General features: G+C 41.9%; 44 protein-coding genes (2 of these 44 only partly in view). 26 read left to right on the top strand and 18 right to left on the bottom strand.

Annotated features, from left to right (window positions below):
• Window positions 1–342, top strand: partial view of a helix-turn-helix transcriptional regulator gene (locus tag PCRYO_RS05435; protein WP_011513392.1) — the 3' end only. Its footprint begins 795 nt before the window's first position; the window shows 342 of its 1,137 coding nt (coding positions 796–1,137); its start codon lies off the left edge, out of view; it ends in the stop codon at window positions 340–342.
• Between the two features lie 87 nt (window positions 343–429).
• Entirely contained in the window at window positions 430–1,095 is a 666-nt protein-coding gene (locus PCRYO_RS05430) for a TerD family protein (RefSeq protein WP_011513391.1), read from the top strand.
• Window positions 1,096–1,349: 254 nt separating this feature from the next.
• Here the strand turns inward: PCRYO_RS05430 and PCRYO_RS05425 are convergent, their stop codons facing one another.
• On the bottom strand, window positions 1,350–2,327 hold the full coding sequence (locus PCRYO_RS05425) for an ion transporter (protein WP_011513390.1): 978 nt from the start codon (window positions 2,325–2,327) through the stop codon (window positions 1,350–1,352).
• 576 nt (window positions 2,328–2,903) lie between these two features.
• Here PCRYO_RS05425 and PCRYO_RS05420 point away from each other — a divergent pair.
• Window positions 2,904–3,539 (top strand): OmpW/AlkL family protein, encoded by a 636-nt coding sequence (locus PCRYO_RS05420; protein WP_011513389.1) that lies wholly within the window; start codon window positions 2,904–2,906, stop codon window positions 3,537–3,539.
• Between the two features lie 163 nt (window positions 3,540–3,702).
• On the opposite strand, the gene PCRYO_RS05415 is transcribed toward PCRYO_RS05420, so the two are convergent.
• Window positions 3,703–5,445, bottom strand: a complete 1,743-nt coding sequence (locus PCRYO_RS05415; protein WP_011513388.1) for a 2-oxo acid dehydrogenase subunit E2 — start codon at window positions 5,443–5,445, stop codon at window positions 3,703–3,705.
• Between the two features lie 22 nt (window positions 5,446–5,467).
• Window positions 5,468–8,281: a pyruvate dehydrogenase (acetyl-transferring), homodimeric type gene (aceE, locus tag PCRYO_RS05410; protein ID WP_011513387.1), complete on the bottom strand. Its 2,814-nt coding sequence runs from the start codon at window positions 8,279–8,281 to the stop codon at window positions 5,468–5,470.
• 587 nt (window positions 8,282–8,868) lie between these two features.
• Between aceE and PCRYO_RS05405 the strand changes: the two genes are divergently transcribed.
• The 5 genes from PCRYO_RS05405 (at window position 8,869) to PCRYO_RS05385 (ending at window position 19,807) form a co-directional block, all read left to right on the top strand.
• On the top strand, window positions 8,869–10,521 hold the full coding sequence (locus PCRYO_RS05405; protein ID WP_011513386.1) for a hypothetical protein: 1,653 nt from the start codon (window positions 8,869–8,871) through the stop codon (window positions 10,519–10,521).
• A 272-nt stretch (window positions 10,522–10,793) separates the two neighbouring features.
• Window positions 10,794–11,258, top strand: a complete 465-nt coding sequence (locus tag PCRYO_RS05400) for a hypothetical protein (protein WP_011513385.1) — start codon at window positions 10,794–10,796, stop codon at window positions 11,256–11,258.
• Window positions 11,259–11,332: 74 nt separating this feature from the next.
• On the top strand, window positions 11,333–13,384 hold the full coding sequence (locus PCRYO_RS05395) for a hypothetical protein (RefSeq protein WP_011513384.1): 2,052 nt from the start codon (window positions 11,333–11,335) through the stop codon (window positions 13,382–13,384).
• A 149-nt stretch (window positions 13,385–13,533) separates the two neighbouring features.
• Window positions 13,534–18,807: a DUF11 domain-containing protein gene (locus PCRYO_RS05390; protein ID WP_011513383.1), complete on the top strand. Its 5,274-nt coding sequence runs from the start codon at window positions 13,534–13,536 to the stop codon at window positions 18,805–18,807.
• 214 nt (window positions 18,808–19,021) lie between these two features.
• The gene (locus PCRYO_RS05385) at window positions 19,022–19,807 is read left to right on the top strand and encodes a hypothetical protein (RefSeq protein ID WP_011513382.1); all 786 of its coding nucleotides are present in this window, start codon (window positions 19,022–19,024) and stop codon (window positions 19,805–19,807) included.
• 115 nt (window positions 19,808–19,922) lie between these two features.
• Here PCRYO_RS05385 and PCRYO_RS05380 read toward each other — a convergent pair whose 3' ends face one another.
• The 4 genes from PCRYO_RS05380 to glpK form a co-directional block, all read right to left on the bottom strand.
• Window positions 19,923–20,615, bottom strand: a complete 693-nt coding sequence (locus PCRYO_RS05380) for a TetR/AcrR family transcriptional regulator (RefSeq protein WP_011513381.1) — start codon at window positions 20,613–20,615, stop codon at window positions 19,923–19,925.
• A gap of 212 nt (window positions 20,616–20,827) precedes the next feature.
• A complete protein-coding gene (locus PCRYO_RS05375) occupies window positions 20,828–21,853 on the bottom strand; it encodes an endonuclease/exonuclease/phosphatase family protein (RefSeq protein ID WP_011513380.1) in 1,026 nt (341 codons plus the stop codon).
• A gap of 348 nt (window positions 21,854–22,201) precedes the next feature.
• A complete protein-coding gene (locus tag PCRYO_RS05370) occupies window positions 22,202–22,672 on the bottom strand; it encodes a hypothetical protein (protein ID WP_226939380.1) in 471 nt (156 codons plus the stop codon).
• Window positions 22,673–23,163: 491 nt separating this feature from the next.
• A complete protein-coding gene (gene glpK / locus PCRYO_RS05365) occupies window positions 23,164–24,774 on the bottom strand; it encodes a glycerol kinase GlpK (RefSeq protein ID WP_011513378.1) in 1,611 nt (536 codons plus the stop codon).
• A 514-nt stretch (window positions 24,775–25,288) separates the two neighbouring features.
• Between glpK and PCRYO_RS05360 the strand changes: the two genes are divergently transcribed.
• The 4 genes from PCRYO_RS05360 to PCRYO_RS05345 all read left to right on the top strand — a co-directional run bounded on the left by PCRYO_RS05360 (window position 25,289) and on the right by PCRYO_RS05345 (window position 30,914).
• The gene (locus PCRYO_RS05360) at window positions 25,289–27,040 is read left to right on the top strand and encodes a TolC family protein (protein WP_011513377.1); all 1,752 of its coding nucleotides are present in this window, start codon (window positions 25,289–25,291) and stop codon (window positions 27,038–27,040) included.
• An 89-nt stretch (window positions 27,041–27,129) separates the two neighbouring features.
• Window positions 27,130–28,413, top strand: coding sequence for an HlyD family secretion protein (locus tag PCRYO_RS05355; RefSeq protein ID WP_011513376.1), 1,284 nt, complete (start codon window positions 27,130–27,132; stop codon window positions 28,411–28,413).
• A 3-nt stretch (window positions 28,414–28,416) separates the two neighbouring features.
• Window positions 28,417–29,721 carry an ABC transporter permease gene (locus tag PCRYO_RS05350; RefSeq protein WP_011513375.1) on the top strand — a complete coding sequence of 435 codons (1,305 nt, stop codon included), beginning with the start codon at window positions 28,417–28,419 and terminating at the stop codon, window positions 29,719–29,721.
• Window positions 29,721–30,914, top strand: coding sequence for an ABC transporter permease (locus tag PCRYO_RS05345; protein WP_011513374.1), 1,194 nt, complete (start codon window positions 29,721–29,723; stop codon window positions 30,912–30,914). The genes PCRYO_RS05350 and PCRYO_RS05345 overlap by 1 nt, the downstream gene beginning before the upstream one ends.
• 95 nt (window positions 30,915–31,009) lie before the next feature.
• Here the strand turns inward: PCRYO_RS05345 and sthA are convergent, their stop codons facing one another.
• Both sthA and PCRYO_RS05335 read right to left on the bottom strand, forming a co-directional pair.
• Window positions 31,010–32,653: a Si-specific NAD(P)(+) transhydrogenase gene (gene sthA, locus PCRYO_RS05340; RefSeq protein ID WP_011513373.1), complete on the bottom strand. Its 1,644-nt coding sequence runs from the start codon at window positions 32,651–32,653 to the stop codon at window positions 31,010–31,012.
• 197 nt (window positions 32,654–32,850) lie between these two features.
• Window positions 32,851–33,699: a posphoenolpyruvate synthetase regulatory kinase/phosphorylase PpsR gene (locus PCRYO_RS05335; RefSeq protein WP_041753451.1), complete on the bottom strand. Its 849-nt coding sequence runs from the start codon at window positions 33,697–33,699 to the stop codon at window positions 32,851–32,853.
• Between the two features lie 422 nt (window positions 33,700–34,121).
• Between PCRYO_RS05335 and ppsA the strand changes: the two genes are divergently transcribed.
• The 6 genes from ppsA (at window position 34,122) to PCRYO_RS05305 (ending at window position 39,593) form a co-directional block, all read left to right on the top strand.
• Window positions 34,122–36,506 carry a phosphoenolpyruvate synthase gene (gene ppsA / locus PCRYO_RS05330; protein WP_011513372.1) on the top strand — a complete coding sequence of 795 codons (2,385 nt, stop codon included), beginning with the start codon at window positions 34,122–34,124 and terminating at the stop codon, window positions 36,504–36,506.
• Window positions 36,507–36,661: 155 nt separating this feature from the next.
• On the top strand, window positions 36,662–37,660 hold the full coding sequence (locus tag PCRYO_RS05325; protein ID WP_011513371.1) for an RDD family protein: 999 nt from the start codon (window positions 36,662–36,664) through the stop codon (window positions 37,658–37,660).
• A gap of 290 nt (window positions 37,661–37,950) precedes the next feature.
• Complete coding sequence (gene rpsF / locus PCRYO_RS05320) at window positions 37,951–38,346, top strand: 30S ribosomal protein S6 (RefSeq protein WP_011513370.1); 396 nt, start codon at window positions 37,951–37,953, stop codon at window positions 38,344–38,346.
• Window positions 38,347–38,362: 16 nt separating this feature from the next.
• The gene (gene rpsR, locus PCRYO_RS05315) at window positions 38,363–38,593 is read left to right on the top strand and encodes a 30S ribosomal protein S18 (protein ID WP_010198808.1); all 231 of its coding nucleotides are present in this window, start codon (window positions 38,363–38,365) and stop codon (window positions 38,591–38,593) included.
• Between the two features lie 20 nt (window positions 38,594–38,613).
• Complete coding sequence (rplI, locus tag PCRYO_RS05310) at window positions 38,614–39,126, top strand: 50S ribosomal protein L9 (RefSeq protein ID WP_011513369.1); 513 nt, start codon at window positions 38,614–38,616, stop codon at window positions 39,124–39,126.
• A 221-nt stretch (window positions 39,127–39,347) separates the two neighbouring features.
• On the top strand, window positions 39,348–39,593 hold the full coding sequence (locus PCRYO_RS05305; RefSeq protein WP_011513368.1) for a hypothetical protein: 246 nt from the start codon (window positions 39,348–39,350) through the stop codon (window positions 39,591–39,593).
• 65 nt (window positions 39,594–39,658) lie between these two features.
• On the opposite strand, the gene PCRYO_RS05300 is transcribed toward PCRYO_RS05305, so the two are convergent.
• The 3 genes from PCRYO_RS05300 to cobT are packed head-to-tail and all read right to left on the bottom strand — an operon-like array spanning window position 39,659 to window position 42,145.
• A complete protein-coding gene (locus tag PCRYO_RS05300) occupies window positions 39,659–40,210 on the bottom strand; it encodes a histidine phosphatase family protein (RefSeq protein ID WP_011513367.1) in 552 nt (183 codons plus the stop codon).
• Window positions 40,211–40,253: 43 nt separating this feature from the next.
• Window positions 40,254–41,087 carry an adenosylcobinamide-GDP ribazoletransferase gene (locus PCRYO_RS05295; protein ID WP_011513366.1) on the bottom strand — a complete coding sequence of 278 codons (834 nt, stop codon included), beginning with the start codon at window positions 41,085–41,087 and terminating at the stop codon, window positions 40,254–40,256.
• Window positions 41,087–42,145 carry a nicotinate-nucleotide--dimethylbenzimidazole phosphoribosyltransferase gene (cobT, locus tag PCRYO_RS05290; RefSeq protein WP_041753057.1) on the bottom strand — a complete coding sequence of 353 codons (1,059 nt, stop codon included), beginning with the start codon at window positions 42,143–42,145 and terminating at the stop codon, window positions 41,087–41,089. The genes PCRYO_RS05295 and cobT overlap by 1 nt, the downstream gene beginning before the upstream one ends.
• Window positions 42,146–42,376: 231 nt before the next feature.
• Here cobT and PCRYO_RS05285 point away from each other — a divergent pair, with 231 nt between their 5' ends.
• Together PCRYO_RS05285 and PCRYO_RS05280 are read left to right on the top strand one after the other, a co-directional pair.
• The gene (locus tag PCRYO_RS05285; RefSeq protein ID WP_011513364.1) at window positions 42,377–43,735 is read left to right on the top strand and encodes a GntP family permease; all 1,359 of its coding nucleotides are present in this window, start codon (window positions 42,377–42,379) and stop codon (window positions 43,733–43,735) included.
• 20 nt (window positions 43,736–43,755) lie between these two features.
• On the top strand, window positions 43,756–44,892 hold the full coding sequence (locus tag PCRYO_RS05280; RefSeq protein WP_011513363.1) for a glycerate kinase: 1,137 nt from the start codon (window positions 43,756–43,758) through the stop codon (window positions 44,890–44,892).
• 50 nt (window positions 44,893–44,942) lie between these two features.
• On the opposite strand, the gene PCRYO_RS05275 is transcribed toward PCRYO_RS05280, so the two are convergent.
• Window positions 44,943–45,812: a LysR family transcriptional regulator gene (locus PCRYO_RS05275; protein WP_011513362.1), complete on the bottom strand. Its 870-nt coding sequence runs from the start codon at window positions 45,810–45,812 to the stop codon at window positions 44,943–44,945.
• Between the two features lie 92 nt (window positions 45,813–45,904).
• On the opposite strand from PCRYO_RS05275, the gene PCRYO_RS05270 reads away from it, so the two are divergent.
• Window positions 45,905–46,405: a lactoylglutathione lyase family protein gene (locus PCRYO_RS05270; RefSeq protein ID WP_011513361.1), complete on the top strand. Its 501-nt coding sequence runs from the start codon at window positions 45,905–45,907 to the stop codon at window positions 46,403–46,405.
• Between the two features lie 209 nt (window positions 46,406–46,614).
• A complete protein-coding gene (locus PCRYO_RS05265) occupies window positions 46,615–47,439 on the top strand; it encodes an enoyl-CoA hydratase (RefSeq protein ID WP_011513360.1) in 825 nt (274 codons plus the stop codon).
• Between the two features lie 106 nt (window positions 47,440–47,545).
• Here the strand turns inward: PCRYO_RS05265 and PCRYO_RS05260 are convergent, their stop codons facing one another.
• The 4 genes from PCRYO_RS05260 to PCRYO_RS05245 all read right to left on the bottom strand — a co-directional run bounded on the left by PCRYO_RS05260 (window position 47,546) and on the right by PCRYO_RS05245 (window position 52,216).
• Window positions 47,546–47,968, bottom strand: a complete 423-nt coding sequence (locus tag PCRYO_RS05260) for a hypothetical protein (protein ID WP_011513359.1) — start codon at window positions 47,966–47,968, stop codon at window positions 47,546–47,548.
• Between the two features lie 156 nt (window positions 47,969–48,124).
• Window positions 48,125–48,463, bottom strand: coding sequence for a RidA family protein (locus tag PCRYO_RS05255; RefSeq protein ID WP_011513358.1), 339 nt, complete (start codon window positions 48,461–48,463; stop codon window positions 48,125–48,127).
• Window positions 48,464–48,529: 66 nt separating this feature from the next.
• A complete protein-coding gene (locus tag PCRYO_RS05250; RefSeq protein ID WP_011513357.1) occupies window positions 48,530–49,777 on the bottom strand; it encodes an NAD(P)/FAD-dependent oxidoreductase in 1,248 nt (415 codons plus the stop codon).
• A gap of 237 nt (window positions 49,778–50,014) precedes the next feature.
• Window positions 50,015–52,216, bottom strand: coding sequence for an ATP-dependent helicase (locus tag PCRYO_RS05245; protein WP_011513356.1), 2,202 nt, complete (start codon window positions 52,214–52,216; stop codon window positions 50,015–50,017).
• Window positions 52,217–52,419: 203 nt separating this feature from the next.
• Between PCRYO_RS05245 and PCRYO_RS05240 the strand changes: the two genes are divergently transcribed.
• Window positions 52,420–52,659 carry a hypothetical protein gene (locus tag PCRYO_RS05240; RefSeq protein ID WP_011513355.1) on the top strand — a complete coding sequence of 80 codons (240 nt, stop codon included), beginning with the start codon at window positions 52,420–52,422 and terminating at the stop codon, window positions 52,657–52,659.
• Between the two features lie 130 nt (window positions 52,660–52,789).
• On the opposite strand, the gene PCRYO_RS05235 is transcribed toward PCRYO_RS05240, so the two are convergent.
• Window positions 52,790–54,280, bottom strand: a complete 1,491-nt coding sequence (locus tag PCRYO_RS05235; RefSeq protein WP_011513354.1) for an aldehyde dehydrogenase family protein — start codon at window positions 54,278–54,280, stop codon at window positions 52,790–52,792.
• A 276-nt stretch (window positions 54,281–54,556) separates the two neighbouring features.
• Here PCRYO_RS05235 and PCRYO_RS05230 point away from each other — a divergent pair, with 276 nt between their 5' ends.
• From PCRYO_RS05230 to PCRYO_RS05220, 3 genes are all read left to right on the top strand, one after another.
• Window positions 54,557–55,195 (top strand): TetR/AcrR family transcriptional regulator, encoded by a 639-nt coding sequence (locus PCRYO_RS05230; RefSeq protein ID WP_011513353.1) that lies wholly within the window; start codon window positions 54,557–54,559, stop codon window positions 55,193–55,195.
• Window positions 55,196–55,545: 350 nt separating this feature from the next.
• Window positions 55,546–56,766 carry an iron-containing alcohol dehydrogenase gene (locus tag PCRYO_RS05225; protein WP_011513352.1) on the top strand — a complete coding sequence of 407 codons (1,221 nt, stop codon included), beginning with the start codon at window positions 55,546–55,548 and terminating at the stop codon, window positions 56,764–56,766.
• 112 nt (window positions 56,767–56,878) lie between these two features.
• Window positions 56,879–57,671, top strand: the 5' portion of a protein-coding gene (locus PCRYO_RS05220; protein ID WP_011513351.1) for an NADP-dependent oxidoreductase. Its footprint extends 257 nt past the window's final position; 793 of the gene's 1,050 nt are visible here — the first part of the coding sequence; it begins with the start codon at window positions 56,879–56,881; the stop codon falls past the right edge of the window.

The raw sequence follows: 57,671 nt of genomic DNA, 5'->3' as shown, positions 1-57,671 counted from the left end.
AGCGCAGCAAAAACGCCTGATAATTTTCAGTTGGATAACTATCTGGATGCAGGTGGTATGGGCTTTAGCCACCCCTTATTCCGCCAACTGCCCAATCATGGCAAATATACAGCGATTGAGCTACAATTTACCAAACAAGCTGGCAAAAGCTTAACAGAAAGTAAGCTCAGTGATGACCAAATTGTGAGCATCAATAACGATGAAACCTTGACCATACAAGCAACGGTGAATCTAACTTCTCAGCTGGTTTGGTGGTTACGAGGTTTTGGTAATGGGCTGCTGAATGCCAAGCCGGGGCTGCTTTATCAAGCGGTATTAGATAAAGTAGTGGAAGATATCTAATTTTTTACGCCATTCTTACAAGCACTTTTATAGCTTCTACATCTACCTAACTCATTCATAAAAAAACCAAGTATCAAAAGGATTACTATGTCGACCACTACCCCATCGCCACTACTTTCAGACAGCTTAAGAGGGTTGGGTTTGGACGCAGGAACTTTATTTTTTGGTCTGAATTATGAATTTACCAAGGTTGAGCGCACAGGCTTATTTAAAAAATTAAAGAAGCGTTTTAATAAAAATGCAAACTCCATGGATCTTGATTTGGCTTGCGTGTTATATGATGACAACTGCACCATCAGCGATATTGTTTGGTTTAAACAGCTGCGCGACAAAGCCGAATCGATATGCCATCAAGGCGATAGTTTGAATGGTAAAGACCGCGGTGACCAAGCGATGTATCTTGCACCGCTTGATCAAGAGCAAATCAGACTATATCTGGATGAAATCCCTGCTCATATCACGCATATTGCTTTGATTGCCAACTCCTATTACGGACAACCTTTTACCAGAGTTAAAAAAGGCGAGATTCATCTCAGCGATGATGAAGGTAACCGCTCTTTTGAGGTCAATTTAAAGCAGCTGCCACGTGATTGCGTGACGCTGTGGGTTGCCCATTTGCGCCGAGAAGTAGATGACTGGCATCTAACGTTACAGAACCTGCCACTCCCTGCAACAGATTTGGCAATAGCGGCGCAACAAGTGTCGCATGAATTGGCTCGTGCCTTACCGATCCCGCAAGCCATATATAGCTAAAAAGATATGCCGCGCTTACTTAAAAATGGTCAATCGCGATACAAAGCCATTGACCATTTTTAATTTTATATAGGCGATTCGATACAGAAGAAAGCCTGTGATAACTGGCATAGTTAAAATATCTTAAAAACGCTACAGTACTGCTGGTATAAATTTTTTGCAGCCTTTGTCGGCGTAGGCACAGCAAGTAAGAAAAATTAATATCAGCAGTACTTGATGCATCAATGTTATTTTGCCCTGACTATCGTCCTTTACTATAAGCGCTCACCGCAATGTGGACAAAAATTCTTTTGCTGCACATCTCTTTCACGGCGCTCAAGCTCTTGCTCACGCAGCACTTGCAGCACAATATCTTGCGCTTGCTCTTTATCTAATCCAAGCTCGCGGCGGATTTTTTCAATCATCATCTGATTTTGAACCAAATCAAAATCACTATCAATCAGCTGTCCCCTGAAATCTTGCTCAAGCTCTTCACGGCGCTGACTGAGCTCATTTGCCAAGCCGGTTGCCAAAATACCAGCAGGTAACGCTGCTAAACCAACGCCCAATATAGTAATGATAGCGCCTAATATTTTGCCAGCATTGGTAATCGGCGTCACATCGCCATAACCTACCGTTGTTAGAGTAACTACCGCCCACCACATGGCTTTTGGTATCGATTCAAACTCTTCTGGCTGTGCATGATTTTCTACTAGATAGATACCACTAGAAGCGGTCACAATCATAATTATTAAGATAAAAATAACCGCTTGGAAGGAGCCTTTTTCCTTACTAATAACCACCAACAAAATACGCAATGAGGCAAAATAACGAGTCAATTTAAGAATACGAAACAAACGTAAAATACGCAAGAAACGCAAGTCTATACTGACAAAGAAGTTCAAAAAGGCAGGGACAATGGCAATCAAATCAATCAATGCAGATGGACTTCTTAGCCAATCCCAGCGCTGTCGCCATGTAGTATTGCTTGGCTTGGCTTCAGCAACGCTCCATGTGCGAAGTAAATATTCAATAGAAAATATCACAATAGAAAAATTTTCAAACCACGTAAAGTATTCTTGATAAGGGTAGTACCAAGTATCAACAGACTCTGCAATCACCGCCGTGACGTTTGCCATAATCAAAAAAATAAGGAAATAATCAACACAGCGACTAAAGAGCGTATCATGCTCATCGTTTTGCAAAATATTATAGACAAAAAGACGCAAGCGCCGTATAGATTGAAATAGCATGCCGTCCCTATGCGGTGTAACACCGAGCTTGGATGAACAGAAAAGCCGTTATGAGAGTCTGATTATACTAACTTTGTATAATAAATGTAGACAACCAAGACCAATATGATGGCAACAGCAAAAAACGCTATACGCAATAACCGCTCTTCAGCGCGCCACTCATGACTACGTTTTTGGGCAGGTAGCAAGGATAAGCCACAGATCGGGCAACAAGAATCTATTTGGTCTAACACTATCAATGAGAGAGCGTTGTCACAGCGCAGTGGAGAATTACTACAGTAGCCAAGCATAATAGATAACCGATCCCTTTATAAAATAATGGTATATCAATAATAGCAAAAACCTACAATCGAAATAGGTTATGCCATAAACTTTAACGTATCCAAACCTTTCTCATTGTAACTTTACGCATAAATATCTGAACATTCCGCTTAATACCTTACTATTAGTAAGGTATTTGTACTATAATAGATAGCAGATGTTACAGGTTAATCCCTAGCCTAACATTATATGTTGCTAACTTATGACATCCCTCAGGAGCTAGCGACCATTATCTAAACGTTAAGGAATTAAACGATGAAACTACAATCCCTAGTTTTAGCCGCTGCTACTGCACTTACTATGACCACTGCTTTTGCTGTACCTGCAGGCACTTGGACAGTTGCCGCTGGTGCGCATTATGTTGATCCTAAAAATGATAATGGTGATGTCACTATAGGGGGCACAAGCTATGCTGTAGATGTTGATGGTGATGTCCGTCCAACCATCAGTGGTGAATACTTTATCGCTAATAACGTTGGTGTTGAACTACTCGCTGCCATTCCATTTCATCATGACTTTACCTTAACTGATGCTTTAAATAATGAGATCACTGGTAGAACTCAGCATTTACCACCAACGCTTTCTCTACAATATCACTTCGATGATTATAACCTACCTATGAATGTAAAACCGTTTGTGGGTGTTGGTGTAAACTACACGATGTTCTTTAAAGAAAAAGCAAACGTTGTAGGTACTGAATTAAAGCTTGATGATAGCGTTGGTGTTGCTGGTCATATCGGTCTTGATATCCCATTTGCTGCCACTGAGTCTTTCCGTATTGATGCTCGCTATATGGACATCAAAACTGACGCTACTTTGAACGGTACTGACATTGGCAAAATCGACATCAGTCCTTGGGTTTATGGCGTTGCCTTTGTAAAACAGTTCTAATTTATCAGAGTTATAAGCTAAAGATTGTGAATAAAAAAAGCCAGCTTAGTTGCGGGCTTTTTTGTGTCTGTTATTTATCTATATTCTAATCAAATAACAGAGATAAAAAAAGACCATCCGCAGATAGTCTTTCTTTTATATAAAATTTAAATAAGAATAAAACCTATAGCAAAATACGGCGCGGGTCAGCAAGCAATGTTGCGACATAACGCGTGAATACTGCCGCATCAGCCCCATTAATCACACGATGATCATATGATAATGACAATGGCAACATCAAGCGCGGCTCAAAAGTTTGCTTGGCAGCATTCCATTTCGGTTGCATAGTCGCTTCTGATGCCCCCAAAATACCAACTTGTGGCCAGTTTACCAATGGCGTAAACGCCGTACCACCTAAGATACCTTGACTTGAGATGGTAAAGCTTGCGCCTTGCAAGTCTTTAGTACTTAGCTTTTTATCACGGGCTTTGATGGCCAATTCGCCGATTTCAATCGCAATTTGCTTGATACCTTTTTCGTGAGCATTTTTAATCACTGGCACGATTAAGCCATCATCTGTTGCTACTGCAATCCCCATATTTACGCTTTTACGTAGGATGACTTGGGTATTGTCGTCACTTAAATGACTGTTAAAACGTGGATGCTGGGTCAATGCATAAGCCGTTGCTTTGACAATAAAGGCCAAAATTGTCAGTCCAACACCTTCAGCTTTCATACTGCCTTTAAGCTCACTACGCAGCTGCTCTGTCTCAGTGATATCAGACAAATCAAACTGCGTCACCTGTGGCAAGTAAGTGTTGTAATTCAGCTGTGGAATCGACACCTTTTGCAAGCGAGTTAAGTCTTGGGTTTCTGTTTCGCCCCAAATTTCAACATTACTCATATCAGGTAAGCTTGGTAAGCTGGCTCTAGATACACCGGCTCCAGTAGCGGGTGCAGCTTGTTTTGTCGTCAAGCTTTGCTTCACATGAGCAAACAAATCTTCTTTTAAGATACGTGCATTCAGTGCTGAACCTGTTACTTGGCTAATATCCACACCCAACTGACGGGCAAGTTTACGCACGGCGGGACCAGCATAGACATCAACCATTTTTTCATTGACTTGTGCTTCGGTCAGCTTATTACCTGTACTGCTTTTTGCAGTAGTACTAGCAACTTGTTTAGGCTCAGTCGTAGCTTGTTTAGCAGCTTCCTGACTTGAATCAGTCTTTTGCTCGCTCACTGCTGGTTTTGAATCTTGCGATTGAGCAACTGGTGCTTTGGCTTCACTCGTAGCATTAGCATTGTCTGAGCTTTGACCAATGATGACAATAAAGTCTTGCCCATTGGCAACCATATCGCCTACTTGTATCAGTATTTTCTCAACTTTGCCGGCTTGTGGCGCTGGTACTTCAACCGACGCTTTATCTGACTCGATTAGCAAGATAGACTGATCAGCAGTGACCATATCGCCAACACTGACCATAATCTCAGATACTTGCGCTTCATCGACGCCTAAATCTGGGAGCGCATGCGTGGTCGCTGTTGCTTCTTGCTCAACAGGTTGATCAGTATTTGACTCAACGGCTACCTTATCGCTCTGCTCTTCTTTTTGCGGTTCTTCTTGCTCAGTATCAAGAGATTTCTCTTGAGTGTCAGCAGCAGGTGTTTGTACGCTTTGACTTTCATCTTGACTATTAGTCTCGCTTTCAAGCTCGATTAGCACCATACCTTCACTGACTTGATCACCAATCGCAACACTGATTTTAGTCACTTTACCAGCAGCAGAGCTTGGCACTTCGACCGAAGCCTTGTCTGACTCAAGTAAAATAATATTATCATCTTTTGCAATGACATCACCAACTGCAACCATAATTTCACTGACTTCGGCGCTATCGACACCCAAATCGGGGGCTTTAATGTCCATTTTTCATTTCCTTGTCTTATGGTTATTTTTCTTCGACATCATCATTATTAAGTAAGGTTGCATCGGCTTGATCTTCGGCGCGACCTTCACTGCTGATTTCATCATCATCTTCAGCGACAAATTCAGGTACAGGAATCGGATTGATGTTGCCAGGTGCTGGAGCGTCTGGAGAATAGTCATAATATGGCTGTTGTTGCCATGCAGGCGGATGATCGATATCAATATTTAAGCTAGAGATCGCGTCTTTAACCAGACGCATTTCTACTTCGCCTTCATCAGCCAAGCGTTTTAGGGTAGCAACAACAATATGGGCGGCATCAACGTTGAAGAAACTACGCAGATTTTCGCGGGTATCAGAGCGACCATAACCATCAGTACCTAGTGTGGTATATGGGCGGCTATCTGGCAACCAAGCACGGATCTGTTCTGAATAGTTGCGCATATAATCCGTTGCGGCAACGACCACACCTTCGTGCGGTGCAAGCTGTTCAGTAATCCATGGCACGCGCTCTTCATCCATTGGATGTAGACGATTATAGTCATCACACGCCATACCATCACGTGTCAACTCATTAAAGCTGGTCACACTCCAGACGTTCGATGTGATATTAAACTCGTCTTTTAAGATACGTGCCGCTTTTTGCACTTCACGTAAAATAACACCAGAACCTAACAGCTGAACTTGCGCAGAACCATTATCTTCTAGCAGATACATACCACGTTTGATGCCTTCTTCAACGCCTTCTGGCATTGCAGGTTGCTCATAGTTCTCATTCATCACGGTGAGATAGTAATAAATACGCTCACCTTCAGCATACATGCGGCGTAAACCATCATGCATAATCACTGCCAACTCATAACCAAAGCACGGATCATAGCTCACACAGTTAGGAACGACGTTGAATAAAATTTGCGAATGACCATCTTGATGCTGCAAGCCTTCACCATTTAACGTCGTGCGACCTGCCGTAGCACCCAATAAGAAACCCTGTGCTTGACAATCACCTGCCGCCCAAGCCAAATCACCAATGCGTTGGAAACCGAACATAGAGTAGTAGATGTACATCGGAATCATCGGTAGCGCATTCACTGAATAACTGGTTGCCAGCGCAATCCACGCACTCATTGCACCCGCTTCGTTGATACCTTCTTCTAACATATGACCATCGATGGCTTCTTTATAACCCATCAAGGCTTCACTGTCTTCAGGTGTATACTTTTGACCAACGGCAGAGTAAATACCTAATTGACGGAACATACCTTCTAAACCAAAGGTACGCGCTTCATCAGGTACGATAGGTACAACGCGATCTTGGATGTCTTTGTTCTTTAGCATTGCTGATAATAGGCGCACAAACACCATGGTGGTTGATTGTTCTTTACCGTTACTACCTTTTAAAACACGATCAAAGATAGATAAATCAGGGATATTCAAAGGAATATGACCACTACGGCGATTTGGCAAATGGCCACCCAAGGCTTCGCGGCGACCTTTTAGATACTTCATCTCTGCTGAGTCTTCAGCTGGACGGTAGAACGGAAGCGTTTCTAACTGCTCATCAGTAAATGGTAAGTCAAAACGGTCACGGAAGTATACCAATGCTTCTTGATCAAGCTTCTTGACTTGATGCGATTTGTTAACCGCTTGGGTGGTGGATAGACCATAGCCTTTGACCGTCTTCACTAAAATAACCGTCGGCTGACCTTTGGTTTTCATGGCTTCACTAAACGCGGCATAAACCTTCATCGGATCATGACCACCACGGTTCAGACGTGAAATATCTTCATCCGTTAAGGCATCTGCCATCTCTTTTAATTCAGGATACTTATTAAAGAAATGCTCACGGGTAAATTTGGCATCGCGCGCTTCATATAGCTGATACTCACCGTCGACTGTCTCTTCCATACGGTGTTTAAGGACACCGGTATCATCATTAGCAAGCAGACTGTCCCAGTTACCGCCCCAAACCACTTTAATCACTCGCCAGCCTGCACCGCGAAACACGGATTCAAGTTCTTGAATAATTTTACCATTACCACGAACAGGACCATCGAGGCGCTGCAGGTTACAGTTAACGACCCAAATCAGGTTATCCAGCTTTTCACGACCAGCAAGAGAGATAGCACCTAAGCTTTCTGGCTCATCTGTTTCACCATCACCTAAGAACGCCCAAATCTTACGACCTTCTGACTCTAGCAGTTTGCGGTTTTCCATATAGCGATGTACATGGGCATGGTAGATTGACATGATAGGACCTAAGCCCATCGAAACCGTTGGGAACTGCCAATAGTCCGGCATCAAATAAGGATGTGGATAGCTTGATAACCCTTTACCACCGACTTCACGGCGGAAATTATCCAACTGATCTTCAGTCAAGCGACCTTCTAGATAAGAACGGGCATACATACCTGGCGCTGAGTGACCTTGATAGTAAATCATATCGCCGCCGAAATGATCGCTGGCAGCACGGAAGAAATGGTTAAAACCAGTTTCATATAGCGTCGCACTAGAAGCAAATGAGGCTAAATGACCGCCCAAATCGTCATCGTTTTTATTGGCGCGCATCACCATTGCCAAAGCATTGTAGCGAATCAAGGCGCGAATCTTGCGCTCGATCGTCAAGTCACCTGGGTACATCGGCTCATCTTCAACGGCGATGGTATTGATATAGGCCGTATCTAAACGGTTAAAGGGCAGGCCTTCTTGCACCCCCATATTATATAAGGCTTTTAATAAGAACTGCGCGCGATCTTTATCAGCATGCTTAATCACAGACTCAAAAGCTTGCAGCCATTCCTGCGTTTCGCTGCTATCAGCATCCTTGTAATAATTCATCTTCTCTAATCCTTTTTTATCAGTCATCCCTACACGGTGGCAGGGTATTATTAAATCACAGAGTTATACATATTTTCGTAAGCAAACGATTTACCTAATGCCTTCCTTGCTGCATCTCGTCATTCCATTATATGTCTTGGCTATTACAGACCAGTGCTAATAATCAGCAACTGTAGCTTGGCATGGGGTTCAAACAGACATCGTAGTAAAAGTAAACGACAGCCGATATGCGACTTTCATCATCAAATGATATTGACGCTCTATTATAGGGGTTTATTCACGTATTGTTTATAGCTATAGAGAAATGCCAATATGACAAGTATTTTTAAAATAAATAGTGATTATGTTTTTTGAGATATTTGGGAGGTTTGTTGGGAAATTCTTTCTAATGAGTGATAAATATAATATTCAGCAGAAATATATGTATTTCGTCATACTAAATCTGCCATTCATCCGTTTTCTAGGAAATTTACAAAATTATTGCTTAATATGATGAATTACGTAATATACACAGATTTTTGGTTATGTTTATCGTGCGTATTTACATAAATAGTTGTTTGTGAATATCAGTTTATAGGGATAGCAATATGTATCAGACTCAGCGCTTCGTAAATGTAATAGTTTCACAATTATTTGGTGAATATATATATCGAATGTTGGCGTTGATGACAGCGATGATTTTTCTTACGATCAGCAATTCATCATTCGCACTTGCACCTAACCCTGGAGCTAACCTAGCATGCCCAGCTAGCTCAACTAAGGGAATATTCGATAACAGCAACTACACTAAGCTCAAAGAGAGTTTTGACACAAATACTTATCAGCCTATGACAAGTACGTCAAGTTTGTCTATTCCATTGAAAATCAAAATGACTATTGAAGATATCAACGTTAATACTTCTGGTAATAATACTACGATCACAGGAACTAGCGCCAATCCGGCTATGGATATTAATAGAAATTTCAAAGATCTAACATCTCGTTCTGATATCACTTTAGATTTTCAAAACACTGGGAATAGTGACTCTCTTTATTTAAATAATGTTGCCATAAGCGCGTTTGATATTGATAAAAGCATAGGCAGCAATAAGACAGGTTGGGATGATTTAGTCAGCATCACTGGCATAACCCGAAACAACACTAAGATTAAAGGGACTTTTCAAAGACTATCTGGATCCAGTGTCATTGAGCTGGCAAATGGGCTTCAGACCTCTTCTACAAATGCATCATTTAACTGCACTGCTGCTCTTGATACAAATTGTCAAGGATCTGTCTTATTTAGCGAGGATATCAGATCGGTCACTTTTAGCTACACTAATACTAATAATGTAACTACTCCTACAAGTCAAAGGTTTCAGTTTCGAGTAGATAGCTACTGCTACACGCCACAATATACTTTCTCAGGTATTGTTTTTAACGATAATGGTGGTATCACAGATGCTAATGCTACTAACGCCAATATTACAACAGGTCCTTATGCTAATAACGCTAATTACTTTAACGGTATATTCGATAGCGCTACACCTAATGCTGAAGCTGGTATTCCTAGTAGTACTGTTGAGCTTACTCACTGTACAAATGGATCTGTTTATGGTTCGCAATTGGTTGATGGTAGCACACCTACTATCGGTCAATATAAGATAAATGTTCCTATTACTACCATCAGTGGCAATACCAATAATCTCTGTTTAGTAGAAAAAAATAATAATACCGGTAATGTCTATACTATCCGTACCAATAGTAATAAGAAAGTGATTGCATTTGCAAATACCACTTACCATTATCCAGATAATAACTTCGGTAAAGTCATCGCAGCAAACGTAGCACTGGTTCTAAAAAAGGCCCAGTACATCAATAACTGTCCTACTACACTCAACTATACTGACCCTGCTATCAATACTTCAGGCAATAACGATCCTAGAGTAGGATTTAGCTCTGCAAGCATCAACGATCTTGTGCCAGGACAATGTATTGCTTATAGAATTACCGCCACCAATCGTGCAAATATCGTGATCAGCGATTTTGTGATGCGAGATGTGCTGCAGAAAAAAGGGGTAAACGGCGCTCAAGTCACATCAGTACTTGCCAACCCACCACTTTCAACCACTGATTATAACGCTGCCGAGAATCCAGCTATTGGAGCAAATGGTGAAGTCAAAACCAGAACCCTTACCATCAATGCAAGAAACAATCGCGTTTTTTACTTCAATACCAAATATGGCACCACAGCAAATCCTTAGTCATAGTTTTCTCTTGCATTATTCTCAACACTGAAAATTCTGCCTTTTTCAACAAAAGCCCTATCTTGAAAGACGGGGCTTCTACCGTTTAGTCACTTCAAAATGCCGTTTGTCTTATTTATAGTGAAATTTTGTATTTAGTTTGTGACAATAGCCTTAAGAAAAAATTTGATGTTACCTAAACTTTTATATATTACTGATTGCGATTTTTGAATCATATAAGATGACATTTAAGTCTCATTAATAACAATACTGTAAACAAGGAATACTATATGAAAGGTTTTAACATTTTACGTACTGCCTTATTAGCCAGTTTAGCATCGGTATTTTTGTTAAATACAGCTTATGCAGATGAAGCTCTAAAAATGGAGCTAACCGCTAACAAGGTCGTTAAAAATAGTGAAGGTAAAATTAGTTACTTACCAGTTCGGACTGCACCTAAGGGCACTGTGATTCAGTACAAAGCAACTTATAGCAATACCATCAATGAAAATATCAATGACTTAGCAGTTACCCTGCCCATTCCAGCTAATATGACTTTTAATGGTGAGGTATCTCCCGCTAGCGCCCAAGGCAGTATCGATGGCAAGAACTATGCTGATATGCCACTGATGCGCAAAGTCGATGGCAAAATGGTAAAAATTCCTTTTTCTGAATACCGTACCTTACGTTGGAATATCAAGTTATTACCCGCCAATAAATCTGCAGCCGTAGCCCTTAATACCATCGTTGACTAAGACAGTCATTCTTGAAAATACATTGGTTACTATTTTGAACGTAACTTCTAGAACTTTTTAATTCGGAGCTTTATATGAAATCAAGCACTTTTAATTACAGCTTATTAGCCATTGGCGTCGCTGCTATACTAGGTATGAGCACGACTGTTAATGCAGTAGAGACGTCTAAAACATCAACGAGCGTAGAGATTACTAACAAAGCTACCGCTAGCTATAATGTGAGTGGTCAGGCTCAACCAGAAGTCGAATCTAACACAGTAAAAATAACGGTAACAGAGCAAACATCATTCTCATTGGTTCCTGCTGTCACTAATACTGGAAAAGAAGTAGCGCCTAATGGGTTTGTTCAGTTTACGCATACTTTGACCAACACGGGTAACCGCACTGATAACTATGCTATCACGACGCCAACAGCTCCTGCCGGTTATGATACGGCCAACTCTACTGTCTCGTATAAGATATATAACGAGCTTAATGTAGAAGATACAACTCGTACTACAGATAATGCGCCCTATGGTGCCTCTAGTGGCAGAGTTTTTCCTCTTGAAAAAGGGCATTATATTGTACTTGTTATTAATGCCAAAACCACTGGTAACAAAGGTGGTGAAACCAAACCACTAGAAATCTCTGCGGTTAGTTCACTTTTAGGTACAGATAAAACACTCATCAATACTGACACCTCTTTTACAAGGCTTCCTACCTTTAGTATCGTTAAGACGATTATTAATGGCTTAGACCTCAATAATCTTGATAATGATACAGCTACTTATAGAGTTGTAGTCACCAACGATGGCAACACTGCATTTACGGCTGATGCTACTGATATTGCTATTGCAGATATTCTACCAGATGGTCTGGTAATGGCAGAGGCACTAACACTAGCTAATATCAAAACCAGTTCTACTGCGACTAAAGGCACTATCGATCCCATTAATACGGGTGCTGTAGGTACTAGTGGCTTTAACATTACTGGTATCAATATCCCAGTAGGGCAAAACATAACTATTGAATTTAAAGTCAAAAAAGGGACAGGCACACTTACTCCTGCAACAGCTATCAATCACGTGACAGTGACTGATGACTTGGATAACAATCCTAATACTGATAATACGCTTATCGATAGTACAGACACTAGTAGAGAACAAAATGTTGGTGCGTTCTATCCTACTACCGAGATTAATAACCTCAACGGTCAGCGACCAGCTAACCCAGGTGATGACTCAACACTGCCACTATCCTCAGCAACTATTCAGCGAGCTCTAACACTAACTGGTTCAACTTTCAGAGAGATTTCACCGACTTCAGGTACTCTCGGTCAAGTGAAACATCAAACGGTCATCACCAACACTGGTAAAGACGTCGAGGGCATTAAAGCTGAGGAATTAACTTTTACTATCAATGACAATGACGGTAACCTGCCAGACCAAATTAATATAGTTCCTAATAGCGTCACTGTCACTTATTATCCAAATGGCAACGACACCACAACACCAACAGTAGTGGATAAAACTATTACCGCGGTCGATGGTGTCTATGATCTCTTTTCTGCTTTACCTAATGGTATAGCCCCTAATGGTACTGTCACTATTAAATATAACGTGTCATCAGCCAATGCAAAAATATTTACACCAATAAACTCTACCACTCCTACATTCGAAGAAACTGTGGTCACCTTGATTCCAGGTAAGGAAGGCGCGCCTCAATCGGTTTCAGTCACCGATAGAACAACTGTTCGCGGTTTAACATTGCTGAAAACCCAAGCGATAAATGCAGATTGTGTGGGTACACCTCCTGCTGCGAATTTTGTCAGTACTGACATTAAAGACGTTTCGCCTGGCCAATGTATTGTTTATAAGGTCCAAGCGAAAAATACTTCTTCTGCTGATACGACCTCTCCTACAGGCATAGGTTTTGATATTAAAAATATCGTTATCTCAGATGCATTTTCTAACTTCTCAAATGAGGCTGACTATGTAGCGAATTCTGTAGAGACTACTAATGGCACAACATCTGATACTGGAACTGCCATTACTAATAATATTGATATGTTAGCGCCTCAAGCAACTGAAACCATGCAATTTAAAGTAAAAGTCAAAACTGCTAGGGTAGTTACTCCTACGCCATAATTGTATTTTGAGCTTAAGATTATCAACTTAAACTGAACTTTTAACTCTATAAGTATCTACGGGTACTTATAAAGACTTTCCCTAGCTTGTAATTTACTTAAGCTAGGGGAGTTTTACCCCCCCATCTTGTTTTATTGGATAAGCAACATATGACTCTATCTGTAATGACACCGTCTAATCGTATCGCATTGTGTACAGCGAAGATCTCTGCGCTGTCATTGGCAATGTTGCTTATGCAATCAAATATAGCCTTAGCAGCGCCTAACCCTCTGCTACAATCCATCAAAAATACTGCTGAATCCAGTTATATTATTAGTAACGGTACTAACTTTAATCTAAATAGCACTTCTAACCAAGTGAGTGTTGAATCGTCTGCTTTTCCTCAATATGGTATTAGCCTAACTTCACCGCCAACAAAGACTATCGCCCCTGGCTTGACCGTTAGTTGGAAAAACCTTCTAACCAATACCAGTTACAGTGATCAGACTATCGATTTGAGCCTGACTATACCTAATAGTTTATCGAACATAAAACTCTATCAAGACTTGAATAACGACGGACGCTTCGATGATGGTGTTGATAAAGAGATTAAGTTAAATAACAATTTAACCGCTCAGATTGCTTTAGGACAAAGCGAGAGCATTGAGCTTACTATACAAGCATTATCTGATACCAATGCTAAAGCCGATGATACTGCTAGCATCCAGCTTGGTGCTGCTGTTGTCGAAGACCCTTCTATTACCGCTTTAGTGAGTGACGAGCTAATCATCGTTGAAACACGTCTCGATTTTATGCTTTATTCATGGGATGGCTATAGAAGAACATCGCAGGTGGGTGAAAATATCTATCTTGAAGCCAGCTGTGCTAAATGTAATGTTCAAGATAATAAACGCGATCAAGTATGGATAACCATTACTTCTTCTAAGACTGGCGATACATATTCACTCAAAGCTCTCGAGACTGGCGACAATACTGGAAAGTTTCGCATCGAAGTACCAACAGAAAATAACGCCAATACCATTAATGACGATATCATTCAGACGCTAGAAGGTGCTAATTTAGTTGCTAAGCTGGATGCTTATATCGACTCACAGGGTATAAGCCAAAAAATTACAGAAAATATTAGTACCAACATTGCCATCGTTAATGATATCCCAACCCTGCAAGTTACCAAAGAAGGTGATGTCAAAACTGCCTCACTCGGTGATTATGTTAATTATACGATTAATATCAAAAATGATGGTACCAGTACGGCTTATAACGTTGAATTAAAAGACGCTTTACCGCGCGGCTTCGACTACGTTGGTGGTAGTGTGAGCATTGACAAAGCACAAACCACTGAGTTTAAAACCGATGGCAAATATCAAGTTTTAAGTCTGGGGAATATGGATGCCAAAACTAGTAAAGATATTACTTATCGCGTATTAGTTGGTTCATCAGCATTAGGCGGTGACGGCATTAACCGTGCGACTGCTATTGCCAAAACTGAGCAAGATCAAAGCCTCGTATCAAGAGAAGCCCAGTGGAAAGTAGAAGTCGATCGCGGTGTTATGAATACAGACGGCATCATCGTTGGTAAGGTCTACCACGATATCAACCGCGATGGCATTCAGCAAAAACAAAATGGTGAGCTTGGTGTTGCTGGCGTGCGTATCTATATGGAAAACGGTAACTTTGCTGTCACTGATCCTGAAGGTAAATATAACTTTTATGGTATTAGTGCTAAAACCCACGTCCTAAAAGTTGACCGCACTACTATTCCAAACGCCACAGAACTGGTCACTCAAAGCAATCGTAATGCTGGCGATGCAGGTAGCCGTTTCGTTGACCTAAAATATGGCGAGTTACATCGTGCCGATTTCGGCATCGTTGGCGGTATGGCGGACAGTACTGAACGCTTAAACGCAGAGCTTGTTGCGCGTAGCAAAAGTATCGGTGCCAAAAACGATCGCTTAGAGCAAGCAGTTAAAAGCGAGCTAACTTTAGATCCTGACTATAACCGCGACAATAAAGACAATATCAATGCCAGCGGCTGTAAATCTAACGATGTTTTAGATGCAGGCATTCAATGCGATTCAGCCATCGTCAATGAAATGGTCAACCCATCTGCCAATCGCGTTGAGATGGCAATTACTAAAATTGCACCTCCTGTAGAAAAAGAGTTAGAAGAATACCTTAAAGAAGTGGCAACTAATAATGTCTCTTTCATTAATTTGAGTGAAGGTCAGCAGCTCAGCACTTATAAACAAATGGTACAGGTACAAGCCCCACTGGGCTCTATTTTCACTCTATATGCCAACGGTAAAGCCATATCAAGAGAACAAATCGGTAAAACGGCTGAACAACAAAAGCAAAATGTCACTGCATTTGATTATTACGCAGTCGATTTAAAGCGTGGCACTAATACTTTACGCGGTGTCGCAACCGACGTGAATGGCAAAGTTATCTCTGAGCAAACTATCAAGGTATTAACACCGGATATTTTACAATCTATTAGTTATCGTACCCAAAAACAACTGGTGGCAGCAGACGGCGTCAGCGATTATCAAATCGTTATCAGTCTAAAAGATCGTGATGGTCGTCCTTATATAGCATCAACTCCTATCACCATTGATACCAATATTGGTCGTATCAACTTGGCAGACAGCAGTAAAGACCAAGCCGGCACGCAAGTTACTGTCAATGGTGGTGAGCTATTGATCTCCGTGACTGCGCCAAGCGTACCCGGTAAAGGTGAGATGATCATCGATACAGGCAGCAATAAGCAAGTAATTCCGCTACAGTTTACGGCTCAATTGCGTCCATTAATAGCTGTTGGTATCGTTGAAGGCGCGATAGCGCTCAAAGACTTTGATGGTAGTAATATCACTGACGCACAAGGTGCATTTGAAAAAGAATTACGCGAAATAGCCGGTAACGATGATTACTCAGCGACGGGTCGTGCGGCAATGTTCTTAAAAGGCAAAGTACGCGGTGATTATCTATTAACGCTTGCTTATGACAGCGACAAAAAAGGCGAGCGCCTGTTCCGTGATATCGAGCCGGGCGAATACTATCCAGTTTACGGCGACTCATCAGCCAAAGGTTTTGATGCGCAATCGACGAGCAAGCTATATGTACGTCTAGATAAAGGTCGCTCATTTGCCATGTATGGCGACTTAAAGACTCAAATTGACAACGATGAAGGTATTAAGCTCGGTCAATACAATCGTACACTGACTGGTGTCAAAGCCCAGTTTGAAGATAGCAACACGCGTATTACTGCTTTTGCCGCTGAAACAAGCACCTCACAGCGTGTCAATGAAACTCGTGGTTTGGGCATTTCAGGTCCTTACCCGCTTGCTAATGATTTTGATGCAGTATTAGAAAATTCAGAAACTATAGAAGTAATCACCCGTGATGCTAATAATCCTGGACGTATTGTGCGCCGTGAGACCTTGACGCGCTTTGCTGATTATGAAATTGATCCTATTAGCCGTAGCTTATATCTAAAATCACCGATTGCTAGCCAAGATATCGATGGCAACCCTATCTACCTACGCGTTACTGTCGAAGTTGATGAAGGTGGTGAGAAATATTGGGTAGGTGGCGTCGCTGCTAAACGACAATTGACTGATAAAATTGCCATCGGTGGCAGCTATATTAATAGTGATGATCCACTTAATAAAGAAGAGCTTGCTAGCGTTAATACTGTGGTTAAACTTAATGACAAGCTAAAACTGGTCGCAGAATATGCCAAAAACAAAGCTGAGAATCCAAATTTCGAGCCAAGCAATCAGATCAATGCGGACAAACTAACAGGCGATAATGCTGAGGGTGACGCTCTACGTATCGAGCTTGACTATGATAATAAAAAACATACCCGTGCAAAAGCCTATCATAACGATACCGATATCGGTTTTGTCACTGGCGCGTCACCACAAACTGCTGGTCGTACCGAATCTGGCATCGAAATCATCCACACTTTAAACGAGAAAAAGACTGCGCTTAAACTTGAAGGCGTACGCACAGAAGATCATATTACTGATGCAAGTACTGAAGGCGTACAGGCCAGTATCGAACAGCGTTTAAGCAAAAATATCGTTGGTGAAATTGGTGTACGCTACTATAAACAAGAAGCAGCAGCCTCACGTAATATCCAAGCAGCAACAGATGTGGTGGATATTACTAATGATACTTTTGCAAATGATGACATCATTAATCAATCTGCGCTAAGCAACGTCAGCAACACTGAAAAAGATATCGAAGGCACCACTGCCCGCGCCCGTCTAACCGCGCGTTTGCCAAAGCTAAATAACTCATTGGTATTTGCTGAGTATGAGCAAGATATTGAACACAGCTCACGTAACGCAACCTCTATCGGCGGTGAAACAGCACTGGGTAATTTAGGTCGACTTTATGCTCGCCATGATTTAATCAATAGCTTGTCTGGCAGCTATGGTTTAGACGATTCTGAGGAGCGTCAACGCACTGTTGTCGGCTTTGATGCCACTTATATGAAAGATGGCAAGGTTTATAGTGAATACCGTATGCGTGATGCCATCAGTGCTCGCGAAGCGGAAGCTGCCATTGGTCTAAAGAATAAATGGTATGTGCAAAAAGGTTTGACGCTTAATACTTTACTCGAGCGTGTCGAATCTTTAGAGGGTGAGAAAGACAGTACCTCAACTGCAGCAGGTTTTGGCGTTGAATACCTTGCTAACGAAAATTACAAAGCATCAGGGCGCCTAGAAAAACGCTGGGGCGATACCAGTGACACCTTATTAGGTAGTGCTGGCGTTGCCTATCGCTATAACGATGAAGTGACTTTATTAGCCAAAGATATTTATTCAAAAGTTGATTATGACGATGGTCATCGGACTATCAATCGCTTTCAACTTGGTGCTGCCTATCGCGACTACGATAGCAATCAGCTTGATATGCTGGCCAAGCTTGAATATCGCTTAGATGATAATGCCACTGGTGATGACCCTTATCAAAAGGATGCTATTGTCTGGTCATGGAGCGGTAACTACCATCCAACGCGACCATTAACATTATCAGGTCACTATGCAGGTAAATATACCGAATACGATGCTCAAGGTATCGCAAGTGACAATACCGCTCATGCTTTGTATGCTCGTGGCTTATATGATATTAGCGAGCGCTGGGATATTGGTTTACAAGCAGGTACTTATTGGAATAAGCAAGCAAATGACCTAGCCTATTTAGTTGGCGCTGAAGTTGGCTATAATCCAATGAACAATTTATGGTTATCGCTTGGTTATAACTTCATGGGCTTTGAAGATGAAGACATCGCTTATGACGATACTACCATCGAGGGCGCTTACTTTAGACTACGCTTCAAGTTTGATGAAGATCTATTTAAGCGTGAAGACCCACGTAAAAATAAACGTGCAGCACCTGTATCCTCTACATTATAAGACGGTCAATTAAAAAGGCACCATCTTGAATGACGTTTTTCTGGAATCGTTTTTCCTTATTCACATGCACTAAAGCAAGATAAAGACTTTGACATCTTATTCCAATAGCACTATATTTTTGAAGTAAATTGACTATAGCATTTGATAAGCGATAAAATCAGTCTCAAAATTGCCAGCACCGATACTTATCAGCTTACTACAAGGTTTTCGCGTTATGCTTTACTCTACTATTAAAGTAGCTACTTATAAAAATCCAATATGTGCTGCGTTTTCAGCTGTTTTGCTATTATCAACGACTTCATGTGTATCAACCACAGCTACGACTCTTCAAAAAAGTGCTCATATCACTACTGTAGACACCTCTGATTACTGCCAGAGTCAGGATTTAAAAGCGACATATAAAAACCAAAATACGCAGCAACGTGCGATGAGCTGTATGCTAGCAGAACTGCAGCATTATCAGCAAAAAGATAAAACTGCGCAGCAACAGTACTTTGCTTATAAAGCCCAAGCTTGGCTCAACTATGCCATCCATAAAGACAGCATGAATAGTCGCTCACCTGCTGGATTAGAAGCGGCAAAATCTGCAGAAGCTATTTTGCAAGCATTAAAAAAAGGCTCAGAAAACGATCTTGTTCTTATCCAAGATATATCTGCCTCATCAGCGCTAATGCGACCTGATTTATGGGCAACGTTAAGCGCCCTTAAAGACAGCGGTGGTATTGCAAGTGCTCCCCGTGAAATAGCATTTAGTGAAGTGGCATTAATCTGGGCAGCGACCGACCAATGCGAACATAATTCACGGCAGGCAGGCAGCCAATTTCGCATGGCTGACCGCTGGCTTGAACAAGCACGTGAAGCTTTTGTTAATGCTCAAGATTCTAAAGAAAACGTGGCATTAGAAGGGCTTATCGTACGTTATTATGAGCAATACTTGCCTTTCGATGCAAGTGGTGATCGCTGTAATGGACAAGTATTGCCTACACTTGATCAAATGTAGAAATTTTATTCACTATAAGTATTTTGTAAAGCTTATACATAAAAATTTAGCAAAAAAATCCGACATATAAATGTCGGATTTTTTTAATGTCTGTCTTTAAAACTTAATAGACAGACTAACGGTCTTTACGCGGTAGCTTCTCTGGCAAGTAACAACGCAGATAAGCGATAGATGCCGTATTAGCTTCTTGCAAATACTTATCGGTAATACGCTCATGACGACGATAAGAAACAGTAAAGATCGCATTCACGATACTAAAGGTAATCAATAAGACATCTTGAATATCTTCAAACTTAGGCACTTCATAGCGTTCAGCCAAACGATCATAGACCAATTTTACTACTTGGTGATCCATATGCTCGCCAAAACTGTCGCCTTCAAAATCAGGCGTATTGGTATCATAAATTAATTTGGCTTTGGTTTGATCTTCATCAAAAATTTGTACACAGCGATCAATCAGCGCTGTAAGATACCCTTGCCATCTATCATATTTAACCGTTTCAACGGTTCTCAATACATCTAAAATATCAATAGCATTTAAAAAACGCAGCGCCAAAAATATGGCTTCAATATTAGGGAAGAAATGATAAGCAGACGCCCGTGGAATACCCGCTTCTTCGCAGACAGCGGCAAGCGTAATATCATTAATAGATTGAGTTTCACTCAACTTTTTAGCACCCATCAACAATTTTTGACGGCGGGCGCGTCCTTGCTGGCTAGTAAACTTAAACTTATTCGGCACCAACTTTTTTGCCAGCTCCGAATCTACTAATACATCTTCAATTTTGTCGTCTTTATTTTCACTCATGATAAATCTCTTAATGTTATGTCATATCTTTAAAAATATAGTGTTCATCGGATAGTATGCGCCTTAAATCAAAGCACCATTTCTATCAATCATATATGGATTGATAACACCGCTACTATACTCAACGAAGAGGCATAATAAACGCTTGTACACTATCAAGCAAGGAACAAGAATAGGTTAAAAAAAATTCAGTAATTAATTATAAAATAGTGTTAATTGTGAAGCTTTATTTTCGCTCTTATAATACCATGGTCGATCACTCTATCTGCATAATCCCACTTTAAATGGTCATTGAAGTAGTCAACCCGTTCAACCTGACCGAGCGAAAACTTACTATCAGGTAGAAATTCTTCAGAGACAAATAACTGATCAATCACTTCTGGCATACCTTGATAGATATGAGTATATGCTACATCTTTCATCCAACCATAACGGGCTTGAATACGAGCAGCATCAAACAGCGCGACGTCTCGCATGCTCTTGTCATAGTTGACCTCGCCAGTCTCAGTCATCAGCTGGGTGGTCACGCTTTCAGTCACATCATTCATATCACCAAGCAAAATCAAGGGCTCACGAGTATGCTGTAACCTATCTATGATAGAAAGCCGGATAGAAGCCGCTTCTGCCGCACGCATACACAAACTACGCAACTTGGCACGAATACGAATGTTTGGATCATCCATATCCTCTAACAAATTACCAGCCTCATCACGTAAGAAAAAAGCACGTTTACTTTTTAGATGAGCGGTAATAATGGTTATCGGCTGACCAAATGCATCTACGCGCAATACAAGGGGCGGACGATTAAAGCGCTGATAAGGACCAACATCAGGAATATCGATGACCGCTTTTGGGACAATCTCTTCAAGCAAACTTGTCTCTAAGTGCGCAAACCGACTAATGATACCGACGGCAGGCGTATTTTGCGCCCCATTACCTTGCGTATATGAATTTACGCTGTCATTACTTGCCAGCGGAATAACGACATGTTCAGGCTTAAAGCCCAATGATACTGCTAAAGCTTCGAGCGCTTCACTGTCCCATACTTCTTGGACCGCAATGATATCAGCGTGTGCCTTTGACAGTAGATATGTGATACCGCGTAACTTATGTTCGTATTCGTGATTAGTATATGCAGGTGCGTTTGGATAATAGAGACGATTGGGATTGGCAAAATTGAGCAGGTTGGCAGTTGCTATATAAAACTGCTTATGATTACTTTCATTATTGTTGGTCATAAACTGCCTATTATTCTATAATTGTTTTTACATACGGTTTCTAATTATTACTTATTGGCTAATTTCAACAGTAAAGCATATTGTATATTCATACATAGTAATATACAGTAAAAAAGCCTCCAAAGAAATCTTCGGAGGCTTTAAAATAGCATAAATTCAAATTATTGCGTCTGTTAACAAAAAATGTCTACAATCGAACTAAACCCAGTAATAAGACAGTAAGCTTTAGTCGTGTTTGGTTACTTGAAGCAAATATACTATTAGCAGCACTTGCGTGTTATTCGCTGACTACTTTATAAACTATCTAACCTGAGTACTTAATATCTTATTAAAATCAGCATAAATACATTAAGAAATGCGGTTCCATGCATCACGAGATGCTCTACGTGCCTCATTCCATTCCATACGTGATTCACCTTTCACATTGTTCCATGAGCGCTCTAAATCTGACTCATGATCTTCAAAGCGGGCATCAGCGGGATAACGTGCACGGTTAGCATACCCTACCGCGTAAGCTGGATGCAAATCACGATCGAAATCATGACCTTCTTGATAGTAATCGGCATTGGCATACTCTGCACGCCAATATGCTTCTTCACGCGTTGGATCAATCGCTTCAGCTGCTGCATGACCTGCACCGCCACCGACAATTGCACCAATTGCTCCGCCAATAAGCGTGCCTAATGGGCCTGCCATCGTACCAATAGCAGCACCTGCTGCTGCGCCGCCAATACCACCAATACCTGTACCTACAGGGTGTGAGCCTGGCTCCCCTGTGATTGGATCAGCATTCAGATCACTTCTTGCTTCTTTCGACATATGCTTGACAGCAGTACGATCAATCGCATCATGATCCTCTATAATGTTGTCATTTTCATGTCTAATAACAGTGTTATTGATTGTCTGATCATTACCAGTCAATCGGCGCTCATTGTCATCGATAATACGCTCTCTATCACCAACTTCAAGATAGTCATCAGTAATCACACGGTTATTCGAGTCTGTAATACGGCCGTCGTTATTCATAATATCTTCCTTAATTGATTTGTTATATATTCTATTTATCGTCAATCCGCTTAATAGCAATATAAGCCAGATTAAGCGTTTTATTAAATCTTCTAAAGTATAGGAACTGAGCTCAAAGACAGATAGGTCGAATATGTAAACTGTGTCAAAATCACGATGGTATTGCGTTACAGTCTGTATCTATACCAAAACTTTGTCAATTGACGTAGTTTCTAGGTGAGTCGATTATACAATATTGAAAAACGGCTATTAAATAATAAGCAAAACACTATCTATCATAGTAATCAAGGCACTATTAATGCTCTACTGATAGCTTGTTGCCATTTATACAGATGCTTTTCACGCACATCTATAGACATATTAGGCTCAAAAACTCGATCTACCTGCCATGAGGCCTTCATCGTTGTATCATCATATAAACCTGTTTTTAAGCCAGCAAGTAGAGCGGCTCCTTTTGCAGTAATCTCTGTGTCTCTTGGACGCAGTACAGGCACATTCAATAAATCTGCTTGGAACTGCATCAACAAATCATTGTTTGCCGCGCCCCCATCTACCCTTAATTCAGTGAGTGGATGCGGGCTGTCTTTTTGCATGGCAATGAGCACATCGTATGTTTGATAAGCAACCGCCTCGAGTGCTGCCCTTGCAATATGGGCTTTGGTCGTACCGCGACTCATACCAGTAATACTGGCACTGATATCTGAACGCCAATAAGGGGCACCTAACCCCGTAAATGCTGGCAGCAAAACCACCTCTTCACTGCTCTCAACTTGCCGAGCCAAGTCTTCTACCTCGCCGCTTTTTTGAAACATACCTAGGTTGTCACGCAGCCACTGTACAATTGCACCCGCCATAAAAACACTGCCCTCTAACGCATAAGTTACTTCTCTGCTTGGAGGCTGTAGCATGCGTCTGCCAGATTGGACGATTTGTTCGAACGAGAGATTGTCTGGGCGAGTTGGTGCAGATTTTCGTTGCCATGCAATAGTTGTGAGTAGCTTATGTTCACTAAGCAGCGGCTTTTGACCGATATTCATTAGCATAAAACAACCAGTGCCATAAGTATTTTTAGCCATGCCCGTCTCAAGACAGCCTTGACCAAAAAGTGCTGCTTGCTGGTCACCCAATACTGCATGAATTGGGATTTGTTTGGCAAATAATCCCTTTTTAGTTTTGCCAAAGTCGCCATCGGATGGCAGAACTTTGGGCAAAATATTCATGGGTATGCCAAATCGGGCGCACAACTCCTCCGACCATGCCAGCTTATGGATATCGTATAGCAAGGTACGAGAAGCATTGGTGACATCGATGACATGCTCACCACCTGTGAGCTTATATATCAGCCAGCTGTCTATGGTGCCAACTGCTATCTCACCTTTGCTGGCGCGTACACTTAATTTAGGATTTTGATCTAGTAACCAAGCGATTTTACTGGCACTGAAATATGGATCTAAACGCAGACCTGTAATACGTTGCACTTCGCTTGCCATATCACCTTGGCTATTATTACTAACCGTACCACTTTGTGGCGTGGCGGTTAGGTTCTCAGCAGCAAGCGCTTCGCAGTAGCTCGCTGTACGCCTGTCTTGCCAAATAATAGCGGGGGCAAGTGGCTTACCTGTTTGCTTATCCCACATGACAATAGATTCACGCTGATTGGTAATAGCGATACTGCTAACATCGGTGGCGAGTAGCCCTGCCTGATTGATGACGTCATGAGCGCAGCTGATTTGCGTCTGCCAAATTTGCTGGGCATCTTGCTCAACAAAACCGGCTTGCGGTGTCTTTAAGACCGTTGGCTGCTGTGCCATTTTGATTGGGCGCGCATGATCATCGTACAATATAGCTCGACTTGACGTTGTCCCTTGATCTAACGCTAAAATATATCCTGCCATTACTCACATCCCATCTTGTCTTATCTTATTTGAGTCTAATATTATTATTTATTAACTATAAATTTATAAAATCTAAAATTCAGTATAGATAATGCTATCCATTTTATAGATAGTACTTACAAAAAATTTAAACCTATGCAATTAGGAAAATCAGAGGAAAAACAAGTTACTAGCCTATATCAGCCGTTTATTAAATGATGCTATTATTCGTTATAGTTAAAAGCGTTACCATAAACCCTTTGTTGATACAATGCAGAATAAGCAAATAGTGAGCATTGACCCGTCACTATTGTGGCACTACAGTGTACGCTTTGTCATCCATGACAAATTTTAGATCGAATCATATTTGATAATTTAGTCTATTTAGCAGCACATTTTGCATAATACTTAGCTTAGATTATCTCTAGCATAAACAGTACTCAGCATGACTAATACTGTTTATACATTGCGTGTGATTCTAGACACCTTTTAATTAACTTGTACCTTGTATTCTAATTAATGGCTTACGTGACCTATGAAATTTGCTCTATCGACTCTGTCCACTGCCGTAATGACGATTACGCTCATGAGTATAGCGGCGACTGCCTCTGCACGCGCTAATGAGCATATGAATGAGTCACAAAATGAGATGATAGCTGTCAATGTGACACAGATTATCGACGCCGACAATCAAAACAATGCATCAAGTGCACTTGATATGGTCAATCAAAATATCCCCTCTAAAACTGTATCCTCTAAGCATGCGGCTTCTGCAAACAAATCTTCTATAAACGAAGCTTCTGTAAAATCAGCGACGATACGTGTCGACAGTACGGGCGAGGTCTATGGACGTCAAGCAGCTCTAAGCACGCTTATCGATCCTATTACCCATAAAAGCATAGAGAACAGCTATCCGTTAGAAGTGTCTAGCTTGTTAAGTCTTGAACAAGCGCAAAATATTTTGTTGCAAGTATCCCCAAAAATCGCTGCCAATCAAGCCGCTATTGCTGCCAGCGAGTATCAAACGGATGCCCTCAAAACTATCGACCACCCACTTGTATTTGCTCGTGTTTCAGCCACTACCTACAATTTGGATGCGGACATTGATCTATCGTCGCTAAAAAACGGCATCGTTAATGATATTAATAACGGGGTTGGTGACATTATTCCGCCCATTCCAGATTTGCCAAATTTTGGTGAATTGGTTGGTGAGCGTATCCCAGATAACTACGAGTTAAAACGTTCAGGCTCTACGGCGGGCGCAGGACTTGGGGTAGTATGGCCTATTTATACCGCTGGACGTACTGCCGCTCTGACAGGCGCGTCCAATGCTCGTACTCAAGAAGCCGTAGCTGACAGTATATTGGAAAAAAACGAGCTTTATAACACCTTGATTGAGCGTTATTTTAAAGCGCAATTGGCAATCATTGCCGCCTATTTACGTGACGATGCCTATGATACCTTGCAGCAGACTGACCATATGGCGCAGCGGCTTTTTGAAGAAGGTTTTATATCGCGAGTTGATCGCTTAGAAGCGCAGTCGGCACTTGCTGATGCCAAAAGTGAATCTGTCAATGCCAATAATGATGCACGTCTTGCCATGATAGCTTTACAGCGTCTATTGCGCACTGAGTATCGCATTAAACCTCGCACACCTTTGTTTGTCTCAAGCCGACCCTTACCTGATGTCAGCTACTTTCAAGATTTGGCACTGACCAATCACCCAGGTCTACAAAAAGTCGCCGCCAAACGTGCTCAGGCTCAGCAATTGCATGCGCTATCGGATACTGGTTACAAGCCGACTGTCATGCTGTATGGCTACGGGCAAATTGAAAAAGACCCAAGCTGGGTCGCTGGCGTATCGGCGAGTTGGAAATTATGGGGCGGTCTGGATAAAACTGCGTCTCTGGCATCAAGTAATGCCAAGATACGTCAAGCTGATTTGTCTGAGATTGAAGTCAGTGACAACCTATTATTACTGGTTGAAAAAAACTGGCATGATGTGAATAACGCCCAATCACGCTATCAAGCTCTACAAAGCAATGTAGAGCTTGCGGCAGAAGTCTTGCGTTTGCGCAGGCTTGGATTACAAGAGGGTTTAAATACGCCAGTCGAGATTGCCCAAGCGCAAACGCAGTCGTTAAAAGCACGTACGGAGCAAGCGCAAGCAGCTTATAGCTATGTTCAATCACTTGCTGCTCTTATGCAAAGCTGTGGTACGCCCCTTGCCTTTAATGCCTATCTCAATGCCGCCGATATTCGGCTACCCACTTTATATGACAAATAACATCGCCCATTTATCGTCTTAGCAATATCAGACGACAAACGATTTATTTTGCTTATTACCGACTCTATTGCTTTAGGAATCTCACTGTCATGACTGAATCTACCAACGAATCAGGCGACTCGCGCAAACTAGGTGGCTTAAATACATCGACTGGATCGACCAATACTAACGATAATCCAGCGCCCACGAACATGGATTCTACGGTCGATGCAAATGATGCTGATGCGTCTAAGACTAATATGAATAACAGCACTGATGCCGATAGGGACACCAATACTGATACTAGCATTGAGCCGGAGCAAACGGTGCCAAGCTATAAGCGCCAGTCAGTAAAAGATAATAAATCAACAAAGATTAAAAAGGCGATTTTGGCGCTGGTGATTTTAGTTATTTTGGGTGTGATTGCTTATGGTTTATACAAGAGCAATCAGCATAGCGAGTCGCAAATTATTACCCTCCAAGGGCAAATGCAAATGCAGCAAACGTCTATCGCGGCAAAAGTACCGGGACGTATTGCAAAAATATTAGTCACAGAAGGTGATGCCGTAACGGTCGGTCAACAGCTAATAGAGATGGATTCGCCTGAGATTAATGCAAAAATCAATCAGGCACGTGCTGGCAAACAGATGGCACAAAGCCAGCTAGATAAAGCAGAAAATGGGGCGCGCCCGCAAGAAATCGCTCAAGCAAAAGCAGCGTGGCAAGCTCATAAAGCGGCATCCGACTTGGCAGAAAACACTTATCAGCGTGTTAATCGTCTGTATGAAGAAGGACTGATGGCGCGGCAAAAGCGTGATGAAGCCTATGCACAATATTTGGCAACTCAAGATCAAACCGAAGCAGCACGCTTACAGTATGAGTTAGCGATGGAAGGCGCACGTAGTGAAGATAAGTCAGCGGCGACTGCACAAGTTGCGCAAGTCGATGCGCAATTAGAAGAAGCATTGGTAGCGAAAGAAGAAGCCAACTTAAAAAGCCCAATCTCTGGTGTCGTCGATAATGTCATCGTCAATGCAGGTGAAGTGATCGGTCAAGGTGTGCCGCTGCTAACCTTAGTCAATACCAATGATCAATGGGTCGTCTTAAATGTCACGGAAACCTACTTAAATCAGTTTGCGATTGGTCAGCGGTTCATGGGTACTATTCCCGCTTTATCATCACCTGAAAAGCCTTATACCAAGCAATTCACTGTTTATGCTACTTCAACCTTGTCTGACTTTGCCACTTGGCGACCGACTAACAATGACGATGGTTTTGATGTTCGTACCTTTGAAGTAAAAGCCCGACCGACTAACCCTGATAGACGTATTCGCTCAGGTATGAGCGTAGTTGTACGTCTCAATCCTGCCCTCGTTAATCAGAACCAAGAGTAAGCTATGCGCCTGACGAAGCTAAAGGATGCTTTTGTACGCAGTGCAGCTTACGAGCGACGTTTTTTGGTAAAAAATCCGTGGGACTTGGCGATGGTGTTCTGGATACCGCTGGCTACTGTGCTGCTGATTTGGTGGATTTTTTCACAAATACAAATCACTGATTTGCCTATTGGCGTGATTGATAATGATCGGGGGCCTGTTGCCAATACGGCATTACGGTATTTGGAAGCCAATCCTAATTTGACGGTAAAGCAGCTATATCATACACCTGCTGCGGCAAAAGCTGCTATCTTGCAGCGTGATATCTATGCAGTCGTCATTATCCCTGAAGATTTTTCTCGTAATATCTTATTAAGTAAGCCTGCTCCTATCGTACTCCAAGTCAATGCCCAATATGGCACCCACTCTGGCATTATCCAAACCAGCGTACAGTCTGTCATTGGTACCTTATCCGCAGGCGTTGAGATGAAGCGCTTGGTCAAGCAAGGGATGGCTCCATCACAAGCTGCGATTGCCTACTCTCCTATTAGTATTCAACGTATTAGCTTGTTTAATGCTGCGACTGATTATCAGCAATTTTTGGCATCGACAGTCATTCCTGCGCTGCTGCATATTTTGGCAATGGTGATTGGCGCAACGACGATCGGCCGTGAATTGCGTGACAAGCGAATCGGACGCTGGTATCACTTTATTAATGGCAGTCATGTTTATTTAACATTACCATCTAAAAATGATCAACCTAATAATAACAGCCAACCTAGTCCATTAGATAATGTCTCAGACAGTCAAAACCAAGCACCAGAAGAAGTAAGTATACCGGTTTTGGTATTTGGTTTATTGGGCAAGTACTTTTGGCCGCTACTGGCTTATAGTATTTGGTCGATATTGGCTTTATGGCTGGCAGCGCCGCAACAATCGATTGCTATTAGCGCGCTCATGGTAACCTATATAAGCCTTATATTATTAATGATGTTATCTTTCTGGCTTGGCGCTATATTTACCTTAGGCTCCTTCTCATTGCGTATGGGTTTATCGGCGACGGGTTTTATCTCAGCACCTTCTTATGCGTTCGCTGGGGTGACGTTTCCTTATGTCGCTATCAGTAAGAATGCCCAGCATTGGTCAGATGTGCTGCCACTCACTCATTATCTTAAGCTGCATATTGCCCAGTTACAGATGCAAGCGCCCGTCCTCATATCCTTACCGATTGTTTACGGGCTGACGCTAGCAACACTCGTTACGCTATATTTAACGGCTTTACTAAGCAAACGCGCATTAGCGCATCCTGAACGCTGGGGAGCACGCTGATGTCATTATCCAAAAACAAGTCCTCTACTATCATGACAGAATCAGAGAAAATTCTGGCATCGCCAAGCTTTTTTGGCAGCTTTTTACAAACTATAAAAGACGTGTTTTCTGATAAAGGTGTGCTGTTACTATTGATGATTGCACCGATTATTTATGGTTTTTTCTATCCTTGGCCGTATTCTACGGAAGTTGTAAACCACGTACCTGTTGGCATTGTTGATAAAGACAATAGTCCTTTATCGCAAACCATCGTTCGTTATGCCAGTGCCAGTCCGCAATTAGATACAAAACGCTTCTTAAATGAACAGCAAGCCATCGATGCCATGTGGGCGGATGACATCGCAGGCTACATGATTATTCCAAGCGGACTTGAACAGCAAGTGTTGTCAGGCAAAGCCGCTAGCGTCAGCGTACTTGGTAATGGCGGCTATTTTTTATTAAATAAAAACGTACAAATGGGATTTTTGCAAGCGGTTAGTACCGTCTCAGCTGGCATTGAGGTAAAGAAAAACGTGGCACAAGGGGCGTACTTAGCGACTGCTTCTGCCAAAACCCAAGCCGTACCGTTAAAGATTATCCCTTTATATAATCAAACGGAAGGTTATGGCGCTTACGTCGTGCCAGCGGTGTCTATTCTTATCTTGCAGCAAACGCTTTTAATGTCAACGGCGATGTTAATCGGCACTTGGTATGAGCAACGACGCCATAGAACTAATATTCGTGGCTGGCTTGGGCGGATTGCAGCGCTAAGTATGTTTAGCTTTGTGATTGGCTGTTTTTATTACGGCTGGGCATTTGAGCTTCATGACTATCCGCGCGGGCAAAACATGCTCGGCAGTTTATTATTCTTGCTGCTATTTTGTCCGACAGTCGCCACACTTGGTTGCGTGCTTGGACTTTGGTTTCGCCAGCGCGAGCGTAGTATGCAAATTTTAATTTTTAGCTCATTACCGATGTTTTTTGTCAGTGGCTATCCGTGGCCTGCCCATCAGCTTCCTGAATTCTTGCAAATTATTCGTTGGTTATTGCCAACGACACCAGGTATCAATACTTCCGTGCAGCTTAACCAAATGGGCGCTAGTATCGCGCAAGTAGCGACAGGATTTTATGCGTTGGCAGGATTGTGGATTTTTTACTTTATTCTACTGTTGCTATTCCGCTGGTTAACGTCAGAACGTAAAAATGCTTATTAAAGTTAATAACATATTAACCATATTAACCATGATAAAAAAAGCGCCTGTATAATTACAGACGCTTTTTTATTGACTCAGTTTAATATCATTAATCGTTAGAACACCCGATTAAGACCATTCAATGCCGCAACGCGATAGGCTTCTGCCATTGTTGGGTAGTTAAAGGTGGTATTGACAAAGTATTCAAGCGTGGCATTACATTTCATCACTGCTTGCCCAATGTGGATAATCTCAGAGGCATGATTGCCGTAGCAGTGAATCCCTAAAATCTCTAACGTCTCACGGTGGAACAAGATTTTTAGAACGCCTGAACGCTCACCAATGATTTGCGCGCGTGCAAGATGCTTAAAGAAAGCCTGACCGACCTCATAAGGAACTTTGGCATCGGTTAATTCTTGTTCCGTTTTACCGATACATGAAATCTCAGGAATAGTATAAATACCTGTTGGTACGCTCGATACGGGCTCTGCATCACGGTCACCGACCATAAATGCCGCCGCACAGCGCCCTTGGTCGTAAGCAGCAGAAGCTAATGAAGGCCAACCGATAACATCGCCCGCTGCATAGATGTTTTCAACTTCGGTACAGTAAGTATCATCAACTTTCAGCTGACCGCGGCTATTGGCTTCTAGACCTAGGCATTCTAAATTTAAGCCTTCAGTATTACCTGAGCGTCCATTCGACCATAAAATAGCGTCTGACTTGATTTTCTTACCACTTTTTAGATGCAAAATCACACAGTCATCATGCGTTTCTAAATGGTCAATCTCTTCATTGCTACGGATAACTACGCCAAATTGACGAAAGTCATGAGCGATGGCGTCACTGATTTCACTATCCAAATAGCTTAGCAGTTGGTTTTGGTTATTAATCAAATCTACTTTATAGCCAAGACCGGTGAAGATAGACGCATACTCACAGCCAATCACGCCAGCGCCATAAATAATGATTTTCTTAACCACATAATCCATCTGTAGGATTTTATCAGAATCAAATACGCGTGGATGATTGAAGTCTAAGATATCAGGGCGGTATGGACGGCTGCCGACCGTAATGATAGCTTTGTTAAAGGTGATCGTTTCAAAGGTATTTTCATCAATTTCGATACGTATCGTGTTTTTATCGATAAAATTTGCCCAACCATGAATCACTTCGATTTGGTTGCGCTCATAGAATCTGGTGTGCGTCTGAACCTGTTGCAAAATCACTTTTCGAGCTTTAGCTAACACGATATTCAGCGGGACTTGATGATAGTCCATGGCCTTAGTAAACATTTGGTCACGGCGAAAGTTAATCAAGTTAAAAACGGACTGGCGCAAAGCTTTACTTGGAATCGTACCAACGTGAGTACAGTTACCGCCTACTTGCTCGCGCGGGTCAATAACCACTACCTTCTTGCCCGATTTGGCAAGTTTCATGGCAGCAGCTTCACCCGCAGGACCTGCACCTAATACGACCGCATCATATTCAAACTCATGCTTATCGCTTTTTAGACGTTGTGAATCCTTAGTAAAGCCCGATTTTACGTCGATACGTGTATCATCTAGTGGATTGACCAAATCTGGATGATGCATGATGTCTTCAGTAACTTGCTCATGCGTTTGTTCGATTTTCTCTTTTTTATTTTTACCCTCAGTATGCTCGGGGTTTGGCACACGACCACTTTCCTTATTAGATACCTCAGTTTTAATATCTTTACCAGTATCATTGGTCGCGTCGCCTATCGTTTTGCTTCCCATCGTGTCCTCTTTATTCATTTATGAATCTGTTTTTTAGCTCGCGGATGCCTTCATCTTTATAAATGTCTAGATAAAAATATCCATGGTGCTAAAGTGTGTCCACCATACGTGGTGATACGTTATTTTGCAATACAGACACCACTACAACTGTTTTTTTCAAAAGTATTATTTTTCAGAAAAATAGAGGCCGAGCTCAATTAGCCAATGCGGCGTTTGAGACCAGTCATCTGCAATATACGCGTGGCAATCTCTTCAACGGACATCTCTGACACATCAAGGCTTGGAATCCCCTGCGAGGTATAAATTCCTTGTATTGCGCGCTGTTCTTGCTGACATTGCTGATAACTTGAGTAGCGACTACCCGCGCGACGCTCTTGGCGGATTTTCACCAAGCGATCCGTATCGATAATCAGACCAAATAACTTGTGTTTATGCTCACGCAATGCTTTAGGTAGCTGGTTGTCGTTTAGGTCTTCTTCGGTTAAAGGATAATTGGCCGCTCGAATACCAAATTGTAGTGCCAAATATAATGAGGTTGGCGTTTTACCAGAGCGTGAAACGCCAATCAAAATAATATCTGCTGCATGATAATGACGGGTACGAGCGCCGTCATCGTTATCTAAAGCAAAATGCACCGCATCAATACGCTCTTTATAAGTCTCAGAGTCGACGTTATCATGGGCATGACCTGAATGCCCATCTGGCTCCACGCCCGTCTCTTCTGCAACGCGACCGATTAGACCTTCATACATATCAAGATTACAACTGTGTGCTGAATTGATTTTCTCACGAATCTCAGGACTAACAATAGTATCAAACACCAGTGGCAGCAAGCCATCTCGCTGATAGGCGGTATTGATTTGCACAACCGCATCTTCAGCACGTTCTAGATTATCCACATAAGGCAATACTCGAGTCTCAAAGGGCACTGAAGCAAATTGGCTTAAAATAGCACGGCCAAGCGTTTCTGCTGTAATCGCCGTGCCATCAGAGATAAAAAACGCCGTTCTTATGTTTTGAGCGTTATCAACTTCTAGTGCTTTCATATTTTGAATCGTAGAATTGGGTTGTGGTGACGAATGATTTACATACATAACGTTGATACCTTATTTTTAAATCCTTGGTTGAAACCTCAGTAGCAGCCTTTCATTTTTAGCATCTAGCGCTTCATAATTTGGTCATATGCGTCTCAAATTTTCACCTTTATTATACGCATAATAGACGCTTAATAGTAATCAATGTTACAGGCGTACACTTAGACTTACATAGATTTTTAAGACTCGGCTCACTGTAAGATGGATATTTATCGTACCAAAATTTATGATTTAGCCTAATAAATATGTAGCAAATCTCACAATTTGTAGCTTTTTCATCATTTTTTTGCTTCAAGCTCTCGAAATTCTCAAAATATAGGGGTATAATCGACCATTATAATCTTTACTAAATAACCTTATTTTCTGGAGTTATCATGGCAGCGCAATCTACAGCACTTGTAATTAACCTTGATCAGTTAGGAAAAGACGACATTGAAATGGTCGGTGGCAAAAACGCTTCACTTGGTGAAATGATCAGCCATCTATCTGATTTGGGCGTTAGTGTTCCAGGCGGCTTTGCCACAACTTCAAATGCTTTTTACCAGTTTCTAACAGAAACAGGCTTACTTGATAAAATTAACGGCGAGCTTAAAACCTTAGATGTTAATGATGTCAATAAACTTGCTGAAACGGGCAAAAAAATCCGTACTTGGATTATTGAGCAAGAACTGCCGAAAGATCTTGAGCAAGCGGTTCGTGATTCATTCGAAGCAATGAGCGATGGTAAAGAAATCGCGGTTGCGGTACGTTCTTCTGCTACTGCTGAAGATTTGCCAGATGCCTCATTTGCTGGTCAGCAAGAAACGTTCTTAAACATTCGCGGCATTGATAACGTCCTAATTGCAATTAAAGAAGTATTTGCATCTCTTTATAATGACCGTGCCATCTCTTATCGTGTACACAAAGGTTTTGAGCATGAAGGCGTAGCATTGTCTGCTGCTGTACAGCGTATGGTTCGTTCAGAAACTGGTGCTGCTGGCGTTATGTTCACACTAGATACCGAAAGTGGTTTTGATCAAGTGGTCTTTATCACTTCAAGCTATGGTCTAGGTGAAATGGTTGTACAGGGCGCCGTAAATCCTGATGAATTCTATGTGTCAAAACAATTACTTGCTAACGGCAAACCTGCGATTATCCGTCGCAACTTAGGTAGCAAGCACAAGAAAATGATTTATGGTGATGAAGGTAGTACCACCAAATCAGTTAAAGTCATTGATGTCGAAAAAGAAGATCGCATGCAGTTCTCTTTGTCTACGGAAGAGCTGACATCACTTGCTAAGCAAGCCATGACCATTGAAAAGCATTATGGTCAAGCAATGGATATCGAGTGGGCAAAAGACGGCGACACCAATGAAATCTTTATCGTTCAGGCTCGTCCTGAAACGGTTAAGAGTCGCCAAGACAGCAATGTCATGGAACGTTATATCATCGACACGACTAACGCTAAAGTATTGTGTGAAGGTCGCTCAATTGGTCAACGTATCGGTTCAGGTAAAGTCCGTATCGTTAGCAACCTAAATGAGATGGATAAAGTACAAGAAGGCGATGTATTGGTATCAGACATGACGGATCCGGATTGGGAACCAGTCATGAAGCGTGCTTCTGCTATCATTACCAACCGTGGTGGTCGTACTTGTCACGCAGCGATTATCGCTCGTGAGCTAGGCGTCCCCGCTATCGTTGGTTGTGGTAATGCCACTGAGCTATTGGTTGATGGTCAAGATGTGACTGCTTCTTGTGCCGAAGGTGATACTGGCTTCATTTATGAAAGTCAGATTGATTTTGAAGTACAGACCAACTCTGTAGAATCTATGCCTGAGCTTGCATTCAAAGTCATGATGAACGTTGGTAATCCAGATCGTGCCTTCTCATTTACCCAAATGCCAAACGAAGGGATTGGTCTTGCGCGTCTTGAGTTCATCATCAACCGTATGATTGGTGTGCATCCAAAAGCATTGCTAAACATGAACAGCTTGCCACGTGAAATTGCACAAGCCATCAATGAGCGCATCGCAGGTTATGCCTCACCTGTTGACTTCTATGTGGACAAATTGGTTGAAGGCATCTCAACGCTCGCTGTAGCCTTTATGGATCAGCCTGTTATCGTTCGTATGTCAGATTTCAAATCAAACGAATACGCTAACTTGCTTGGTGGTAAGTTATACGAGCCATCAGAAGAAAACCCAATGCTTGGTTTCCGTGGTGCTAGCCGCTACGTGTCTGATAACTTCCGTGACTGCTTTGAGCTAGAGTGTAAAGCGCTTAAACGCGTTCGTGATGAGATGGGCTTGACCAACGTCGAGATTATGATTCCATTCGTCCGTACCGTCGGCGAAGCCAAACAAGTCATCGAATTGCTTGAGAAAAATGGTCTAAAACGTGGCGAAAATGGTCTACGCATCATCATGATGTGTGAGCTACCAACCAACTGCTTACTAGCAGAAGAGTTCCTAGAGCATTTCGATGGTTTTTCAATCGGTTCAAACGATTTGACGCAGTTGACTCTAGGTCTTGACCGTGACTCAGGTATCGTCTCACATCTATTTGATGAGCGTGACCCTGCGGTTAAAAAGCTGTTGTCAATGGCAATTGATGCTTGCCGTAAGCAAAATAAATACGTCGGTATCTGTGGTCAAGGTCCATCAGACCATCCAGATCTAGCTTTATGGCTCATGGAGCAAGGCATCAGCTCAGTATCATTGAACCCTGACTCAGTACTAGATACTTGGTTCTTCTTAGCGGGTGAAGAAGCGAAGTAAGCTGTAACGTTACGTCACAACGTTAATTCACACCGTCATTTAAGATACAATTATTAGGGTCTATTTGATTTTTTCAAATAGACCCTAATATAATGTATGATCAATAGTGACTGAAAAGCAGTTTTTTAAAACAGTGACTTAAGACATGACTAACTATGCAGGCAATTATGCAGATTTTCCTTGCTCGAAATAACGTACAAGCCGGTCCCTACACTTTGGATCAGCTCAATATTATGCTCACCTCTGGTGAAGTGCTATTAGATGATTTGGTCTGGCATGACGGCTTAGATCAGTGGCAGCGCATGGGTAACTTAACTAATAATCAAGCCTTTTATCGCCCAACTCATGTAGCGATGCCTGAGGTTAATGATTCTATCATTAACAACGTTACTATCTTCCCAGAAGACGATGCAGCAGATACCAATAAAGACAAACAATCGGTATCGCTAGATCGTTTATATGGCAAGCCTGAACGTTCAAAAGACACGGCTAAAAACACCAAAGCAGATATGACAACCAATCGTCATCACACGCCAAATAGCAACGTGTCATTAAATAAATCTAACGCGACCAAGGCTGCTTCAGCGAAAGATAAAGTAGTGGGTAATGTGATACTCGCTCCTATCATGTCACGGATATTGGCAACGGCGCTGAATGCTTTACTGTATTTATTAGCTATTTTTCCACTAGTCATGGCATTGACCAAGATGGATGTCGACTATACCAAGTTCCAAAATATTCAGGATATGGACGCTGCTTATCAGTACTCAGTGACATTGATGGAAAGCTTGCCTAGCAGCACGTTGATGATCTCGCAGGTCATGGTCTTTGGTTTGTTTGCCTTGCAATTGTTATTTATCACTTTACGTGGTCAATCGCTGGGCAAAATGATTACGGGTATTCGTGTGGTTGATCAAACCACCCATCGTCTGCCATCATTTTTAAAGCTTATTGGTATGCGTACCTTTTTGCTGTTTATCATTTATAACTTACTATTCTCGTTTACCAGCTTTTTAGGCTTTGTCCTTATTGCTATTCATTATTATATGGCGTCTAAAAGCCCTGAAAACATTGGTTGGCACGACAAATTGGCCAAAACTTTGGTAGTTAAAGCAGATAGTAGTCAATTGATAAAAGAGCCAAAAATAAAATAATCCTATTTTTGATTATTAACAATATCTCTTATGTTTGTCATAGAAAGCGACGTATCAGCGTTGCTTTTTTATTGATAAAGAAACAAGGTATGCGATTAATAATTTTTATTAACAGTTGCGCATTGATTAACCTTTGTGTTCATCAGTGACTACTGTTATAATACGGCGCTTTATAAACTAAGCTTATTCTCTGTTAATTATTTATAGTAATGGGTAGGATTTGAGCTTACCTTATAAATCTCCTTGCTATTAACATAGGGTTAATAGCTACTAATCCGTAAGGAGTCATAATGCGACATTACGAACTGGTGTTACTTGTACACCCAGACCAAAGCGACCAAGTGGTCGGCATGGTTGAACGCTATATCAAGTTAGTTCAAGACAACAACGGCACTATCCATCGTCTAGAAGATTGGGGTCGTCGTCAACTTGCTTACCCAATTAACAAGATTCACAAAGCTCATTACGTTCTTTTCAACATTGAAACTGACGGCGAGACTTTAGCTGAACTTGAAGAATTATTCCGTTATAACGACGCGATCATTCGTAGTCTAGTTATGCGCCGTGATGATGCTGTCACTGAAGAGTCGCAGTTAGCCAAGAATGCCGATGAAAAACGCGCACGCAAAGCTACTACTCGTCGTCCAGACAGTAATGATGACAACGACAACCACAGTGATGACTAATTAAAGGAGCATAATCATGGCACGTTTTTATCGCCGTCGCAAATTCTGCCGTTTCACTGCTGAAGGTATCACTCACATCGATTATAAAGATGTTGAATTGCTAAAACAGTATATCAGTGATAATGGCAAAATCGTACCAAGCCGTATTACCGGTACGTCTACTAAATATCAGCGTCAACTAGCGACTGCTATCAAGCAAGCTCGTTATTTATCGCTACTTCCATACACTGATAACCATCAGGGTTAACCGTTAACTAGGAATGACTCATGCAAATTATTTTGTTACAGCGTATCGTCAACCTTGGCAAACTCGGTGAAACTGTCGATGTAAAACCAGGTTACGGACGTAACTTTCTTATCCCTTTGGGTAAAGCACTACCTGCTACTAAAGCTAACATTGAAAAGTTCGAAGCACGTCGTGCTGAACTTGAAGCTGAAGAAGCAAAAGAAGTAGCGGTTGCTCAAGAACGTGCTGACGCATTAACTGACGTTAATGTTATCATGCGCGCTAAATCAGGTGACGAAGGCAAGCTATTCGGCTCTATCGGTACACGCGATATCGCTGAAGCATTGACTAACTCAGGTCTAGAAGTTGACCGTGCTGAAATCAAGCTACCTGAAGGCACTTTGCGTCAAATTGGTGAATATAATGTTGATATTCAACTACATCATGACGTTACGGCTACTATTCTAGTTACCATTCTTTCTGAAGATGGCGACAACGAAGATTTAGACGAAGACAATGCTGCAGACGAAAACGAAGACTATTCTGAAGAGTAATCTTTAGCATACTAAGTTTTAGTCGCAATAAAAAACCAGCAACTTTAGGTTGCTGGTTTTTTTTGTGTTGGATTTGGACTTCGTTATTTGTATTAGTACTGATACAGACAATAAACACTGTATACGCAATGACAAAAGACTATTGATAACGTCTGTTGTATTCTAATCCTACTAGTCACTATGCTGACGATATATATTTTATGAATGAAATCTAGGATACCATGATAAATACTGATGACACTTTACGATGTACTCAAGGCAATGACTTTTATACCGAAGGCAAAACTTATAAGGTTGGTAGAATCGTTAATAATAAATACTTCCAAATATTAACCGATAATAATACTGACCATTGGTATGCGACCTTAGATGACAAAGGCATTTATGTGAGCTTTGATTCGGCTATAGCAGAAACTGAGAGAGCATGTTTTGAGAAGATCAATGATTTATCAAATGATTGTCAGTAGCATTTCAACACTTTTAAACTATAATCAAATATTAAAAACGGTCATTATAATTATCATTTTTTTGGTTAAATATCAATATGACTACAGGATAAATATCCTACAGAGTGTGGCCAGTTAATTGCAAGGTTTGGTACCTCTTGACCAGTCGCGATCATCTTAGCGCTATTGATCCAACCAGCATGACCGATGGCTAATACTGGGCTATCTTTTTGTTCAGCTGCAATTTTATCCAACCAGCTCTCCGCTCGATTAAACAGCTGTTGCAAACTTTCACCATGATCAGGCGCAAAGTGGGCAAAATTATTGCACCATTCATCAATTTGTTGTTTCTCAATCTGTTTCCAAGACTGACCATCCCAATCACCGAAATGAATCTCAGCCAATTTAGGTGCGACTCGACACTCAAAACCGCGCTGTGCCAATATTTCCCCGACCTTTAGTGAACGCTGTAAGGGGCTAACCCAAATCACTTTTGGTAATTGCTGTAGACGTACAAAGCGCTGTATTTTATTAGCAAGGCGTTTTAGTTTACGTTTATCGACTTCTACATCTGTCTGTCCGATACAGAGACCACCAGCCGTAATAGGTTTTGGATGACGCCAAATATACAGAATCATGAGTGCGAGTATCCTTTCTTAGCATCATTTTTAACGCTTTGGCTTAAATTAAGGGCAATGAAGCGGCCAGTCCAATGTAAATAGCAATTTCGCTAAGCTGCTGCGTGGCTCCTAAGCCATCACCCGTATAACCATCTAAACGTCTACGTAATAAGCGCCGCATATAATCTGTCGCGCCTATGCCTAGCAATAAAGCCAATAACCATTGCCAAATACCAATCTGTTGCATGGTATTAGGGAAAACCAGTGTGACAAAAGTAATAGCCAATATTAGCCAACCACTGCTATATATAGCTTGTAATGGTGTCAGCTGCTGTGCCATCGGTTTTGCTTTGGCATGTTCAATCTCTCCGCCATAAGGCAATAGCGTCAGTAAGCTAATACAAAATAAACGTGACGCAGTATGCCCAATAATGAGTGCAACGATAGCAACGGGTGTTGGCATCGCAGTAAGTAAGCTAATTTTAAGCAATAGCGCTGAGACCAAACCTAATACGCCATAAGTGCCTAGGCGTGAGTCTTTCATAATCGTGAGTGTACGCTCGCGAGTTAGCCCACCACCTAAACCATCGCAGCTATCGGCAAGTCCATCTTCATGAAAAGCACCTGTCAGCTTGATACCAAAAGCCGTACTTATCACTGCCGCAACTAGCGGTATGAATAAGAGACTGCTAAGCCAAAACACGCCAGCACAAAGCAAACCTATCAGTAAGCCTACCGCTGGAAAATAACGGCTGCTTTGGTGCAGCCACTGCGGATCATAATGGCTAAAAGACGGGACGGATATACGGGTTAAAAACTGAACAGCAACCAATATCAATCGGGCTTCATAACGAAGGCGCTGCAATACAGACAGCTTTGAGGATGAACTTTGCATCACTTGCTTTGCTCACTGATACCAGCATCACTAAAACTTGCCATCTCATTGATAATGGCACAGGCAGATTGTAATAGTGGATACGCTAATGCCGCACCACTGCCCTCGCCTAAGCGCATACCCATATCAAGTAATGGCTTAGCATTCAGCAGTTTTAATAAATGCGCGTGTCCTGGTTCAACTGAGTGATGAGCAAAGATAGCATATTGAGCAACACCCGGTGCTAAGCGCTCGGCGACAAGCAAAGCACTACTGGCGATAAAGCCATCAATTAACAAAATACGACGTTCACTGGCAGCCTGCATCAGCGCGCCTGCCATCATAGCAATCTCAAGCCCGCCTAATGCAGCAAGCACATCGAACGGCACTTGCGCTTCACGGTGACGCTCTAATACTTGCGTTAAGATATTTGCCTTATGCTGCAAGCCTGCATCATCGAGTCCTGTACCGCGACCGATACAATCAGCAATAGACAAGTCGCCAAGTCTCGCTAGCAAAAGACTTGCCGCTGAGGTATTACCGATGCCCATTTCACCGACAATCAATAGATTACCCGCCATGTTCTTAACCACGTTCATACCACTCTCTAATGCGGCCAAGCATTCTACTTCTGTCATCGCAGCTTCTGTTAGCGCATCACGGCTACCATGTCGAATTTTATAATCTAGCAGTTGCGGATGGTCTTTAAAAGGAGAATTGCTAAAATCCGCGTCTACCCCAGCATCGACTACTTTTAGCTCAATATTATGCTGACGTGCTAAGACATTGATGGCAGCGCCGCCTTGCAAAAAGTTATAAACCATCTGTGCAGTGACTGCACTAGGATACGCAGACGTGCCATGCTTGGTTAAACCATGATCGGCGGCAAATACTCGAATTTGAGGTTGCTCAATCTTTGGCGTAAGCGTCCCTTGAATCATACCTAACTGCAGAGCGAGCGTCTCTAAACGTCCAAGTGCGCCAATTGGTTTGGTCTTTTGGTCAATGATTTGCTCTAGCTGCTGGCGTAGCGCATTATTTTCGATATTGGGAATTATCGGGGCATTAAATATGTTCAAAGGAAGTATCCTAAATCTGGTACATGTCAAACAAAACCCACATACTAGCAGAGTATCTAAGCTTTACCATGAATAAAATCAAATATGAGCCGAATAGATTTCCTAGCAACGTAGATTTACTATAGAATATGCCCCTTTAAAAATTCATATGACTATTGATGCTTTATGAAGTGCACGCTGCATGAGCCTCATAATTTGTCATAAGACATTAACAACTATATAGAGACAGTGATGATCGTATTTTGGCTGGTACTGACCATTCTTTTTATTATTTTTGCCACCGCAAAACTCAAGTGGCATCCTTTTTTAGTATTAATCTTATCTGCCTTTTTGGTCGCACTATTTTACCAAGTACCGCTTAATACGGTCGCTAAAACCATCTCTGATGGCTTTGGGGGCATCTTAGGATATATCGGTCTGGTCATTGTATTTGGTACTATTATCGGCTTAATACTTGAGAAAACGGGTGCCGCCATTGTGATGGCAGAAACGGTCATTAAAGTCTTGGGACCACGCTTCCCTACTTTGACGATGTCTATTGTAGGTGCCGTAGTATCTGTACCAGTGTTTTGCGATTCAGGCTATATTATTTTAAACTCGTTAAAAGAGTCTTTGGCTGAGCGCTTAAAAGTATCAAGCGTGGCGATGAGTATTGCCTTAGCAACTGGCTTATATGCGACTCATACCTTTGTACCGCCAACACCAGGTCCAATTGCAGCAGCAGGAAACTTGGGACTTGAGTCAAATTTGGGCTTGGTCATCATGGTTGGGGTCGTTGTGACAACTGTTGCCGTACTTGCCGGTTGGTTATGGTCCAATCGCTTCCTGAATGCCACTCCTGACAATATTGATGCAATCGAAGCGCCAGCTGCGACTGTGCCAAATAACATGAAAACTCGCGACGACTATAGTAAGCTACCGTCGGCAACCATGGCATTTTTACCTATTATCGTGCCTATCGTCTTGATTTGCTTATCGTCTGTTGCTAACTTACCTAGTACGCCATTTGGTACAAGTACCATAACAGATATCTTGATATTTATTGGCAATCCATTGACAGCCCTACTGATTGGTTTGTTTTTATCATTTTTACTCATCAATACTGAACAAAAAACGCAGCAAATCAGCGATAGCATCTCTCAAGGCTTGGTGGTCGCAGCGCCTATTCTCTTAATCACTGGTGCTGGCGGCGCGTTTGGCGCTATGCTAAAGGTCACACCAATTGGCGATTATTTGGGTACGACTTTATCTGCCTTGGGGCTTGGTATTTTTATGCCATTTATCGTTTCTGCTGCACTAAAAACAGCACAAGGCTCAACTACTGTTGCCTTGGTGACCACCTCTGCGATGGTCGCACCACTATTGGGTCAAATAGGTCTCGATAGTGAGCTTGGTCGCGTATTTTGTGTGATGGCAATTGGTGCAGGCGCGATGACTATCTCGCACGCTAATGACAGCTTTTTTTGGATTGTTAGCCAGTTTAGTCGTATGAGTGTGGCACAGGCTTATAAAGCCCATTCTATGGCGACTGGTATTCAGGGCGTGACCAGTATCATCTTTATTTGGTTATTAACCTTGGTATTTATTTAAAGAGATTCAAAGAGACATTCATGAAAATTTTAATTGCTCCCGACTCATTTAAAGAAAGCTTAGAAGCACTGGATGTTTGCCGCGCCATTCAATCTGGCTTCAGCCAAGTGTTTCCAGATGCTGACTATAAACTGCTACCCATGGCAGATGGCGGTGAAGGGACTTCTGCAGTATTGTCTTACGTGCTAGGTGGTCGCTGGAAAGAAGTGCACGTCCATGACCCTTTAATGCGACCGATTAGCGCAAAATACTTATTACTGCCTGATGCAACTGCGGTCATCGAAGTTGCTCAAGCTTGCGGTTTACATCTCTTGACTGTGGCAGAGCGCAATCCAGTCATCGCCAGCAGCTATGGCGTTGGCGAGCTGATTGCAGATGCTTTAAGGGAAGGTGTCAAACGTATTATTATCGGTCTTGGTGGTAGTGCCACCAATGATGCAGGACTTGGTATGCTAACCGCACTTGGCATGAGGTTTCATGATAGTGATGACAATATGCTAGCCCAAGGCGGCGGCGCGCTTGCCAACTTGCAACGATTAGATGCGACAAGCTTCCATACTAGCGTGTTGGAGACAATGTTTGAAGTAGCCTGTGATGTGACCAATCCTCTATGTGGCGAGTTGGGTGCCAGTGCAATATTTGGTCCTCAAAAAGGCGCTAGTCTACAGCAAGTCAATGATTTGGACCAAGCGTTAAACCACTTTGCGAGTATATGTGAGCAGCATGGCTATCAGAATTATCAAGAGATAGCGGGTGCTGGCGCAGCAGGTGGACTTGGCTATGCATTAATGAGCTTTTGCCAAGCTGAGTTAAAGTCAGGTTTTGATACAGTGGCAAAAGTTACCAACTTATCACAGCACATTGCCGATGCAGATTTGGTTATTACTGGTGAAGGCAAGCTTGACGCTCAGTCTGCCATGGGTAAAGTAGCTGGCGGCATTAGTCACATTGCCAAAGCCCGCCTTACGCCAGTGATTGCGATTTGTGGCAGTGTTGATGGACTAGAATCGGCTCAGACCAGTCAGTTTGATATCATCATGCCCAGTATCCAAAAGCTAGAGTCCATCGAGAACATCTTTAAAAATGCTTATCATAATGTTGAAATCACTGCCACCAATATTGCTGCGGCAATAAAACTAGGTCAAAGTATCAAGTAGACTTTATACGGCTACTTAAGATACTCTCTTAAACGCTGTTATAGCCACTGTTATAGCCATTTTTTCACCTCATTGAGGACGGTTTGCATCCTATTTGGCAGTACCTGCTGGCGGCGTACAGCAAAGTACAGGGTTTCACTAACTGAGACTGGCAGCTGATGACATTTAAGCAGCTGCGGGTTTGGATACGCGGCAACTGCGTGCGCTGGTAATACGGTAAATCCAAGCCCCCTACTTACCGGCTCTAAAATCATACCTATCTGATTAGAAAAACCTTTTTTAATAAAGTCATTGATGTGTCCAAATTCAGGATAATTGGCACTCAATAGTAAACTGGCATGATGTGCGCCATCAGGATGATCAATAAATCCAAGCTTGGTAAGTGCTTCCCAGCTAGGCTCCATCATCGTGACTGGTGTCACCAGTAGTAGCGCTTCTTGAGCCACCGGCTTGCAGCTGACCGTCTCATCATCCGAGATAGTTGTCATAAAACCTATATCAATCTCATGCTTGGAGAGCGCCTGCTCTATATCTGTATTGGGGGCAAAACGGTAATCAATCACCAGCTGTGGATGCTGCTCTTGTAATGTTAACAGCTTAGGATAGAGCTTTAAACCAACGCTGCCAGGCGACATAATTCGCACCAATCCCTCATTATACGGATCGTCACCGATACGCTGCTCTAAGCGTGATAAGCGCTGCAAGATATCCTCTGCCTCTCGATACAAATGCTCACCTGCATCTGTCAATGAAAACTGTTTACCTTGACGAATAAGCAAGTCAATCTCTAGCTGACTCTCAAGCTTACGTATATGTTGACTAACCCCTGACTGCGTCATATATAGACGCTCGGCAGTATGAGTAAAATGTCCAATTTCAACCAAGGTACAAAAAGTACGTAGCCATGTGATATTTATCATTACAGTACATACTTATCTTTATAATAAATGATAATTTTACGTAATATACATAACTTTGTAAACTACTCCCATATCAAAAAGGAGTACAAACCATGAATAATGTTTATCCAAGAAGCTTTTCACATATTGGTCTTTCAGTACCTGACCTCGATGCCGCTGTCAAATTTTATACTGAAGTGATGGGTTGGTACATCATCATGGAGCCGACTGAAATCACCGAAGATGACAGTGCTATTGGTGAGATGTGTACCGAAGTCTTTGGTGCAGGTTGGGGCAGTTTTCGTATCGCTCATTTATCAACTGGCGACCGTATTGGCGTTGAGATTTTTGAATTCAAAAATCAAGAAGACCCTGACAATAACTTTGAATACTGGAAAACAGGTATCTTCCATTTCTGTGTTCAAGATCCCAATGTTGAAGAGCTTGCCGAACGTATGGTTGCCGCAGGGGGTAAAAAACGGATGGATAAACCTCGTTATTACTACCCTGGCGAAAAACCCTATCGCATGATTTATATGGAAGATCCATTTGGTAATATCGTTGAGATATATAGCCATAGCTATGAGCTGATTTATAGTGAAGGCGCTTATTAAGAGTCATTAGTAGTATGTTTTTTGAAAAATTATTGCTTTGAAACATAAAAATAGCGCTCTTATCATATAAGGGCGCTATTTTTATGTGGGCTATATCAGTATCACTGACCTCTTGCTTAACCAATTAAGCATGCTACTATTTAGGTTATTATTTAAATAGCTTTTACACTTTTTCACTAAGTTTAAATACCCATTATCAAGGACGATAAATGACCCAATTTAACCCCATTCAATCAGTAACTCCCTCGACAAACATTAATGAGCCATTGGTTATTAGAAAAAATTCAGGCAGTGTTGTAACGTTGACACTTAACAGTTCCAAACAATTCAATGCTTTATCTGTTAAGTTGCTAGCTGCTATGCAAGCGGAGCTGGATAATATTGCCCAAGACAAGACCATACAAGTACTGGTGATTGCCGCAAATGGCAAGGCATTTTGTGCTGGACATAATCTAAAAGAGATGCGCGCCAATCCAGATGTCGCTTTTCAGCGCGCTTTATTTGAGCAATGTAGTCAGATTATGCTCACCATCAATCAAATGCCGCAAGTTGTCATTGCCAAAGTACAAGGCATCGCTACCGCTGCTGGTTGTCAGCTGGTCGCAGCTTGTGATTTAGCTGTTGCCTCGGACAATGCCAAATTTGCCACCTCTGGTATCAATGTAGGGCTATTTTGTTCTACCCCTGCAGTAGCAGTCAGTCGCAACCTATCTCGTAAGCAAGCATTTGAGATGCTTATTACTGGTGAATTTATAGATGCCCACACTGCACTACAGCAGGGACTGATCAATCGTGTGGCAAGCGCTGAGCAATTAGACCAGATGCTACAGTCTCTGATAGACGCTATTACCAATAAATCTTCAGTCGCTCTTAAAACTGGCAAAACCATGTTTTATAAGCAATTGGATATGGAATTGGCAGAGGCTTATGAGTATGCCAGTGAGGTGATGAGCTGCAATATGATGGCGGATGATGTGAGTGAAGGGATTGACGCCTTTATCGAAAAGCGTTCTGCCATATGGACAGGACGATAAGAACAACAGAGTTATTCTATAATGCAAAATGTCTCTGTTGGCGTTGGCAGCGCCACTTTTTAAATAACAAAGGCGTTTTTTAAATAAGAAATGGCAATAATTAAGATTACTCAGCTAGTAATTTTGCAAGCATCTTATTTATCTCACTTTTGAATGATTTATCGTCGAGCTTACTGGCAGTAATTTTAGCACTCTGTAAGCTTTGAATCGCTGCCTCTGTCTGTCCAAGCTCGCTCTGTAACTCAGCCATTGAAAAGGCAATCGATGATAAATGCTCTTTTGATTGAATCGCTGCGGCTTTATCCAAGGCTTTTTGGTAAATAACTAATGCCTCATCCAAATCTTCCGTAAAATCTGCCAATGTCTCCCACTGCTCAGGATGATCCTTATTGCCTTTCTCATTTTCAATGCACAAGTCTTTTAGCTGTACATACAGCGTATCAAATGTCTCTTTATCATTGGCACTGTCCGCTTCTAATAGCTTTTCTGCCAACACATAAATTGAATGATAGATTTTATTATTAATCATTTTTTTGTAACCCTTTTTGCTGCTCATCAGATAACTGTCAATACTGTCAACGAGGTTAATTATAGACTATTTGCATGCGTCGCTCATCAAAAAGGGCGTGATAGTCATATCACGCCCTCTCATTATTATTCAGTTTTAAGTAGCAGGTACTGGTATTTACTCAGCAGCGATAGCAGTAATCTCAACCAACAGCTCAGGACGTGCCAAAGCAGATTCACCGCAAGCACGAGCTGGCGGCTGTACGCCTTCGAACCACTTATCCCATACTTCATTCATTGCCGCAAAATCCGACATGCTTTTCACCCAGACAGTCGCCATTAGCAGCTTTGATTTGTCACTACCGACTTCTTGCAACAAGCTTTCGATCTTCTCTAGGCAAGTTAAGGTTTGGGCTTTGATGTCATCTTCAGCGTTACCTACTTGACCACATAGATAAACAGTCTGGTTATGAACCACAATTTTACTCATACGTTGATTACTATGGAGCTTTTGCATAGATTATTATCCTTAATTTTTAATGCTTTAAAATGTATAAATGACTCAAGTTTTATGAAATCTTACTTAGCGAGAAAAGCGATCAGCGCTAAAGGGTTTGATATCGACTAGTAATGGCTTTTCATGAATCATCTCTTCAACCAGACGACCGGTCATCGGTCCTAAGGTGAAACCTTGATGACTGTGACCAAAGGCAAACCATAATTTTTCATGGTTACTTGCAGGACCGATAACTGGCTTCATATCTGGCATACAAGGACGCGAGCCTGCCCATGCTTCACTCTCAACTGCATCTTCTAATGGCAATATTTTTCGCGCCAGTTTAAGCACGGTTTTTAACTGTCCAAAATTCTTTGGCGCATTCATGGTCGTCATCTCAGCACCAGTGGTAATACGGATACCTTGCTGCATCGGTCCCATGACAAAACCTTTATCCATATCAAACATACTATGATGGATGGTGTTCTTCTCGTTGACTTTAAAATGCTGATGATAGCCACGCATCGGGAATAATGGCAAGTCATAACCAAGCGGCTTGATGAGATCATTAGACCAAGGTCCTGCTGCGATGACTAATTTATCACTATAGAAAGTCTCGGTATCGGTGACAATCTTCCAGCCGCCATCTTCTTGTAAGATTTCTTGAACGCCAGTCTCTTTAATTGTCCCGCCCATTTCTTGGAAGTTTTTTGCATAGGCTTTAACCAGAAAGCTTGGGTTTGAGACCTGCCAAGAATTCAACCAATGAATTGCGCCGACGAACTCGTCAAAATTGGCGCTAGGCTCCATGACTCTTAATTCTTCAACTGTCAATACATTATGTTCAACACCTTGATTGCGAGCATCGATAGCTAGCGCAATGGCTTCTTTAAAAGTGTCTTCAGAGCGATGTAATTGCAACCAACCATCGCGGGTAATCAGCTCATCTGCACCAGAGGCGCTAATCATGGTTTGATGTTCGCTTGTGCAATGCTCAATCAGTGTTTGCCACTCGCCTTCGATTTTTTTAACTGAAGCAGGTGTAGAGTATTTCCAGTATTGCAACAGCGCCTGATGATAACGAAGAATAGCTGGTATGCGATAGCGGATATCAGTACCTTGGTTTGGCAATACACGTATCATTTCAGTCAGCTGGCGCGGAAACGGATGCGTATGAATCGCCTCACGCTGAATCAAGCCAGCATTGCCGTATGAAGTCTCTGAGCCCGGTAGCTTTTTGTCTATAAGCAAAACTTCAGCATTGTTTTTTTGTAGATGCCAAGCAACCGAGGTGCCAACCATACCTGCACCGATAACGATAACTTCATGACGCATAACATATCCCTTTTTATGGCTTTGATACAGAGTGTTAAATAGATGAATATAACGGGTAAGGTGGTCATAGTAACGCATTGAAAGATTTTTTAAACCCTTATCTGTTAAATATTTTTACGAATAAACACTTTTGGTTATATGTTTTTATGCAAGGTATTTTTGATAGGAATAGTAACAACCTAATGAAAAACAAAAGTCATTTTTTAAGCTATTTTCCTGCTTTTATGGTATTTTTTATCACCACCAAACTGGATCATCACTCTCTTCTAAAGGCTGTTTTACCGTTAGCACCGTTATCTTATCAGCAGGTACTTCAGCGATAAACCGTGACACTTTATCAAAATAGCCTGAATAGCTCGAAAAATAATCGGGCGCAGTTAAAAACAGCCTGCTTTTAGCACGACTACAAGCAACATAAAACAGCTTACGCTCCTCTTCTAATTCCTCAAAATCGCTTAGTGAGCGGTAATGCGGCGTCATACCATCTACCAATGAATTAACAAATACCACTGGCCATTCAAGTCCTTTGGCACTATGAATGGTCGAAATGGTCACTTTGTTCCTGTTTTTGTCGATACCTTCTTCGCCTTTTTCAGGCTCACCTGCAGTGGCAACCGAGTCATTAGGTGGATCAAGTGCCAGATTTTCTAAAAATTTATCTAGGCTATCATGCTCTAACGCTAGATTTTTGAGCACACGAAAATCTTCGCTACGCTCACGCCAATTGTCTTCATTGATTTTTAAAACGGGCATATAAAAATCTAGAATCAGCTCGATAATGGCTTCGACCGACTCTGCTTGACTGGCTTGACTTAGCATTTTATACAGCGGCTCAAGTTGCGTGCTTTTTTTGGCAAACTTTGTTGTTAATAACGGCTCAAAAGAGTTATCGTCAGCATTGATTGCTTGGGTTAAGCGCGTGGCAGTTACCGACCCCACGCCTTTAAATAAGGTCAAAATACGGTGCCATGCAATGGTATCATTCGGGTTATAAAGTATTTTGACAAATGCTAAGACGTCTTTGATATGGCGTCTTTCAATAAAACGAATACCGCCTACGACAATAAACGGGATATTGCGCTCCATGAATTCTAGCTGGACGTAGTTGGATTGAAAGGAGGTTCGGCACAATACCGCAAAGTCTTGATAATCATGGTCTGGTTTTAATTCGATAATTCTATCAGCAATATACTTTGCCTCGCGGCTTTCATCGCTAAGTCGGCGAAATATTGGTTTTACGCCTTCTATAGAAACCCCAGAGTACAGCTGCTTTTGGTAACCCAAGGTGATCTGAGCAGACAGAGCATTGATATAATCAAGCACTGCTGGCGTACTACGATAGTTTTGCTCAAGTTTAATCAGCTTAGCTTCAGGGTAACCCTCTCCGAATAATAAGATATTTTCATAATTGGCGCCGCGAAAGGCATAAATACTTTGGTTGTCATCACCGACGACCATCAGCGACACTGACGTAGGCGCACAGATGAGATCAATCAGCTCTTTTTGCGGAATATTGGTGTCTTGATATTCATCGACCATGATATAGCGATATTGATTTTGTAATAGCTGACGAAAAGTATCATTATGCTTTAAATGACGCACCACTTGGCTAATGATGTCATCAAAATCGTATAAATGATTGGCACGCTTATACTCATGAAAGTCAATGGCCAATTGTTCAATAACAGGAATATGGACAGCAATATCAGGATAGCTGTTTTCGATTAAATCGCGGATATGAATACGGCGATTTCTAGAGGTTGAAAATATGTTTTGCAACGTTTTTTTGCGCGGAAATGCCTGATTGGTTATTTTGGTCGGATACTTTTTTTCCTTATGAATTAAATCGATAGCGTCTTCACTGTCGCCTGTATCTAGAATGGTAAATCTCGGATTAATACCAAGCAGACCTGAGTACTGACGCAATAGCATATTACAAAAAGAATGGAAGGTGCCACTGGTAATGTCATTCAGGGCTTTATTTTTTGGCAATTTATCTTCTACCAAATCCTCATTTAACCTTTGGGCAAAAGATGGTGTGCTTGCTAGCAAAGCTCTAGCACGACCTTTGATTTCGTTGGCTGCTTTACGAGTAAAGGTTAATAGTAAAATCTCTTTTGGCGACACGCCATTTTCTATCAAGTAACTGGTTCTATAAGTCAGAGTTTTGGTTTTGCCAGAACCGGCACCGGCGATCACCAATACCTTGCCCTCAATAGTCGTGGCGGCCAATAGCTGATTGGCATTAAGCTCACTGGCATAATCTACTTGCAACCCTAAATGACTGGCAAGCCTTTGCGCTAATACCTCAGCATCCGCATTTATCAGATTGGCTTCGAGCTTCTTAATTGCCTGCTTAAGCCGCGTGATCTTGGGTTTCATCTCGATAAAATTTTGCGGATAATTATAATGGTGGGTAGCAAAAATGGTCGTGGTCATTATAGGATATTACCTTTGATATGGTTTAGCGTGCCATTCATTATAAAGTAAGATAATAATTTTAGGGGCTGTCTTAGATAAGTAAGACAATCTAGGGCAGCTTACAGATAGATTCAACCCTACTTGACGCTTCACCACTTTCAATACACTCATTGACTATCAGTAAGCCGACTGCTTAAATGATTTATCCCTAGGAGAATATCATGACTGAAAAAACCGAAGAAAATGCTGCTACTCACAAACGCAAATTAATTGATAAATTTTTGATAAAACTGACCAAAGAAGAACCGCAGATGTATTACGCCACGACATCTGAGATTGCACGCAGTCTTTATAGCATGTTAAAAGAACATACGAATCGCTTAACCGTTGAGGAACAAGCGCTTATCAGACATATGACTATTGAAGAAATACAAGGGCTATTAGGCTTTCATGCTAAATGAGAAAATAAGATTCTTATGACTGCACAAAAAAGACTGCCCTATAGGCAGTCTTTTTTATTAACACATCAAATTAGAGCTTTAACAATAAACGTTTAAAAAACATGTCAAATTAGGCAGCTAAACAAAACGCTTAAAAAGGATAATCGCGCGGCGTATGCTGCACTGAAATCCAATGCAAGGTAGTAAACTCTTCTAGTATCCATTCACCATTAAAGCGTCCGATACCCGAGTTTTTCTCGCCGCCAAATGGCGCGTTGCTTTCATCATTCACTGAGATATCATTAATATGGGTCATGCCAGCTTTGATACCGCGAGCAAAACGCAAGCCTGTTGCCATATCCTGGGTAAACACTGCACTCGATAAGCCATACATAGAGTCATTAGCAATCGACAGCGCATCGTCTTCATCTTTGGCACGAATAATACCAACCAAAGGACCAAATACTTCATTGCAAGATAAATCCATCTCACGTGTGACGTCACTAAAGACGTGCGGTGGCACCACTTGACCTTTTATCTCACCACTTAATAGCATTTTTGCGCCTTCATCTTGCGCTTTAGCGATTTTTTCTTTTAGCGACTCAACTTGTTTTTTATTAATAATCGGACCAACTGCCGTATCAATTTTGCTAGGATCGCCAACATTCAAGGTCTTAACGTGGGCCACAAAACGCGTAACGAAATCGTCATAAATCTCATCTTCGACAATGATACGGTTAATCGCAATACAGATCTGACCTTGATGCAAGAATTTACCAAAGGCAGCAGCTTTTACGGCTTGCTCAATATCAGCGTCTTTTAGCACGACAAATGGGCTGTTACCGCCTAGCTCTAACGCCACTTGCTTGATATAGTCGCCGCCATTTGCCAACTCACCGATATGCTTACCTACAGAGGTTGAGCCGGTGAAGGAAACCAAACTCGGAACATGATGGGTGACTATCGCATCGCCAATTTCACTACCGCTACCAACGACAACGTTTAATAATCCTTTTGGCAAACCGGCTTCTTCAAATATTTTCGCAAGCAGCAACCCACCGGTAATCGGTGTATCACTAGCAGGCTTTAACACTACGGCATTCCCTAGTGCCAATGCTGGCGCAATAGAGCGCTGGGTTAGATGTAGTGGAAAGTTCCATGGGCTAATCACGGCAATCACACCCATCGGTTCACGATAGATAAAGTTTTCTTTACCCGGTGTGTTCGACGGGCGAATCTCACCATGGACGCGATTGGGAAAGCTTGCGGCTTCAAGGGTAATCGCCCGCGCACTGCTAAACTCGACCATCGCCTTAATACGGGTACTGCCCGACTCTTTGATTAGCCAATCGACAATCTCATCTTGACGCTGATCAAAGATACTAACGACTTTATAAAGGATAGCGGCACGTTCGTTCGGAGTTTGCTTTGCCCACTGTTTTTGCGCCTCGCTTGCCGCTTGATAAGCTTCATCAAGTTGTTTATCCGTTGCTTGTTGAATCTCAACCAAGGTTTCACCGTTAAACGGATTGGTATTGGTATTGATACTATCGTCATCACCCTTTTTCCATTCGCCTGATATATATTGCAAATGAAAATCTGTATAAACATTTACCTGCGTATTTTTAGTTTCTGTTGACATAATGGTTCCTATTTTTTATTTAATAATATTATTAGAGTGTGGCTATAACGTATCATGGCCGTCTATCAGATTCCGTAACATGTTTAATAAGCAATAGCAGCATACGATAACAAACGTAACTTGCTAGACGACTGGTCTAATGCTAACATAAACGCTATAAAAATTAGAATCTTTTAAACCTGTTGTTTGTTGAACAAACGTAACTTGCCAATCAATACTTATAAATTTGTTAAATCATCTTAAATAATTAGTCTCTCTAAGGAGAACATAAGTCACATGTCTATACCCAATTCTATAAAACATACTCAACCAGATAATTCGCTATCTAATATTGCACTATCAAACACTAGAGACCATCTGTTAACGACGGGCTATAAGCTCATCGCACAAAAAGGCTTTACCGCAGTTGGCATTAAGCAAATATTAGATACGGCAGGCGTGCCGAAAGGCTCTTTTTATCATTATTTTGCGTCAAAAGAAGCCTTTGGCGAGGCGATTATCAGCCACTACTTTACCCAGTATAAGCAGCGCCTTGATACTATTGGTTCACAAGATGTTAGTGCCCAGCAGAAATTGTATAACTATTTCCAAAACTGGTATGACACACAGCAAAGCGGCTGCGCTCATGAGAAATGTTTGGTGGTAAAGCTTAGCGCTGAAGTGTCAGATATGTCGGAGCCAATGCGTAAAGTCCTATATGCGGGCTATCAGCAAACGATTACATGGCTTGCAACTCAAATCAAAGCTGGCTGGGCAGACGGTTCTGTGCCTCATCCCGCTAACGTAGCGGCTGAGAGTATGGCAAAACGTTGGTATTTTGCATGGCTTGGTGCCAGCTTAGTGACCAAAATTAGTCAAACGGATACCCCATTAGCAGAAGTATGGCTGATGACTACTACCGCTATGGGTCGCTAGTTTTTTCATTTTATAAACGATCTATTTACGTTCTGTAACTCTCGTTTTGTCTATCCTTCTGTCTTACTCCTCCTTGTTTAACTTACCATGAACTAGTGTTGAACAAGGATATCTTATTAATATTTTGTCTTAGGAAAAATATTAACTACTACTATTAAAAGTCCAACTGAATAATTCGATTAACTTAATATCAGCTGAAATACTTATACGATAGTTTTGTAACTATTTACTATAATTACTAGACGACCGGTCTAATTAATATATAATGCGGACAGATGCAAATAAGTTGCAGACTTTATTTTCGGTTTTTAAATCTCTTTTTCATACTCAGAAAACATATTAGGAATCTTATGAATAACTTTCAATATTACAATCCCGTCCGTATCGTCTTTGGTGAAGGTCAAATCGAGAAGTTGGCTGAGCTTGTACCGGCAGAAGCTCGTGTCCTGATTACCTATGGTGGCAGTTCAGCACAACGTACAGGTACGTTAGATGAAGTTAAAACGGCATTAGCTGCCAGTGGCAATCGCGAAATATTCGAGTTTGGTGGTATTGAAGCCAATCCAGAATTTACTACCTTGCTAAAAGCTGCTGATATGGTCAATGAGCACAATATTGACTTCTTATTAGCCGTTGGTGGTGGCTCTGTGCTTGACGGCAGTAAGTTTGTCGCACTGGTATCATCATTGACTGAAAAAGATGGTACGGTATCACGCGATAAAGCATGGGATGCGCTCACCAGTTATTGCAGGGAGATCGATTCAGCAGTTGATTTGGGCGCGGTATTAACCATTCCAGCGACTGGCTCTGAGATGAATTCAGGCGGCGTGATTAACTATAGTGAACGCCAAGCAAAACTGCCGTTTGGTAATGCACTTGCCTTCCCTAAATTTTCAATTTTAGATCCAACCAAAACTATGACTTTACCTGAACGCCAAGTAATGAATGGTGTGGCTGATGCCTTTGTTCATGTGATGGAACAGTACCTGACCTATCCGGTCAATGCGAAAGTTCAAGATGCCTTTGCTGAGAGCTTATTAAAGATTCTGATTGAGGAAGGCGCAGCGGTAAAAGCCGATCCAGAGAATTTAGAGACCCGCAAAAACATCATGTGGACGGCAACTATGGCGCTAAATGGTCTGATCGGTACTGGTGTACCGCAAGATTGGACGACGCATATGATTGGTCATGAGTTGACCTCATTGCACGCGATTGACCATGCTCGCACGCTGACCATCGTATTGCCATCAGTCATGCGTGAGCTTAAAGACAGTAAAAAAGACAAATTGCTTCAATATGCACGCAACGTTTGGAACATCGAAGCTGACGATAATGGTACTGAATTAAATGATGATGCCATCATTGAAACCGCTATTAAACAGACTGAAAACTTCTTCCGCGAGCTTGGACTGCCGGTCAGCTTAGCAGATGTCGAGTTAGATGCTGCTGCCATTGATCCTATTATCAAGCAATTAGAAGTGCATGGTATGGTGAAATTGGGTGAGCATGGTAAAAACGACTTGGCAGTATCACGTCGTATTCTAGAGCGTGCCATTACTAGCAACGCTTAACTCTCTGAGTAATTATCTATAGTTATATTGTCGTTATAGAAACCACTAGCCTGTCACTTCAGAGTGGCGGGTAACTTTAAAATCAAAAATAAATAAAATAAGGCGCTTTATCATGAGCTTTAACGAACAACAAAATCCACAACAAAATCGTCAAATCAAACTTGCCAGCCGCCCACATGGCGCACCAACTGCCGATAATTTTGAATTGGCTACTGGCGATATTCCAAAACCCAATCAAAGCGAAATGCTATTACGCACCGTATATTTATCGCTTGACCCTTATATGCGCGGACGTATGAGTGATGCCGCAAGCTACGCCGACCCATTAGAAATTGGCGATGTCATGCTAGGCGGAACGGTTGCCCAAGTCGTCGAGTCTAATATCGATACATTTGCAGTCGGTGATTTGGTAGTATCGAACTCGGGCTGGCAGGACTATAGCGTCAGCGATGGCGAAGGCGTCCTAAAACTCGATAAAAACATGGCAAACCCTTCTTATGGCTTGGGTGTGCTTGGTATGCCCGGCTTCACAGGTTACATGGGTTTGACTGATATCGGTAAACCAAAAAAAGGCGAGACCTTAGTTGTCGCGGCGGCAACGGGTCCTGTTGGTGCAACTGTTGGACAAGTCGGTAATCAATTAGGCTTACGTACTGTTGGCGTCGCTGGCGGTGCTGAGAAGTGTGCTTACGCAGTTGAAGAACTAGGCTTTGATGTTTGTCTTGATCATAAAGCCGATGACTTTGCTGAACAACTAGCAATCGCTTGCCCAAATGGTATCGACATTTATTACGAAAACGTCGGTGGTAAAGTCTTTGATGGCGTATTGCCACTATTAAACGCCCACGCACGTATTCCAGTATGTGGCTTGGTATCACAATATAACGCCACTGAATTGCCGGACG

It is taken from the genome of Psychrobacter cryohalolentis K5 (assembly GCF_000013905.1).
Taxonomy (GTDB): domain Bacteria; phylum Pseudomonadota; class Gammaproteobacteria; order Pseudomonadales; family Moraxellaceae; genus Psychrobacter; species Psychrobacter cryohalolentis.
Note: the sequence above shows the minus strand (reverse complement) of the source record. Positions and strands in the feature narration are given on the sequence as shown.

Excerpts from the sequence above, each read along its gene's own strand:
- PCRYO_RS05250 (WP_011513357.1), bottom strand. The coding sequence starts at position 49,777 with ATGCGTCATGAAGTTATCGTTATCGGTGCAGGTATGGTTGGCACCTCG.
- PCRYO_RS05395 (WP_011513384.1), top strand. The coding sequence starts at position 11,333 with ATGAAATCAAGCACTTTTAATTACAGCTTATTAGCCATTGGCGTCGCT.
- PCRYO_RS05390 (WP_011513383.1), top strand. The coding sequence starts at position 13,534 with ATGACTCTATCTGTAATGACACCGTCTAATCGTATCGCATTGTGTACA.
- PCRYO_RS05345 (WP_011513374.1), top strand. The coding sequence starts at position 29,721 with ATGTCATTATCCAAAAACAAGTCCTCTACTATCATGACAGAATCAGAG.
- rplI (WP_011513369.1), top strand. The coding sequence starts at position 38,614 with ATGCAAATTATTTTGTTACAGCGTATCGTCAACCTTGGCAAACTCGGT.
- PCRYO_RS05245 (WP_011513356.1), bottom strand. The coding sequence starts at position 52,216 with ATGACCACGACCATTTTTGCTACCCACCATTATAATTATCCGCAAAAT.
- PCRYO_RS05355 (WP_011513376.1), top strand. The coding sequence starts at position 27,130 with ATGACTGAATCTACCAACGAATCAGGCGACTCGCGCAAACTAGGTGGC.
- PCRYO_RS05400 (WP_011513385.1), top strand. The coding sequence starts at position 10,794 with ATGAAAGGTTTTAACATTTTACGTACTGCCTTATTAGCCAGTTTAGCA.
- PCRYO_RS05335 (WP_041753451.1), bottom strand. The coding sequence starts at position 33,699 with ATGAAAGCACTAGAAGTTGATAACGCTCAAAACATAAGAACGGCGTTT.
- PCRYO_RS05295 (WP_011513366.1), bottom strand. The coding sequence starts at position 41,087 with ATGCAAAGTTCATCCTCAAAGCTGTCTGTATTGCAGCGCCTTCGTTAT.
- PCRYO_RS05235 (WP_011513354.1), bottom strand. The coding sequence starts at position 54,280 with ATGTCAACAGAAACTAAAAATACGCAGGTAAATGTTTATACAGATTTT.
- PCRYO_RS05280 (WP_011513363.1), top strand. The coding sequence starts at position 43,756 with ATGAAAATTTTAATTGCTCCCGACTCATTTAAAGAAAGCTTAGAAGCA.
- PCRYO_RS05285 (WP_011513364.1), top strand. The coding sequence starts at position 42,377 with ATGATCGTATTTTGGCTGGTACTGACCATTCTTTTTATTATTTTTGCC.
- PCRYO_RS05325 (WP_011513371.1), top strand. The coding sequence starts at position 36,662 with ATGCAGGCAATTATGCAGATTTTCCTTGCTCGAAATAACGTACAAGCC.
- PCRYO_RS05240 (WP_011513355.1), top strand. The coding sequence starts at position 52,420 with ATGACTGAAAAAACCGAAGAAAATGCTGCTACTCACAAACGCAAATTA.
- PCRYO_RS05225 (WP_011513352.1), top strand. The coding sequence starts at position 55,546 with ATGAATAACTTTCAATATTACAATCCCGTCCGTATCGTCTTTGGTGAA.
- PCRYO_RS05415 (WP_011513388.1), bottom strand. The coding sequence starts at position 5,445 with ATGGACATTAAAGCCCCCGATTTGGGTGTCGATAGCGCCGAAGTCAGT.
- rpsR (WP_010198808.1), top strand. The coding sequence starts at position 38,363 with ATGGCACGTTTTTATCGCCGTCGCAAATTCTGCCGTTTCACTGCTGAA.
- PCRYO_RS05380 (WP_011513381.1), bottom strand. The coding sequence starts at position 20,615 with ATGAGTGAAAATAAAGACGACAAAATTGAAGATGTATTAGTAGATTCG.
- rpsF (WP_011513370.1), top strand. The coding sequence starts at position 37,951 with ATGCGACATTACGAACTGGTGTTACTTGTACACCCAGACCAAAGCGAC.
- PCRYO_RS05300 (WP_011513367.1), bottom strand. The coding sequence starts at position 40,210 with ATGATTCTGTATATTTGGCGTCATCCAAAACCTATTACGGCTGGTGGT.
- PCRYO_RS05420 (WP_011513389.1), top strand. The coding sequence starts at position 2,904 with ATGAAACTACAATCCCTAGTTTTAGCCGCTGCTACTGCACTTACTATG.
- aceE (WP_011513387.1), bottom strand. The coding sequence starts at position 8,281 with ATGAATTATTACAAGGATGCTGATAGCAGCGAAACGCAGGAATGGCTG.
- PCRYO_RS05350 (WP_011513375.1), top strand. The coding sequence starts at position 28,417 with ATGCGCCTGACGAAGCTAAAGGATGCTTTTGTACGCAGTGCAGCTTAC.
- ppsA (WP_011513372.1), top strand. The coding sequence starts at position 34,122 with ATGGCAGCGCAATCTACAGCACTTGTAATTAACCTTGATCAGTTAGGA.
- PCRYO_RS05425 (WP_011513390.1), bottom strand. The coding sequence starts at position 2,327 with ATGCTATTTCAATCTATACGGCGCTTGCGTCTTTTTGTCTATAATATT.
- PCRYO_RS05375 (WP_011513380.1), bottom strand. The coding sequence starts at position 21,853 with ATGACCAACAATAATGAAAGTAATCATAAGCAGTTTTATATAGCAACT.
- PCRYO_RS05305 (WP_011513368.1), top strand. The coding sequence starts at position 39,348 with ATGATAAATACTGATGACACTTTACGATGTACTCAAGGCAATGACTTT.
- PCRYO_RS05255 (WP_011513358.1), bottom strand. The coding sequence starts at position 48,463 with ATGCAAAAGCTCCATAGTAATCAACGTATGAGTAAAATTGTGGTTCAT.
- PCRYO_RS05275 (WP_011513362.1), bottom strand. The coding sequence starts at position 45,812 with ATGATAAATATCACATGGCTACGTACTTTTTGTACCTTGGTTGAAATT.
- PCRYO_RS05270 (WP_011513361.1), top strand. The coding sequence starts at position 45,905 with ATGAATAATGTTTATCCAAGAAGCTTTTCACATATTGGTCTTTCAGTA.
- PCRYO_RS05265 (WP_011513360.1), top strand. The coding sequence starts at position 46,615 with ATGACCCAATTTAACCCCATTCAATCAGTAACTCCCTCGACAAACATT.
- glpK (WP_011513378.1), bottom strand. The coding sequence starts at position 24,774 with ATGGCAGGATATATTTTAGCGTTAGATCAAGGGACAACGTCAAGTCGA.
- PCRYO_RS05405 (WP_011513386.1), top strand. The coding sequence starts at position 8,869 with ATGTATCAGACTCAGCGCTTCGTAAATGTAATAGTTTCACAATTATTT.
- PCRYO_RS05230 (WP_011513353.1), top strand. The coding sequence starts at position 54,557 with ATGTCTATACCCAATTCTATAAAACATACTCAACCAGATAATTCGCTA.
- sthA (WP_011513373.1), bottom strand. The coding sequence starts at position 32,653 with ATGGGAAGCAAAACGATAGGCGACGCGACCAATGATACTGGTAAAGAT.
- PCRYO_RS05370 (WP_226939380.1), bottom strand. The coding sequence starts at position 22,672 with ATGTCGAAAGAAGCAAGAAGTGATCTGAATGCTGATCCAATCACAGGG.
- PCRYO_RS05385 (WP_011513382.1), top strand. The coding sequence starts at position 19,022 with ATGCTTTACTCTACTATTAAAGTAGCTACTTATAAAAATCCAATATGT.
- PCRYO_RS05430 (WP_011513391.1), top strand. The coding sequence starts at position 430 with ATGTCGACCACTACCCCATCGCCACTACTTTCAGACAGCTTAAGAGGG.
- PCRYO_RS05260 (WP_011513359.1), bottom strand. The coding sequence starts at position 47,968 with ATGATTAATAATAAAATCTATCATTCAATTTATGTGTTGGCAGAAAAG.
- PCRYO_RS05360 (WP_011513377.1), top strand. The coding sequence starts at position 25,289 with ATGAAATTTGCTCTATCGACTCTGTCCACTGCCGTAATGACGATTACG.